Annotated in this window: 60 protein-coding genes, 1 other RNA gene and 4 pseudogenes (2 of these 65 only partly in view); 32 read left to right on the top strand and 33 right to left on the bottom strand. The window is 67.0% G+C overall.

Translation table 11 applies throughout. The annotated features are described in order from the left end of the window. From LRS12_RS06885 to LRS12_RS06945, 13 genes are all read right to left on the bottom strand, one after another. Window positions 1-39, bottom strand: partial view of a CaiB/BaiF CoA-transferase family protein gene (locus LRS12_RS06885; protein ID WP_257843907.1) — the beginning only. The gene continues 1080 nt to the left of window position 1, outside the view; 39 of the gene's 1119 nt are visible here — the first part of the coding sequence; the start codon lies at window positions 37-39; the stop codon falls past the left edge of the window. Beyond that, entirely contained in the window at window positions 36-554 is a 519-nt protein-coding gene (locus LRS12_RS06890; RefSeq protein ID WP_257843908.1) for a GNAT family N-acetyltransferase, read from the bottom strand. Before LRS12_RS06890 ends, LRS12_RS06885 begins: the two co-directional genes overlap by 4 nt. A 132-nt stretch (window positions 555-686) precedes the next feature. After that, on the bottom strand, window positions 687-1871 hold the full coding sequence (locus LRS12_RS06895) for an acyl-CoA dehydrogenase (protein ID WP_257843909.1): 1185 nt from the start codon (window positions 1869-1871) through the stop codon (window positions 687-689). 1 nt (window position 1872) lies between these two features. Then, complete coding sequence (locus LRS12_RS06900) at window positions 1873-2403, bottom strand: hypothetical protein (RefSeq protein WP_257843910.1); 531 nt, start codon at window positions 2401-2403, stop codon at window positions 1873-1875. Continuing rightward, window positions 2339-2743 carry a hypothetical protein gene (locus tag LRS12_RS06905; protein WP_257843911.1) on the bottom strand — a complete coding sequence of 135 codons (405 nt, stop codon included), beginning with the start codon at window positions 2741-2743 and terminating at the stop codon, window positions 2339-2341. Before LRS12_RS06905 ends, LRS12_RS06900 begins: the two co-directional genes overlap by 65 nt. Before the next feature lie 24 nt (window positions 2744-2767). Next, window positions 2768-3442 (bottom strand): uroporphyrinogen-III synthase, encoded by a 675-nt coding sequence (locus LRS12_RS06910; RefSeq protein WP_257843912.1) that lies wholly within the window; start codon window positions 3440-3442, stop codon window positions 2768-2770. Next, window positions 3439-4350, bottom strand: a complete 912-nt coding sequence (gene hemC, locus LRS12_RS06915) for a hydroxymethylbilane synthase (protein ID WP_257843913.1) — start codon at window positions 4348-4350, stop codon at window positions 3439-3441. Before hemC ends, LRS12_RS06910 begins: the two co-directional genes overlap by 4 nt. A gap of 40 nt (window positions 4351-4390) precedes the next feature. Further along, entirely contained in the window at window positions 4391-5587 is a 1197-nt protein-coding gene (locus LRS12_RS06920; RefSeq protein WP_257843914.1) for an acetyl-CoA C-acyltransferase, read from the bottom strand. A gap of 67 nt (window positions 5588-5654) precedes the next feature. Then, the gene (locus tag LRS12_RS06925) at window positions 5655-6440 is read right to left on the bottom strand and encodes a crotonase/enoyl-CoA hydratase family protein (protein ID WP_257843915.1); all 786 of its coding nucleotides are present in this window, start codon (window positions 6438-6440) and stop codon (window positions 5655-5657) included. Window positions 6441-6473: 33 nt separating this feature from the next. Continuing rightward, window positions 6474-7085 carry a response regulator transcription factor gene (locus tag LRS12_RS06930; RefSeq protein ID WP_257843916.1) on the bottom strand — a complete coding sequence of 204 codons (612 nt, stop codon included), beginning with the start codon at window positions 7083-7085 and terminating at the stop codon, window positions 6474-6476. Further along, a complete protein-coding gene (locus tag LRS12_RS06935) occupies window positions 7051-7980 on the bottom strand; it encodes a transposase (RefSeq protein ID WP_257843917.1) in 930 nt (309 codons plus the stop codon). Before LRS12_RS06935 ends, LRS12_RS06930 begins: the two co-directional genes overlap by 35 nt. Further along, complete coding sequence (locus LRS12_RS06940; RefSeq protein ID WP_257843918.1) at window positions 7977-8840, bottom strand: hypothetical protein; 864 nt, start codon at window positions 8838-8840, stop codon at window positions 7977-7979. Before LRS12_RS06940 ends, LRS12_RS06935 begins: the two co-directional genes overlap by 4 nt. Window positions 8841-8850: 10 nt before the next feature. Next, complete coding sequence (locus tag LRS12_RS06945) at window positions 8851-8991, bottom strand: hypothetical protein (RefSeq protein WP_257843919.1); 141 nt, start codon at window positions 8989-8991, stop codon at window positions 8851-8853. 127 nt (window positions 8992-9118) lie between these two features. Here LRS12_RS06945 and LRS12_RS06950 point away from each other — a divergent pair, with 127 nt between their 5' ends. After that, entirely contained in the window at window positions 9119-9553 is a 435-nt protein-coding gene (locus tag LRS12_RS06950) for a PaaI family thioesterase (RefSeq protein ID WP_257843921.1), read from the top strand. Then, complete coding sequence (locus tag LRS12_RS06955; RefSeq protein WP_257843922.1) at window positions 9550-9948, top strand: PaaI family thioesterase; 399 nt, start codon at window positions 9550-9552, stop codon at window positions 9946-9948. The genes LRS12_RS06950 and LRS12_RS06955 overlap by 4 nt, the downstream gene beginning before the upstream one ends. On the opposite strand, the gene LRS12_RS06960 is transcribed toward LRS12_RS06955, so the two are convergent. Together LRS12_RS06960 and LRS12_RS06965 are read right to left on the bottom strand one after the other, a co-directional pair. Further along, entirely contained in the window at window positions 9929-11131 is a 1203-nt protein-coding gene (locus LRS12_RS06960) for a PQQ-dependent sugar dehydrogenase (RefSeq protein WP_257843923.1), read from the bottom strand. The genes LRS12_RS06955 and LRS12_RS06960 overlap by 20 nt on opposite strands. Next, the gene (locus tag LRS12_RS06965; RefSeq protein WP_257843924.1) at window positions 11128-12279 is read right to left on the bottom strand and encodes a PQQ-dependent sugar dehydrogenase; all 1152 of its coding nucleotides are present in this window, start codon (window positions 12277-12279) and stop codon (window positions 11128-11130) included. The genes LRS12_RS06960 and LRS12_RS06965 overlap by 4 nt, the downstream gene beginning before the upstream one ends. A gap of 131 nt (window positions 12280-12410) precedes the next feature. Between LRS12_RS06965 and LRS12_RS06970 the strand changes: the two genes are divergently transcribed. From LRS12_RS06970 to LRS12_RS07030, 13 genes and pseudogenes are all read left to right on the top strand, one after another. Then, the gene (locus tag LRS12_RS06970) at window positions 12411-14114 is read left to right on the top strand and encodes a sulfatase-like hydrolase/transferase (protein ID WP_257843925.1); all 1704 of its coding nucleotides are present in this window, start codon (window positions 12411-12413) and stop codon (window positions 14112-14114) included. A gap of 130 nt (window positions 14115-14244) precedes the next feature. Next, window positions 14245-14790, top strand: a complete 546-nt coding sequence (gene rimP, locus LRS12_RS06975; RefSeq protein ID WP_257843926.1) for a ribosome maturation protein RimP — start codon at window positions 14245-14247, stop codon at window positions 14788-14790. Beyond that, window positions 14790-16427, top strand: a complete 1638-nt coding sequence (gene nusA / locus LRS12_RS06980) for a transcription termination factor NusA (RefSeq protein WP_257843927.1) — start codon at window positions 14790-14792, stop codon at window positions 16425-16427. Before rimP ends, nusA begins: the two co-directional genes overlap by 1 nt. Next, complete coding sequence (locus LRS12_RS06985) at window positions 16408-17076, top strand: DUF448 domain-containing protein (protein WP_260481593.1); 669 nt, start codon at window positions 16408-16410, stop codon at window positions 17074-17076. The genes nusA and LRS12_RS06985 overlap by 20 nt, the downstream gene beginning before the upstream one ends. Before the next feature lie 78 nt (window positions 17077-17154). Continuing rightward, entirely contained in the window at window positions 17155-19827 is a 2673-nt protein-coding gene (infB, locus tag LRS12_RS06990) for a translation initiation factor IF-2 (protein ID WP_257843928.1), read from the top strand. 122 nt (window positions 19828-19949) lie between these two features. Then, window positions 19950-20357: a 30S ribosome-binding factor RbfA gene (rbfA, locus tag LRS12_RS06995; RefSeq protein WP_257843929.1), complete on the top strand. Its 408-nt coding sequence runs from the start codon at window positions 19950-19952 to the stop codon at window positions 20355-20357. Window positions 20358-20391: 34 nt separating this feature from the next. Beyond that, window positions 20392-20976, top strand: coding sequence for a thymidine kinase (locus LRS12_RS07000; RefSeq protein WP_257843930.1), 585 nt, complete (start codon window positions 20392-20394; stop codon window positions 20974-20976). Window positions 20977-21067: 91 nt separating this feature from the next. After that, window positions 21068-21760 (top strand): hypothetical protein, encoded by a 693-nt coding sequence (locus LRS12_RS07005; protein WP_257843931.1) that lies wholly within the window; start codon window positions 21068-21070, stop codon window positions 21758-21760. 12 nt (window positions 21761-21772) lie between these two features. Further along, a pseudogene (gene truB / locus LRS12_RS07010) lies at window positions 21773-22670 on the top strand (tRNA pseudouridine(55) synthase TruB). A 21-nt stretch (window positions 22671-22691) separates the two neighbouring features. Continuing rightward, on the top strand, window positions 22692-22961 hold the full coding sequence (rpsO, locus tag LRS12_RS07015; RefSeq protein WP_224921952.1) for a 30S ribosomal protein S15: 270 nt from the start codon (window positions 22692-22694) through the stop codon (window positions 22959-22961). Window positions 22962-23138: 177 nt separating this feature from the next. Next, window positions 23139-25478, top strand: coding sequence for a polyribonucleotide nucleotidyltransferase (gene pnp / locus LRS12_RS07020; protein WP_257843932.1), 2340 nt, complete (start codon window positions 23139-23141; stop codon window positions 25476-25478). A 131-nt stretch (window positions 25479-25609) separates the two neighbouring features. After that, window positions 25610-27436 (top strand): DUF885 family protein, encoded by a 1827-nt coding sequence (locus tag LRS12_RS07025; protein ID WP_257843933.1) that lies wholly within the window; start codon window positions 25610-25612, stop codon window positions 27434-27436. A gap of 5 nt (window positions 27437-27441) precedes the next feature. Next, complete coding sequence (locus LRS12_RS07030; protein ID WP_257843934.1) at window positions 27442-28584, top strand: serine hydrolase; 1143 nt, start codon at window positions 27442-27444, stop codon at window positions 28582-28584. Here LRS12_RS07030 and ssrA read toward each other — a convergent pair. Further along, window positions 28583-28967, bottom strand: a transfer-messenger RNA (tmRNA) gene (gene ssrA, locus LRS12_RS07035). The genes LRS12_RS07030 and ssrA overlap by 2 nt on opposite strands. An 89-nt stretch (window positions 28968-29056) precedes the next feature. Between ssrA and LRS12_RS07040 the strand changes: the two genes are divergently transcribed. Further along, window positions 29057-29488: an Rrf2 family transcriptional regulator gene (locus tag LRS12_RS07040; RefSeq protein ID WP_257843935.1), complete on the top strand. Its 432-nt coding sequence runs from the start codon at window positions 29057-29059 to the stop codon at window positions 29486-29488. Window positions 29489-29519: 31 nt separating this feature from the next. Here the strand turns inward: LRS12_RS07040 and mscL are convergent, their stop codons facing one another. Next, entirely contained in the window at window positions 29520-29954 is a 435-nt protein-coding gene (mscL, locus tag LRS12_RS07045) for a large conductance mechanosensitive channel protein MscL (RefSeq protein ID WP_257843937.1), read from the bottom strand. Window positions 29955-30097: 143 nt separating this feature from the next. Here mscL and LRS12_RS07050 point away from each other — a divergent pair, with 143 nt between their 5' ends. From LRS12_RS07050 to LRS12_RS07070, 6 genes are all read left to right on the top strand, one after another. Continuing rightward, window positions 30098-30682: a LemA family protein gene (locus LRS12_RS07050; protein ID WP_257843938.1), complete on the top strand. Its 585-nt coding sequence runs from the start codon at window positions 30098-30100 to the stop codon at window positions 30680-30682. Window positions 30683-30765: 83 nt separating this feature from the next. Further along, the gene (locus LRS12_RS07055) at window positions 30766-31188 is read left to right on the top strand and encodes a YgcG family protein (protein ID WP_257843939.1); all 423 of its coding nucleotides are present in this window, start codon (window positions 30766-30768) and stop codon (window positions 31186-31188) included. Continuing rightward, a complete protein-coding gene (locus LRS12_RS07060; protein WP_257843941.1) occupies window positions 31185-31997 on the top strand; it encodes a YgcG family protein in 813 nt (270 codons plus the stop codon). The genes LRS12_RS07055 and LRS12_RS07060 overlap by 4 nt, the downstream gene beginning before the upstream one ends. Further along, window positions 31997-32287, top strand: coding sequence for a hypothetical protein (locus LRS12_RS19945; RefSeq protein WP_308222984.1), 291 nt, complete (start codon window positions 31997-31999; stop codon window positions 32285-32287). The genes LRS12_RS07060 and LRS12_RS19945 overlap by 1 nt, the downstream gene beginning before the upstream one ends. Continuing rightward, entirely contained in the window at window positions 32221-32670 is a 450-nt protein-coding gene (locus LRS12_RS07065; protein ID WP_308222985.1) for a TPM domain-containing protein, read from the top strand. Before LRS12_RS19945 ends, LRS12_RS07065 begins: the two co-directional genes overlap by 67 nt. Then, window positions 32667-33200, top strand: a complete 534-nt coding sequence (locus LRS12_RS07070; RefSeq protein WP_257843942.1) for an NUDIX hydrolase — start codon at window positions 32667-32669, stop codon at window positions 33198-33200. The genes LRS12_RS07065 and LRS12_RS07070 overlap by 4 nt, the downstream gene beginning before the upstream one ends. Window positions 33201-33203: 3 nt before the next feature. Here LRS12_RS07070 and LRS12_RS07075 read toward each other — a convergent pair whose 3' ends face one another. Further along, complete coding sequence (locus LRS12_RS07075; protein ID WP_257843943.1) at window positions 33204-33485, bottom strand: ETC complex I subunit; 282 nt, start codon at window positions 33483-33485, stop codon at window positions 33204-33206. Between the two features lie 10 nt (window positions 33486-33495). Further along, window positions 33496-36014, bottom strand: a pseudogene (gene hrpB, locus LRS12_RS07080) (ATP-dependent helicase HrpB). Window positions 36015-36108: 94 nt separating this feature from the next. On the opposite strand from hrpB, the gene LRS12_RS07085 reads away from it, so the two are divergent. Beyond that, window positions 36109-36321: a hypothetical protein gene (locus LRS12_RS07085; protein ID WP_257843944.1), complete on the top strand. Its 213-nt coding sequence runs from the start codon at window positions 36109-36111 to the stop codon at window positions 36319-36321. Between the two features lie 142 nt (window positions 36322-36463). Here LRS12_RS07085 and LRS12_RS07090 read toward each other — a convergent pair whose 3' ends face one another. Beyond that, window positions 36464-37477 (bottom strand): polyprenyl synthetase family protein, encoded by a 1014-nt coding sequence (locus LRS12_RS07090; protein WP_257843945.1) that lies wholly within the window; start codon window positions 37475-37477, stop codon window positions 36464-36466. Window positions 37478-37582: 105 nt separating this feature from the next. On the opposite strand from LRS12_RS07090, the gene LRS12_RS07095 reads away from it, so the two are divergent. The 4 genes from LRS12_RS07095 (at window position 37583) to LRS12_RS07110 (ending at window position 41666) form a co-directional block, all read left to right on the top strand. Beyond that, on the top strand, window positions 37583-37876 hold the full coding sequence (locus LRS12_RS07095) for a chorismate mutase (RefSeq protein ID WP_257845452.1): 294 nt from the start codon (window positions 37583-37585) through the stop codon (window positions 37874-37876). 47 nt (window positions 37877-37923) lie between these two features. Then, window positions 37924-39039, top strand: coding sequence for a glycosidase (locus tag LRS12_RS07100; protein ID WP_257843946.1), 1116 nt, complete (start codon window positions 37924-37926; stop codon window positions 39037-39039). 96 nt (window positions 39040-39135) lie between these two features. Further along, window positions 39136-41448 (top strand): TonB-dependent receptor, encoded by a 2313-nt coding sequence (locus LRS12_RS07105; protein WP_257843947.1) that lies wholly within the window; start codon window positions 39136-39138, stop codon window positions 41446-41448. Next, complete coding sequence (locus LRS12_RS07110) at window positions 41445-41666, top strand: hypothetical protein (RefSeq protein WP_257843948.1); 222 nt, start codon at window positions 41445-41447, stop codon at window positions 41664-41666. The genes LRS12_RS07105 and LRS12_RS07110 overlap by 4 nt, the downstream gene beginning before the upstream one ends. Window positions 41667-41784: 118 nt before the next feature. Here the strand turns inward: LRS12_RS07110 and LRS12_RS07115 are convergent. The 13 genes and pseudogenes from LRS12_RS07115 to LRS12_RS07175 all read right to left on the bottom strand — a co-directional run bounded on the left by LRS12_RS07115 (window position 41785) and on the right by LRS12_RS07175 (window position 52496). Continuing rightward, window positions 41785-42688, bottom strand: a pseudogene (locus LRS12_RS07115) (flagellar motor protein MotB). 125 nt (window positions 42689-42813) lie between these two features. Continuing rightward, complete coding sequence (gene motA, locus LRS12_RS07120) at window positions 42814-43677, bottom strand: flagellar motor stator protein MotA (protein ID WP_257843949.1); 864 nt, start codon at window positions 43675-43677, stop codon at window positions 42814-42816. Between the two features lie 93 nt (window positions 43678-43770). Continuing rightward, window positions 43771-44679 (bottom strand): flagellin, encoded by a 909-nt coding sequence (locus LRS12_RS07125; protein WP_257843950.1) that lies wholly within the window; start codon window positions 44677-44679, stop codon window positions 43771-43773. Between the two features lie 4 nt (window positions 44680-44683). Further along, window positions 44684-46015, bottom strand: a complete 1332-nt coding sequence (flgK, locus tag LRS12_RS07130; protein ID WP_257843951.1) for a flagellar hook-associated protein FlgK — start codon at window positions 46013-46015, stop codon at window positions 44684-44686. Continuing rightward, complete coding sequence (locus LRS12_RS07135) at window positions 46012-46230, bottom strand: rod-binding protein (RefSeq protein WP_257843952.1); 219 nt, start codon at window positions 46228-46230, stop codon at window positions 46012-46014. Before LRS12_RS07135 ends, flgK begins: the two co-directional genes overlap by 4 nt. 129 nt (window positions 46231-46359) lie before the next feature. After that, a complete protein-coding gene (locus LRS12_RS07140; RefSeq protein WP_257843953.1) occupies window positions 46360-47454 on the bottom strand; it encodes a flagellar basal body P-ring protein FlgI in 1095 nt (364 codons plus the stop codon). 11 nt (window positions 47455-47465) lie between these two features. Then, complete coding sequence (locus LRS12_RS07145; protein ID WP_374580503.1) at window positions 47466-48161, bottom strand: flagellar basal body L-ring protein FlgH; 696 nt, start codon at window positions 48159-48161, stop codon at window positions 47466-47468. Then, the gene (gene flgG / locus LRS12_RS07150) at window positions 48154-48942 is read right to left on the bottom strand and encodes a flagellar basal-body rod protein FlgG (protein ID WP_257843954.1); all 789 of its coding nucleotides are present in this window, start codon (window positions 48940-48942) and stop codon (window positions 48154-48156) included. The genes LRS12_RS07145 and flgG overlap by 8 nt, the downstream gene beginning before the upstream one ends. Before the next feature lie 24 nt (window positions 48943-48966). Next, window positions 48967-49709: pseudogene (flgF, locus tag LRS12_RS07155) on the bottom strand (flagellar basal-body rod protein FlgF). Between the two features lie 26 nt (window positions 49710-49735). Then, window positions 49736-51025 (bottom strand): flagellar hook protein FlgE, encoded by a 1290-nt coding sequence (locus LRS12_RS07160; protein ID WP_257843955.1) that lies wholly within the window; start codon window positions 51023-51025, stop codon window positions 49736-49738. A gap of 20 nt (window positions 51026-51045) precedes the next feature. Next, window positions 51046-51726, bottom strand: coding sequence for a flagellar hook assembly protein FlgD (locus LRS12_RS07165; protein WP_257843956.1), 681 nt, complete (start codon window positions 51724-51726; stop codon window positions 51046-51048). Next, window positions 51726-52139 (bottom strand): flagellar basal body rod protein FlgC, encoded by a 414-nt coding sequence (gene flgC, locus LRS12_RS07170; RefSeq protein ID WP_257843957.1) that lies wholly within the window; start codon window positions 52137-52139, stop codon window positions 51726-51728. Before flgC ends, LRS12_RS07165 begins: the two co-directional genes overlap by 1 nt. 3 nt (window positions 52140-52142) lie before the next feature. Further along, a complete protein-coding gene (locus LRS12_RS07175; RefSeq protein ID WP_257845454.1) occupies window positions 52143-52496 on the bottom strand; it encodes a flagellar basal body protein in 354 nt (117 codons plus the stop codon). A 224-nt stretch (window positions 52497-52720) separates the two neighbouring features. Here LRS12_RS07175 and LRS12_RS07180 point away from each other — a divergent pair, with 224 nt between their 5' ends. The 5 genes from LRS12_RS07180 to LRS12_RS07200 all read left to right on the top strand — a co-directional run. Continuing rightward, complete coding sequence (locus tag LRS12_RS07180) at window positions 52721-53407, top strand: motility protein A (RefSeq protein WP_257843959.1); 687 nt, start codon at window positions 52721-52723, stop codon at window positions 53405-53407. Then, window positions 53404-53946 (top strand): OmpA family protein, encoded by a 543-nt coding sequence (locus LRS12_RS07185; protein WP_257843960.1) that lies wholly within the window; start codon window positions 53404-53406, stop codon window positions 53944-53946. Before LRS12_RS07180 ends, LRS12_RS07185 begins: the two co-directional genes overlap by 4 nt. Beyond that, window positions 53943-54455: a flagella basal body P-ring formation protein FlgA gene (locus tag LRS12_RS07190; RefSeq protein WP_257843961.1), complete on the top strand. Its 513-nt coding sequence runs from the start codon at window positions 53943-53945 to the stop codon at window positions 54453-54455. Before LRS12_RS07185 ends, LRS12_RS07190 begins: the two co-directional genes overlap by 4 nt. Before the next feature lie 101 nt (window positions 54456-54556). Then, window positions 54557-54841 carry a flagellar biosynthesis anti-sigma factor FlgM gene (gene flgM / locus LRS12_RS07195; RefSeq protein ID WP_257843962.1) on the top strand — a complete coding sequence of 95 codons (285 nt, stop codon included), beginning with the start codon at window positions 54557-54559 and terminating at the stop codon, window positions 54839-54841. Continuing rightward, window positions 54828-54859: the 5' end (the start) of a flagellar protein FlgN gene (locus LRS12_RS07200; protein WP_257843963.1), read on the top strand. The gene runs 283 nt beyond the window's last position; 32 of the gene's 315 nt are visible here — the first part of the coding sequence; it begins with the start codon at window positions 54828-54830; the stop codon falls past the right edge of the window. The genes flgM and LRS12_RS07200 overlap by 14 nt, the downstream gene beginning before the upstream one ends.

The raw sequence follows: 54859 nt of genomic DNA on the forward strand, positions 1-54859 counted from the left end.
GGCGAGTTCGACAACCTTGATCCCGGCGAGCGGTTTCATGCGCGGCAAATCTCGTACACGACATGGTCGGGGAAGGATTTCCCGCCGCCGCGATGGGTGCGGCCCGGGATCAGACGTCCGCCGATCTTCTCCATCGCGCCGCGTGATCGGAGATTGTCCTGTCCGACGAGGAACACCACACGGTTCACGAAGCGGTGGATATGGTCGAGCATCAGCCGCTTGATTTCGCGGTTGTAGGTGCCGCCCCAATAGGCGCGAGATATGAAGGTCCAACCGATCTCGATCTCGTCGTCTTCAGGAACCCAATAATCGTAGCGACTGGAGCCGATCACCGCGCCGGTCGCCTTGTCGAGGATCGCAAGTCCCCCGCTGCACGCGAGTGCCTCGGCGAAGAATTTGCGGAACACCGGCTCCTGCCAGCGGTCGTTGGCAGGGTGGAGTTCCCAGATCAGCGGGTCGGAGGCGACGGCGAAGAGGGCGTCCCAATCCTCCGCAACAAGCGGGCGAATTGTGACCAACTCGCCGTGCAGTGTCGGCTGCCGATCCGGCGTCATTGCTTGGGTGTCCGGCTGCGCCGGACCAGCCAGCCCGCTCCCCACCCGGCCTCCCATTCAGGATACGCTGTGGGAGGCCGGGTGGGGGGAGCGGGCTGGATGCCGCCCAGTTCAGCGGAGCTGAACTGCACATCAGAACGCGGCGATCCCGGTGATCGCGCGGCCGAGGATCAGGCCGTGGACGTCGTGCGTGCCCTCATAGGTGTTGACGGTTTCGAGGTTGATCGCGTGGCGCATCACATGGAATTCGGCGGAGATGCCGTTGCCGCCATGCATGTCGCGCGCGACCCGGGCGATATCGAGCGCCTTCCCGCAATTGTTGCGCTTGATGATGCTGATCGCTTCCGGGGCGAGGCTGCCTTCGTCGAACATGCGGCCCGCGCGCAGCGCTGCCTGAAGGCCGAGCGCGATTTCGGTCTCCATATTGGCGAGCTTCAATTGCACCAGCTGGGTCGCGGCGAGCGGGCGGCCGAATTGGGCGCGGTCGAGCGTGTACTGGCGCGCCGCGTGGAAGCAGGCCTCCGCCGCGCCCATCGTGCCCCAGGCGATGCCGTAGCGCGCGCGGTTGAGGCAGCCGAACGGTCCCTTCAGCCCCTGAACCTCGGGGAGCAGCGCGTCCTCGCTCACCTCGACGCCGTCCATCACGATCTCGCCGGTGATCGATGCGCGCAAGGACAGCTTGCCCTCGATCTTCGGCGTGGACAGACCCTTCATGCCCTTTTCGAGGACAAAGCCCTTGATCCCGCCACCATGCGCCTCGCTCTTTGCCCAGACGACGAAGACATCGGCGATCGGCGAATTGGTGATCCACATCTTCGATCCGGTCAGGCGGTAGCCACCGTCGATCTTGGCCGCGCGGGTGCGCATTCCGCCGGGGTCGCTGCCGGCATCGGGCTCGGTCAGACCGAAGCATCCGACCCATTCGCCGCTGGCGAGCTTGGGCAGGTACTTCCGCTTCTGCTCCTCGGTGCCATAGGCGTGGATCGGGTGCATCACCAGGCTCGACTGCACGCTCATCGCGCTGCGATAGCCCGAATCGACCGCCTCGACCTCGCGCGCCACCAGGCCATAGGCGACATAGCCAAGGCCCGCGCCGCCATAGGTTTCGGGGATGGTCGGGCCGAGCAGGCCGAGCTGGCCCATCTCCGACATGATCTCGCGGTCGAAATTCTCGTCGAGGAATGCGCGGGTGACGCGCGGCAGCAGCTGCTCCTGCGCATAGGCGCGCGCCGCGTCGCGGACCATCCGCTCTTCGTCGGTCAGCTGCGCGTCGAGCGCGAACGGATCCTGCCAGTCGAACCGGCCCATGGCGGCCATCTTACTCTCCCTGAACGGTTTTTTGTACTGGCGAAGCGGGGCTGGCTGCGCCGGGGACGGGTTGGGCCTTCCCCTCGATCGCAGCAGTTTCGAGCGTGTCGAGCGCGCGTCGCGTCGCGATGTAGCGGCCCGCCGCCGCCATCCAGCTTTCCGCGCCCTGCGCGCCGGGCAAGCGCGAGACTTCGGCCAGAGCTGCCTCGACATGCCCCTGCCCCAGCAGGCGCCGTGCGCGCGCCAGCCGTTCGCGCGGGTGGGGGCTGGGGGCGTCCTGCTTGCGGATGATCACCAGCGTGGCGAGTTCGCGCTGGATCGCGCTCAACCAGCCGTCATCGGGCTGAGAAGTGGAGAGGCGCGGCGCGATCTGGTCGAACGCGACGCGCAGATCCTCCAGCGTGATCGGCTCGCCCGAGGCGGCGATGACGGTCGCGACCGCTTCGGGCGCGGCCCCGCCCAGGCGGCGACGCAGCTCACCCGCGATGATTCCCAGCTCCTGTCCGCGTTCGAGCGCGCGGCGCGCGCCGAACACCAGCATCATCGCCTCGGCCCGCCCGGCATAGCTTGCCGCGACGCGCGCATCGGCGTCGGTCGCCTTCAGTCTGGCATCGAGCGATCTCGAGCCGGGCGGCAAGAACCTGCTCGCGCGCGGCGAGCGTGGCGACATCCATTCCCGGAGCCGCAATGGGAGCGGCGGAGATCGGCGGCTGAACGACGGCAACGGGCGCGGTCGCGGCCTGGCCCCACCAGTCGCCGGCGCGGAACACCACGGCCATCACTGCGAGGCCGGTGACGAAGGCGACCAGCACCGCGCCCAGGATCATCATCATGGGATTGCCGCGCGTGGGGGCGGTGGGAACCGGGGCGTCGGGGGTCATGGGTTGCTTATTCTCCCGAAGCGATCAGGGGTCAATCGCCAGCCGGTGTGCGGCGGCGATCAATGCGGTGTCGTTGGGCTCGGCGGCGATTGCGACCCGGTCCCATCCGCGCCCGTCGGCGTCGGCGGCGCGGGCGCTGATCGCCGCGATCCGCACGCAATTGCGCGCGATGCCGTGTGCATCGAGCTGGGCCGCGAGCTGACGGGTTGCGCGCGCCGAATGGACAAGCGCGACGCTGCCCGGCAACCGCATCGCGGCGTCACGGGTCAGATCGACCCCCTCATTGGCATAGACCGGGATGACCGCGCGGATCGCCGGATGCTCGATCGTCATCCGGTCGCGCCCGGACAGCCACAATACCCGCTGGCACATCGGCTGGCGTGCCAACAAGGCGGCGACGCCCCGACTGCCGCATTCGACGACGCGAAGCCCGGCGTGCTCCGCAGCGCGCCCGGTCTGCGGCCCCACCGCCAGCACCGGCAGCCGAGCGAGCATGGTGAGTCCGTCACCGGCGTAACGCGCTGCATTGGCGCTGGTCAGCAACAGCGCGCCGAATTCGGCAGGGTCGGGCGGCGTCCAGTCAAGCGGGACCACCTTGAACAGCGGCACCAGCAACGGGTCGAGCCCGACGTCGCGCACCCGACTCGCGGTGGCGTCGCTGCCCGGCGCGGGGCGCAAGATGGCGATCGGTCGCGTCAATGCCCGAACATGCGGCGCAGTTGGGGCGAGGCGCGACCGAGCAGTGCCTGCGCGAGCGCGACGGCCTCCTGGGCCGTGCCGTGAAGGCTGCGGCGCTCGACCCCGACATGCTCGGACCCGTCCGCATTCAGGATTTCGGCGCGAAGACGCAGCCCGTCCTCCTCGAGTGTCGCAAGCGCGGCGATCGGCGAGTGGCAATCGCCGCCGAGCGCGGCGAGCAGGGCACGCTCGGCCCAGACACAGCGTTCGGTGGCGGCGTCGCCGATCGCCGCGACCTGGCTGCGGGTCGCGGCGTCCTCGGCGCGCACCTCGATCCCGACTGCGCCCTGCGACGGGGCGGGGAGCAGCAGATCGACGTCGATCGCCACACCGATATCGGCATAGCCCAGCCGTTCGAGGCCCGCTGCGGCGAGCAGCGTCGCGTCCGCCTCGCCCGCGGCGACCTTGGCACGGCGTGTGTCGACATTGCCGCGCAAGGGAACGATGGCGAGATCGGGGCGCAGGCGACGCAACTGCGCCGCGCGACGCGGCGAGCTCGTACCGATGCGCGCGCCATGCGGCAGCGCGTCGATCGATGCCGCGCCGATCAGCCGGTCGCGGACATCGGCGCGCGGGAGCATCGCCGCGACCGCGATCGTGTCGGGCCGGATCGTTTCGACATCCTTCATCGAATGCACCGCAAGGTCGATCGCGCGGTCGAGCAGCGCCCGGTCCAGTTCCTTGGTCCACAACGCCTTGCCGCCGATCTCGGCGAGCGGGCGGTCCTGCACTCTGTCGCCGGTGGTGCGGATCGGTACGATCTCGATCGCGTCGGGCGACCAGCCATGCGCTGCGAGCAGCGCGTCGCGGACCATATTGGCCTGAATGAGAGCGAGCGGCGACGCGCGGGTACCGAGACGGAGAAGCATGTGCGCCGTCTAGCGAAGCGTTTCGGCGATGTCGAAGGGGTCAGACGATCTCGAACAACCCTGCCGCGCCCATGCCGCCCGCGGTGCACATCGACACCACGACCCAGCGCACGCCGCGCTTGCGCCCTTCGATCAGCGCATGGCCGACCAGCCGCGCGCCGGTCATCCCGAACGGATGGCCGATCGCGATCGCGCCGCCGTTCACATTATACTTCTCGGGGTCGATGCCGAGAGTGTCGCGGCAATAGAGGCACTGGCTGGCGAACGCTTCGTTAAGCTCCCACAGCCCGATATCGGCGACCGACAGCCCCGCGCGGTCGAGCAGCTTCGGGATCGCGAACACCGGGCCGATGCCCATTTCGTCGGGGCCGCATCCCGCCGCCTGAAAGCCGCGATAGATGCCGAGGATCTCCTTGCCCTCGGCCTGGGCGGTGGCGCGATCCATCACGATCTGCGCCGCCGCGCCGTCCGACAGCTGGCTGGCATTGCCGGCGGTGATGTGGCGCCCCTCCTTGATGACCTGCCCGTCCTTCCACACGGTCTTGAGTCCGGCGAGCGCTTCGGCGGTGGTGCCGGGGCGGATACCCTCGTCCTGCGTCACCGTGACCGTCTCGGTCCCGGTGCGGTTGCCTTCCTTGTCGAACAGCGCTTTCTCGACCGTTACGGCAACGATCTCCTCGGCAAAGGCACCATTGGCGAGGCCCGCCTCGGCGCGCTGCTGGCTCTGTGCGGCATAGGCGTCCTGCGCCGCGCGGCTGATGCCATAGCGTTCGGCGACGATCTCGGCGGTCTCGATCATCGGCATATAGGCATGCGGCTCGTTGGCGAGGACCGACTTGTTCGCGAAGCGCGGCGCATCCTTGGTCACCGTCAAGCTGATCGATTCCATGCCGCCGGAGAGCGCGACGTCGATGTCCCCCGCGATGATCGAGCGCGCGGCGAGGGCGAGGGCAGTGAGGCCCGATCCGCATTTGCGGTCGAGCGTGAAGGCGGGAACGCTTTGCGGCAGCCCGGCGGCGAACACCGCCATGCGCCCGGCATTGCCGCCCTGGGTACCCCATTGGTTGCCGACGCCCCAAAAGATGTCATCGATCCGTGCCGGGTCGATCCCCGCGCGTTCGACCGCTGCGTTCATCACATGGCCGGCGAGGACCGGTGCTTCGGTCGCGTTGAACGCGCCGCGATAGGCCTTGCCGATGCCCGTCCGGGCGGTGGAGACGATCGCGGCTTCGCGCATGGACATCCTCTCATTCGTATATCGGGTATGGCGATCCTTTATCGTGAGGGGCGATCAATTGGAAGTATCAGTCGGTGAATTTCGGCGTGCGCTTCTGCATGTTTGCCATCACTGCCTCCATCTGGTTGGGCGAGCGGAGCAGCTTTGCCTGTTCGGCGCTCTCGGCGGCGAGGATCGGGCCAGCGCTGGCGTCAGCGGACAGGTTGGCGAGGCGTTTGGCGGCGCGGATCGCGTCAGGGTTGCGCGCGGCGATCGCGGCAGCGATGTCCATCGCTGCGGCATAGGGCGCGTCGGAGATGTGGGTGACGAAGCCCAGCGCCAGTGCCTCCTCGGCAAGGAATTCGCGCGCGGTATAGGTCAGCTCGCGCAGCACATCGTCGCGCACCGTCGTCCGCCACAGCGCGAATCCGGCCATGTCGGGGACGATCCCCCACTTCATCTCCATGATCGAGCAGCGCGTATCCGGTGCCATGACGCGGATATCGGCCCCGGACAGGATCTGAAATCCGCCGCCGAACGCGACGCCGTGCGCCGCCGCGATGACGGGGACGGGCAGGTTGCGCCAGCCCCAGGCGACCTGCTGGAACAGATTGGCCTCGCCATGGCTGCGCGCATGGATGTCGAGCCCGGTGCCACCGCCTGCCATGCTCGCCATGTCGAGCCCGGCGCAGAAGGCGTTGCCTTCGCCTGACAGCACTACCGCACGCAGCCCCGGCGTCGCGGCCAGCTGGTCGATTGCGCCCGCAATCCCGGCGAACATTGCCGGGTCGAGCGCGTTCATCTTGTCGGGCCGGGCCAGCCGGACGTCGGCGATGCCATTGGCGATGTCGATGGTCACGCGCTGTTCGGTCATATCCGCTCCATTCGGCTTTGCTTGACGCGGACGTTAACCAGCAACGAGGCGATAGCCTAGCCCCTTGCAGCTCTGGACCATTGCCGTCGGGAAGGGCCGGTCGAGCTTGGCGCGCAGGTTTGAGACGTGCACCGCGACGACATTGGTGCCGGGGTCGAAGTGCAGATTCCAGACGCCTTCGAGCAGCTCGGCGCGGGTGACGAAGCGGCCGGAGTGCTCGGCGAGGTAGCGGAGCAGTGCGAATTCGCGCGGGACCAGCCTGATGCGGCTGCCCGATCGGATGACGGTGCGCGTGACCGGATCGAGTGTCAGCGCACCGACACTGAGCGGGATGGCGGCATGTCGGCGCACGCGGAGGTCGACTCGCGCGGCCAGCTCGTCGGGATCGACCGGCACCGCGACGGCGTCGGACGCGCCCGCATCGAGTGCGGCGATCAGCGCCGCGCTGTTGCTGGCGAGTGCGATGCGCGGGACCGATCCTGCCGCGATCGCCTGTCCGGTCCGCCACCGGCACAGGATTGCTGCGACATGCGATGCCGGATCGGGCACCGGGTCGCCGACCTCCAGCGCCCCGATCTTTAGAACATAGCCACGTGCGTGCATCGCGCGCTCAAGCTGCGGTATCTCGACTTCGGACAGAATCACCGGGGCCACCCGATGTTATTGCGCGGGCCGGCAGCACCCTGTCTGCCGAAGATGCATCCAAAACGGGGTGGTCGGGGACGGCGCGCGCGATCAGCGTCAGCGCCTCCGGATCGCCGGGCCGCGCCGACGCCAGCGCCGCAACTGCGGTGGCGCGCATCCGGGGATGCGGGTGACGCCGGGCAAGATGGTCGATCAGGTCGAGCCCGTTGCCGCCGCCGAGATGCGCGGCGATCGTCGCCAGCCCTTCGGAGGGGGCGGTGGTGAGCACTTCGGCGATTCCGCCAGTCGTCGGGTCGAAGCGATACTGGTCGATCCAGCGGTGCGATGGGTGGCTGCCCAAGATGTTGAGCGTCACCGAGAAGGCGTCGGGCGGCAGCTGCGCATGGACGTCGCGGCGCATGCGATAGAGCGCCAGCTGCCCTGGCTCGATCCGCCGTCGTCCGGTGAAGCGCATCGGGTCCTCGGGGCGATCGGGGTCGCGCTCCCAATAATCGCTCCAATAGCCCGGGCCGAGATAGCCATAGGTCAGGAACGGGAAATTGTGATCGTGCGCCATCCCATAGACGAACGGCGCGGTCCCGCTCGCCTGGAGGATGCCATCGTCATGTGAGGGCCAAAAATTGGCGCGCAGCACGAAGCGGGCATTGGGCGGGCGCAGCAGGAAAACCTGCGCACCATAGCCATTGGCGGCGCTCTGCCCGGCGCAGCGCTGCTTGAGTTCGGCGATGGCGAGATCGGCGAGGAAGGCGCGATTGCGCCCCAGCCGGGCGAGCAGCGGGCCGAGCGCCGCGAAGCTTTCCTCGTCATGCGGATCGAAGGGTGTCGTCTCCAGCGCGTCGACCAGTTCGTCGAGTGTCATCGGGCCGCCCGGACCCGGATCGATGATCCTGGTCATGCCGCGATCCGTGCGTCCAGCCGCTGGAGCGTCTGGGCGGCGGCGCTGCGTACCCCGGGATCGGGGTCACTCGCCGCCATCTCCGCGAGCCGGGGCCGCGCCGCGCGTGCGTCGAGCATCAGCCATTCGCGCATCGCCGCCCAGCGCAGGTGAAACGCAGAGTCGCGGCTGATCGCGTCGAAACTGTCGGCCGCGTCGCTCCGCCCGCTGGCGCGCAGCAGCGCGAGCAGTAGTTCGGCGCGCGAGGCGCGGTCGTCGGCGGTGGCGCTGCGGACGTGGTGGCCATCGCTGGTCGAAAATTCGTGCATCAGCGCGTCGGCTCCCGGCTTGGCGGTTGCGGTGATCGCGACGACATCGCGCGGCGCGGCGACGATCAGCCGCCCCTCGCGCCCCCCGTCGAGTGCGATCAGTTCGCCATCGCGAAGGTGAAGTGGTGCGACCTCGACACAGCGGTGCGGCGCGTCGTCGGCCAGCCGCCATCGCCGCATTTGCGCCCCGTCGGCACGGACATAGCGGGTGAGCGCGCGACGGCCCGACAGCACTACCGTCGCGGGAAGCGCTAGCTGCGCCAACGCTGCGGCGGAGGTGACGCTGGCGGTCAGCGTCACTTCGGGCAGGTCGGCGAGGACAACCGCCGTGCGCAGGACATCGCGGGTGAAACGCAGCGCCGGATCAAACCACGGATCGGTGCGCAAGTGGTCGACCAATGGCGCGATCAGATCGGCGATCCACACATGGTCGGCGAGCAATGCACGCGCCGCCGCCAGCACCGCGTCGGCATCCGCAAGACCCGCAAAGCGCGGCGCGATTGCGAGTTGAACCGACTCTGCAAAGGCGGCGTTGGCGGCGGCGGTTGACACGTACGCGGCTTCAGCCTTCGTAAACGATGACGACGATGGCCACCATCATCTCGAAAATCTCGTCCCCGGCGACTTCGGAGGCGCGGATCGAGCCGTGCATCGCGACCTGGGTGCCAAGCGAAGCGATGTCGGACAGTGCGAGTGTCAGCATGGTCGGTCCCCCCATTGTTGGTAGGCCCAAGCTAGGCCGGTGCGGGCCTTGGGCTGAGTTAATTCCACTTTATGTTGCGGCGTGCCCCGGGTTGCGGCGAAGGCGCGCGCCAGCTAGCGCGCTGCCCATGACGGCACCGACGCCCTTCGACCCTGCAATGTTCTTCGCGCGCCGCGTCGGCGGACATGGCGATGCGCTGGGCATCCGCTATCGCGCGCATGGCACGGACTGGTGCGAGCTGGCGCTGCCCTTCGATTCGCGGCTGATCGGCGATGTCGAGCGCGGGGTGCTGGCGTCGGGGCCGATCATCACGTTGCTCGACATGGCGACCAGCGTCGCGGTGTGGATGAAGCGGGGCGGGTTCCTGCCGCATGCGACGCTCGACCTGCGCGTCGACTATCTGCGCCCGGCAGCGGCTGGGCAGACGGTGATCGGGCGGGGCGAATGTTATCGAATCACCCGATCGGTCGGCTTCGTGCGCGGCATCGCGCATGATGGCGATCCCAACGATCCGGTCGCGCATGTCGCCGGCACCTTCATGTTCATGGAAGCGTCGGCATGAGCTTCACCCTCCCGCCCTATGCCGAGACGATCGGTATTGTGATCGAGCCTGGCGACGGCGCGCCGGTGCTGGCGATGCCGTTCGGCAGCGGCGTGCTGGGGCGCCCCGGCTTCGTCCATGGCGGCGCGCTGTCGGGATTGCTGGAGATGGCGGCGATCGCAGCGCTCAAACACGCGCTGGCGGCGGACGGGCGCGGGCAGTCCCGGATCAAGCCGGTCAACGTCACCGTCGATTTCATGCGCGGCGGGCGTGAGAAGGTGACGCGCGCACAGGGCAAGGTCAGCCGTCTCGGCAACCGGGTCGCCAATGTCGAGGCGTTCGCGTGGCAGGATGATCCCGAGCGTCCGGTCGCGGCGGCGCGGATGAATTTCCTGATTAGTTCGGCACCAGCCTGAGCAGCCGACCGCTGCTCGAATCCTCCAGCACCCAGATCGCGCCGTCCGGCCCCTGTTCGACCTCACGGATGCGCGCGCCGAGCGGGATGCGCTGCATTTCGCTCGCGCTGGTCGGGGTGAAGCGCACGCGGACCAGTCCCTGACTGACCAGCCCTGCGATGATCGCGTCGCCCTGCCACGCGGCGAACAGGGTGCCCGAATACAGAATCATTCCGCCCGGCGCGATCACCGGGGTCCAGGACAGCAGGGGCGCGACATAGCCGTCGCCGGGTGCATGGTCCGGGATATTGCCCCCGCCATAGTCCTGGCCGTTGGAGACGTTCGGCCATCCGTAATTGCCGCCGCGCGTGATGAGGTTGAACTCGTCGCCGCCCTCGGGTCCCATCTCATGCTCCCACAGCCGGCCTGAGGCATCGAAGGCGAGGCCATAGGGGTTGCGGTGGCCGAGCGACCAGATTTCGGTCAGCGCCCCTGTGGTCGCGACGAAGGGATTGTCACTGGGGATGCTCCCATCGGCATTGATCCGAATGATCTTGCCCAATGTCTGCGCCATGTCCTGCGCCGGGCTGCCGCGCTGGCGCTCGCCCGCAGTGACATAGAGCGTGCCGTCGGGGGCAAAGGCCATGCGCCCGCCGAAATGGCCGCTGCCCGATACCTTGGGGGTCTGGCGCCAGATCGTGCTGGCCCCGGTCAGGCGCGGACCGCCCGCATCCTCGACCAAAGTTCCGCGCGCGACCGCAAGGCCCGACCCGCCGGTGCCCGATTCGGAGAAGCTCAGATAGACGAGCGCGTTGCTCGCAAAATTCGGGTGCAAGGCGACGTCGAGCAGGCCACCCTGGCCGCCCGCCGCGACCGCGGGAACGCCGCCTAGGGCTGCGGACGTGACCCCGGTCTGCGTCACGATACGCAACGTCCCGCCCTTTTCGGTCACCAGGGCGCGACCATCGGGCAGGAAGACCATTGCCCAGGGCGACGCGAACGTCGCGACCGCAGTCGTCCGGACCCCGGTGATCGGGGCGGGGCTGGGGCTGGGGCTGGGGCTGGGCGAGGGAGACGGCGAAGGGGAGGGCGACGCGGTCGGGCTGGGCGCCGGTGTCGATACGCCGCCGCCAACCCCACCCGAATCGCACGCGGCGAGGGCGAGCAAGGCGGCGCCGAACGCGACCCGGCGCCTGACGGTCATTTTGCCCCGCTCACTTTCGCGGGCGTCAGCTTGAGCAGCCGCCCTTCCGAGCCGCGCCCACCATCCTCAAGCAGCCAGATCGCGCCATCCGGGCCTTCCTCAACCTCGCGGATGCGCGCGCCCATCGGCCATTGGTCGCCCTTGACCGCGTTGGTGCCGCGGACATCGACGCGGACCAGCGCCTGGCTCGACAGGCCGCCGATGAACAGATCGCCCTTCCATTGGGGGAACATCTTGCCCGAATAGACGATCAGGCCGCCGGGGGAGATTGCCGGGTTCCATGAAACCTTGGGTGCCTCGAACTCCGGCCGGGTCTTGTGGTCGGGAATGTCGCGCCCGTCATAATGATCGCCGTCGGACACGATCGGATAGCCGTAGTTGCGGCCGGGCAGGATCAGATTGACCTCATCCCCGCCCTTCGGCCCCATTTCCTGCTCCCACAAATTGCCCTCCGCGTCGAAGGCGATGCCGAGCAGGTTGCGATGGCCATAGGACCAGACCGCCGGGTGAAACCCGCGCGCGGCAAGCCCCGCGTCGCCCGCCGGCTTTCCGTCGAGGGTCAGCCGCAGCATTTTGCCGAGCGTGGACTTCGGATCCTGCGACGGCTCGAACTTCTGACGTTCGCCATTGGCGAAGAACAGATGCTTGCCGTCCGGAGCGAAGGCGATGCGGCCCGAATAATGGCCATTGCCCTCGACATAGGGGGTCGCCTGAAACAGCCGCTCGACATTGGTCAGCGCAGGACTGGCACCATCGGCCAGAATCGCGCGGGCGAGCACCACGCCCTTGCCACCCTGCCCGGCCTCGGAGAAGCTGAAATAGACGCGCTTGCTGGTGGTGAAATCGGGGGCGAGGACGATGTCCTTGAATGCGCCCTGGCCGACGCTGTCCACCGTCGGAACGCCGCTGACTTCGGTCTTTGTCTGCCCGTCGGCGCTCAGCAGGATCAGCTTGCCGACCTTCTCGGTCACCAGCATCCGGCCATCGGGCAGGAAGGTCATCGCCCAAGGCGCGTCGAAGTCGGCGACCGGGGTCACGGTGAAGGGAAGGCCGTCGGTCGCGGCTGCCGCTTCCTGGCTGTTCCCCGGCTGGGCGCTTGTGCAGGCGATCAGGGTCAGCGAGATGGCAGCGATCGGTAACAGGCGCATGAATTCCTCCGGTGGTGAACGCGCAACGCATTGAGCGGCTGCTTGTTGCACGCGCGCGCCCGCGCGGCGAGACCTTTACGGCATGGCAACGGGTAGCGTGTCATGGAGTGGGCGAGTCAACGGAGACAAGCATGCACCCGCTCCGCCGCTTCCCGATCAAGGAGGCGCTGATTCTCCTGTATCTGGTCGCGGACTGGGGTGCCCTGGTCGAGCGGGTAGAGTCGCTCGGCCTGTCACTGTCCCTCATCAGCTATGTGGCGCTCTATGCGATGGTCGCTGCTGCGTTGTGGGTTGCGTCGCGGCTCGATGCGAACTGGTTGCGCTGGCTGGTCGCCCTTGCACTGTTCGCGGGCGCGGCGTTCATCGGCGCGAGCGAGCGCGCACTGGGCGACCATTTGACCTATGACGCATTCCTCAACCTGGCCGGATCGACCGGGTTTGCGGGCGATGCATTGGGCGAACATGGTACGCGGATTTTGGTCGGTGCACTCGTGGCGCTGCCGTTGTTGCCGGGGATCGGGTTGAGGCCGCGCTCTCCCGGCGCGCTTCGGCTGCGCTGGGCAGGCGTTCCGGCTGGTGCCTTCGCGATCCTGGTCGCGATCCTGTTCGTGCGCGGCGGAGACGGAGCGCGGGGTCTGCCCGGGGCGTTCACGCCGATCGCCTATTTCGCGCTTGCGACCGGTGAGGGGCTTGTGAGCGGCGGCCCCCGCCGCGCAGTGACGATGGCGCATCGACCGGTGCCGGCACGCGGCGACGTGGTGCTGATCGTGGATGAGAGCGTTGCCGCGCGCTATCTCGATTTCGTCGACCCCGCCGGGGTGCGCTCCGGCCTGCTGACTCCGCCATCCGGGATCGCGGTACACAATTTCGGCGTCGCGGCATCGGTGACCAACTGCTCGCTCGGCACCAACCTCACCCTGCGTCACGGCGGCACGCGCGCGGCCTATATGAAGCTCAATGCAACCGGCCCGGCGATCTGGGACTATGCGCGCAAGGCCGGCTTCGCGCCGGTCTATATCGATGCGCAGCGCACCGGCGGGGGGCTGCAGAACGGAATGGACGCGGCCGAACAGGCGCGCATCGCGACCTTCATCCAGTTCGACGATGTGCCCGTCGAGCAGCGCGACATCGCCGCGGCCGATCGCATTGCCGCGTTGCTGGCCAACGGTCGGCGCGAGTTCATCCTGGTCAACAAGGTCGGCGCGCATTTCCCCGTGCACGACCGATATCCCGACAGTCACGCGGTGCATCGCCCCGCGCTGCCACGCGGCGGGTTCCTGGGCATTGCCGATACCGGCAAGCGCGACGGGTTCGACGGTAGCGACGACCAGTGGCAGCTCTATCGCAACGCCTATCGCAATGCGCTGTTGTGGAAGGTCGGCGGCTTCTTTGACCGGCTGCTGGCACCCGGCTCGCTGCAGGGCGCGACGGTGATCTATACCGCCGATCACGGCCAGGATTTGAACGAGCGTGGTGGATCGGGCGTGCACACCCATTGCAGCACCGACCCCGTGCCCGAAGAGGGCGCGGTGCCGCTGGCGGTGCTGACCGATGCGGACGCAACAGGCATGTGGCCCGCCGCTGCTGCGCTGAACCGCAATCGGGCGAGCCATTACCAGTTGTTTCCGACGCTGCTGCGCCTGATGGGCTATGCTCCCGATGCGGTGCGCGCGGCCTATGGCGAATCGCTCGATGCGAAGCTGATCGACGAGATGCGCTTCAACAGTCGCTTTCACGCCCGCCTCGGCCGCAAGCCCGAATGGCGACGGATCGACGTCGCGGCGCTCGCCCGACCGCCCAAGAGCGACGGCGCGCAAAGAGTCGCCTCCCGCTGACTCGAAATCCTTGCCGTTCGCACAGCATGGCTCTATAGAGGAACCGTTCTCGACATTGGAAACCTTGCCGAGGTCGGGCCCACAGGGTCCGGCGGCGATGGGGTGTTTCCGACGTATTTGGAGTTTTCGCGTGGCCGACCTGGCTGTCCTGACCGCAATCATCGAGCCCGAGGCGCGTGCGCTCGGCTTCGACCTGGTGCGCGTCAAGCTGTTCGGCGGCGAGGGCGATCGCACGCTGCAGGTGATGGCCGAGCGGCCCGACACCCGCCAGCTGAACATCGACGATTGCGCCGACCTGTCGCGCCGCATCTCCGACCAGCTCGACGCGCTTGAAGAGGCCGGCCGCGACCCGATCCCCGAAGCCTATCGGCTCGAGGTCAGCTCGCCCGGTATCGATCGGCCGCTGACCCGGCTCAAGGATTTCGCGGACTGGCAGGGGCATGAGGCGCGCATCACGCTCACCGAGAAGATCGACGGGCGCAAACAATATAAGGGCGACCTGGCCGGGGTGGAGGGCGAGTCGATCGCGATCACCGACGGGCACGGGCTGACCCACAACATCGCCTTCGCGACCATCGAGGACGCGAAGCTGATGATTACCGACCGGCTGATTGCCGCAACCAAGCCGCTCTCGACCGAGGGCGCGGACGAATTCGAAGCAGAGGAACAGGACTGATGGCCACCGCCATTTCCGCCAACAAGGCCGAGCTGATTGCCATCGCCAATTCGGTGGCGAGCGAGAAGATGATCGACAAGGCGATCGTCATCGAGGCGATGGAGGACGCGATCGAGCGCGCCGCCAAGAACCGCTATGGCGTCGAGAACGACATCCGCGCCAAGCTGGACCCGATGACCGGCGACCTGCGCCTGTGGCGCGTGGTCGAGGTGGTCGAGGCGGTCGATGACTATTTCAAGCAGGTCGACCTCAAGGGCGCACAGAAGCTGCAGAAGGACGCCAAGGTCGGCGACTTCATCGTCGATCCGCTGCCTCCGATCGAATTTGGCCGCATCCAGGCGCAGGCATCGAAGCAGATCATCTTCCAGAAGGTCCGCGACGCCGAGCGCGAGCGCCAGTATGAAGAGTTCAAGGACCGCCAGGGCGAAATCATCACCGGCGTCGTCAAGCGCGTCGAGTTCGGCCATGTCGTCGTCGATCTGGGCCGCGCCGAGGGCGTGATCCGCCGCGACGCGCAGATTCCGCGCGAAGTGGTGCGCGTCGGCGACCGCGTCCGCAGCCTGATCCTGAAGGTCGTGCGCGAGACGCGCGGCCCGCAGATCTTCCTCAGCCGCGCGCATCCCGACTTCATGAAGAAGCTGTTCGCGCAGGAAGTCCCCGAAATCTATGACGGGATCATCGAGATCAAGGCCGCCGCCCGCGACCCGGGTTCGCGCGCCAAGATCGGCGTGATCTCGCATGACTCCTCGATCGACCCGGTCGGCGCGTGCGTCGGCATGAAGGGCAGCCGCGTGCAGGCGGTCGTGCAGGAGATGCAGGGCGAGAAGATCGACATCATCCCCTGGTCGCCCGATACCGCGACCTTCGTCGTCAACGCGCTGCAGCCGGCCAATGTCGCGCGCGTCGTCATCGACGAAGAGGATGACCGCATCGAAGTGGTCGTCCCCGACGACATGCTCAGCCTTGCCATCGGCCGTCGCGGCCAGAATGTCCGCCTCGCCAGCCAGCTGACCGGCAAGGCCATCGACATCCTGACCGAGACCGATTCGAGCGAGAAGCGCCAGCAGGAATTCGTCGCGAACAGCGAGATGTTCCAGAACGAGCTGGACGTCGACGAGACGCTGGCACAGCTGCTGGTCGCCGAGGGCTTCAGCCAGCTCGAGGAAGTCGCCTATGTCGAGATCGACGAGCTGGCGAGCATCGAAGGGTTCGACGACGACCTCGCGCAGGAGCTGCAGAGTCGTGCGGCCGAGGCGCTGGAGCGGCGCGAGGAAGCCAATCGCGAAGCCCGCCGCGCGCTGGGCGTCGAGGACGATCTGGCGACCATGCCCTATCTGACCGAAGCGATGCTGGTCACGCTGGGCAAGGCCGGGATCAAGACGCTCGACGACCTCGCCGATCTCGCCACCGACGAGCTGGTCGCCAAGAAGCGCGCCGAACCCCGCCGCCGTGGCGACGGTCCCGCCGCCCCGCAGCGCGAAATGCGCGAGCAGGACAAGGGCGGCGTGCTCGGCGAGTACGGCTTGACCGACGAGCAGGGCAACGAGATCATCATGGCCGCCCGCGCACACTGGTTCGCGGATGAAGAACCGGCTTCGGCCGGCGAGGAGGACGCAATTGCGGACTCCGAGCAATGAGCGCCCGGCTGAACTGACGGACGGTCAGCGTGCGGATGGGGGTCCCATCCGCACCTGTATCCTCTCGCGCGAAGGGCAACCTCGCGACGGGCTGATCCGGCTTGCCGTGTCGCCCGATGGCGATGTGCTGCCCGATGTCCGCGCCAAGGCACCCGGTCGCGGTGCGTGGATAGGCGTGACCCGCGCCGAGCTTGACGCCAGCGGCAAGCAGCTGCGCGGTGCTCTGGCGCGGGCGTTCAAGACGAGCGACCTCAATATTCCCGACGATCTCGGCGCGCGCATTGTGGCGCAGCTCGAGCGCGCATTTCTCGATCGGCTGGGACTGGAAGCCAAGGCTGGTCACGTGGTGATCGGCGGCGAGCGGATCGAGAAAGCGGGCCGCATGGGCAAGCTTCATCTGCTGTTCCATGCGTCCGACGCGGGCGCGGACGGGTCGCGCAAGCTCGATCAGGCATTGCGGGTCGGCTCCGACCGCGAGGGTTCGGGCGACACGGGGTTCACATTGCCGTTTCCGCGCACCATATTGTCCTTGGCGCTTGGCCGCGAAAATGTGGTACATGCTGGCCTGACCGACCCCAGAGCGGCGGGGCGGGTGCGCGATGCACTCGACCGTCTGCTCCATTTTATCGGACCCGACCCGGCCCCATAGCCTTGCGAAACCCACTCGCAAGGCGCATCGGGCCTTGCGGCGATCCGACGAACGACGAAGAAAAGCAGGAACAGAAACTTGAGCGATACCGAAAACGAAAAGCCGAAACTCGGAATGCGCCAGCCGCTGGGGCTGAAGCGCACGGTCGAGACCGGCAAGGTGAAGCAGAGCTTCAGCCACGGACGCTCGAACACCGTTGTGGTCGAGGTCAAGCGCCGCCGCATGCTGGGTCCACAGACGGGTGCCCCGGTTGAAGAGGCTGCGCCGCCCCCGCCGCCGCCGGTTGCCGCCCCGCCGCCGCCGGCCCCTGCGCCGCGCTCCGCCGCGCCCGCAGGCGAGACCGCCCAGGAGCGTCAGGCTCGCCTTCTGCGCGAGGCTGAAGACCAGCGCATGCAGGCCAATGAGGAAGCGCGTCGCCGCGAAGAGCGCGAGCGTGCCGAAGCGGCTGAGGCAGAGCAGCGCCGGATCGAGGAAAAGGCGCGCGCCGAAGCCGAAGCGGCGGCGGCACCCAAGGTCGAGCCGCAGGCCGAGCCCGTCGTCGAGGCCCGTCCTGAGCCGGTTGCACCTGCTGCGCCGCCCACGCCAGCCGCACCGCCGGCCCCCGAGCCGGTCGCGCTGCAGCTCGACCCCAGCCGTCCCGCGCCCCGCCGGTTCACGCCGGTGCAGCGTCCAGAAATCCCGCGCCCCGCGCCGGCCAAGCCCGAACCGGCGGCGGCACCCGCTCCCGCAGCTGTCGCCCCGGCGAGCAGTGGTGGCGGTGCAGCGGCTCCGCGCAGCGCCAATCTAGGCCCGAACCGCGCACCGGCGCGTGCGCCCGAGCCACAGCGTCCGCAACAGCGTGACCGCAAGGGCGACGAGCGTCGCGGCGGCAAACTGACCGTCAACCGCGCACTGGGCGGCGACGATGGCGCGCGCGCGCGCAGCCTCGCCGCGCTCAAGCGGGCGCGTGACAAGGAACGTCGCCACTCCGGCCCGCGCGAGCCGCAGGCCAAGCAGGTCCGCGACGTCCAGGTGCCGGACGCGATCACCGTTTCCGAACTCGCCAACCGCATGGCCGAAAAGGGCGCGGACCTGGTCAAGGCGCTGTTCAAGATGGGCATGCCCGTCACGCTGACCCAGACGATCGACCAGGACACCGCCGAGCTGCTGGTGACCGAATTCGGCCACAACATCGTCCGCGTCTCCGATTCCGACATCGACCTTGCCGTCGACACGGTCGAGGATGCCGAGGAGTCGCTGAAGCCGCGTCCGCCGGTGGTGACGATCATGGGCCATGTCGATCACGGCAAGACCAGCCTGCTCGACGCGCTGCGCGGCACCGATGTGGTGCGCGGCGAGGCCGGTGGCATCACCCAGCATATCGGTGCGTATCAGGTGACGCTGAAGGACAAGTCGAAGATCACCTTCCTCGACACTCCGGGTCACGAGGCGTTTTCGGAGATGCGCGCGCGCGGCGCGAACGTCACCGACATCGTCGTGCTGGTGGTCGCCGCCGATGACGGGCTGATGCCGCAGACGATCGAGGCGATCAATCACACCAAGGCGGCGGGCGTTCCGATGATCGTCGCGATCAACAAGATCGACAAGCCCGAGGCCAATGCCCAGCGCGTGCGCGAGCGCCTGCTGGAGCATGACATCCAGGTCGAGGCGATGGGCGGCGAGACCCAGGATGTCGAGGTTTCGGCGAAGGAAAAGACCGGCCTGGACGAGCTAGTCGAGAAGATTCAGCTCCAGGCCGAACTGATGGAACTGAAGGCCAATCCCGATCGCGCTGCCGAGGGCAATGTGGTCGAGGCGAAGCTGGACAAGGGTCGCGGCCCGGTCGCGACGATCCTCGTCACCCGCGGCACGCTCAAGGTCGGCGACGTGTTCGTCGTCGGCGCGGAGAGCGGCAAGGTTCGTGCGCTGATCGACGACAAGGGTCGCCAGATCAAGGAAGCGGGCCCGTCGATGCCGGTCGAGATCCTCGGCCTGTCGGGCGTGCCGATGGCGGGCGACCTGCTCCAGGTGGTCGAGAACGAAGCGCGCGCCCGTGAGGTCGCCGCCTATCGCGCCAGCGTCATCCAGAACAAGCGCACCACCAACACCCCCGCCAGCCTCGAGAGCATGTTCAGCGCGCTCAAGGAAAAGCAGGCGATGGAATATCCGCTGGTCGTCAAGGCGGATACCCAGGGCACGGTCGAGGCGATCGTCGCGGCGATCAACAAGATCAGCACCGACGACATCAAGGCGCGCGTGCTGCACGCCGGGGTGGGCGGCATCACCGAGAGCGACGTCAACGCGGCTGCGGCCTCGGGCGCGCCGATCATCGGCTTCAACGTCCGTCCGAACGCCAAGGCGCGCGAGATCGCCGACCGCCACAAGGTCGCGTTCAAATATTATGACGTGATCTACGAACTCACCGACGAGATCCGCGCCGGCATGGCCGGGCAGCTCGGCCCGGAAGCGTTCGAAACCGTGGTCGGCCGTGCCGAAATCCGCGAGGTCTTCTCGGCGGGCAAGCATGGCAAGGCGGCCGGTCTGCTGGTCACCGACGGCGCGATCCGCAAGGCGCTCAAGGCCCGCATCACGCGCGACGACGTCATCATCTATCAGGGCGAGATCGCGTCACTGCGCCGCTTCAAGGACGATGTCGCCGAAGTCCGCGCGGGTCTGGAATGCGGTGTGACGTTCACGCAGAACTTCACCGACATCAAGCCGGGCGACTATCTCGAAACGTTCGAGGTCGAGCTGCGCGAACGGACGCTGTAATCAAATTGCCCTCTCCCCTTCAGGGGAGAGGGTTGGGAGAGGGGCCTGTCCCTTAGCCGGACGGCGGCAGTCTCGCACTGCCCCTCTCCCCGGCCCTCTCCCCTGAAGGGGAGAGGGAGTTCATGAAGCACAACGACACGCCCGAGACCCGCTCCGTCCGCCTGCTGCGCGTGGGCGAGCAGGTGCGCCATATCCTCTCGGACATCCTCGCGCGCGGGGAGGTGCATGACGATGTGCTGACCAGCCATGTGGTGAGCGTGACCGAAGTGCGCATGTCGCCCGACCTGCGCCACGCCACCGTCTTCGTGAAGCCGCTGCTGGGCAAGGACGAGGAAGCGGTGATCAAGGCGCTGCGCACCAACACCGCCTATCTCCAGCGCGAGGTCGCCGGGCGGATGAAGATGAAATACGCCGCGAAACTCAAATTTCTGGCCGACGAGAGCTTCGACGAGGGCAGCCATATCGACCAGCTGCTGCGCGACCCCAAGGTGGCGCGGGATCTGGGAGATGAAGGCGATGCGGAAAGCTGATCGCGTTTTGCTGGAGCCGCGCTAGGGTCGCGCCATGGCCAAGCTCTATTTCTACTATGCCAGCATGAATGCGGGTAAATCGACCACGCTGTTGCAGGCCGATTTCAACTATCGCGAGCGCGGCATGCGCACCCTCCTGTTCACCGCGGCGCTCGACGATCGATCGGGCGCGGGGCGGATCGCGTCGCGGATCGGCCTGGATACCGAGGCGGTAGGATTTGCCGCCGACACCGATCTGCGCCTCCACGTCGAGCGCGAGATGGATCACGGCCCGGTGCATTGCGTGCTGGTCGATGAGGCGCAGTTTCTGAGCGGGGCGCAGGTGGATCAGCTGGCGGCGGTAGCCGATGTCCTGGGGATACCGGTGCTCGCCTATGGATTGCGCACCGATTTCCGTGGCGCGCTGTTCCCCGGATCGGCGCGGCTGCTCGCGCTGTCCGACGCGCTGGTCGAGATCAAGTCGGTGTGCCGCTGCGGGCGCAAGGCGACGATGAACCTGCGCGTCGATGCGGAGGGCCGCGCCGTGGCCGACGGCGCGCAGACCGAGATTGGCGGCAACGACCGCTATGTCGCGCTGTGTCGACGGCATTTCACCGAGGCGCTGGCAGCCGCGGATTAGGGTTCAATACGTCCCGTTACGCGACTGCCGCCCGCAAGGAATCAGGTGGAGACGCGCGCGCCCTTCGGCCACGGTGTGTGACGGGGGGATGATGCAGCCGATCGTCGATTCGCTGGCCGTGTGGACGTTACCCGCGATTGCGGCGGTACTGCTCCATGATGCTGCGCAGCGGCTGGTGGCGAGCTGGTTGCCCGCCGAAGCCGATGCACCCGAGCCAATGCCCAGCCGATTGCCCCGTTTCTTGCGCGCGGTCGATCCGGTGGGGACTGTGATCGTCCCGATCGCGCTGGCGCTGTCCGGCGCACCGGTGTTCGGCTGGCCGCGTCACCGTCCGTTCGCGCTGGGCGAGGATGCGCTGGCGCGGCGGCGGCGGCTGATCAGCGCGCTGGCTGGTCCGGTGGCGAGCTTTGCCGCGGCGCTGGTTGCGGCGATGGCGCTGGGCGCGGTGGTCGCAGCTTCGGACGGAACGATGTCCGAGCGAGGCATGGGCTGGCTCGTCACGAGCAATCTGTTCAACTTCATCCTTGCGAATGCGTGCATGACGAGTTTTCACCTGCTGCCGGTCCCGCCATTCGACATGGGCCGGGCATTGAGCGCGCTGTTGCCTGTCCCCGCGCGGCAGCGGCTGCGGCTCGCCGGACGGCTGGTCGTGCTCGCCGTGATCGCCACGGTGGTGGCGATCCCGCTGCTCGACCCGCACGCGCGAGTCGGGGAGTGGATCGCCGCACCAATGATCAATGCGATCACACGATTCGTGCTGGGACTCGTGAACCTCACCGTCTAGGCGCGTACCCCGATGCATGGCTGGATCATTCTCGACAAGCCGCTGGGGCTCGGCTCGACCCAGGGGGTCAGCGCGGTCAAGCGCGCCCTGCGCGACAGCGGCTATGGGCCAAAGCTGCGCGACCTGCCCAAGGTTGGGCATGGCGGCACGCTCGACCCGCTGGCGACCGGCGTCCTGCCGATCGCGGTGGGGGGAGGCGACCAAGCTTGCCGGGCGGATGCTCGACAGTGATAAGGTGTACGACTTCACGATCCGGTTCGGGGTGGAGACCGACACGCTCGATCTGGAGGGCAAGGCCGTCGCCGAATCGGACGTGCGCCCGACTCGCGAACAGATCGCGGCGGTCCTGCCACGCTTTACCGGGCCGATCGATCAGGTGCCGCCCGCTTATTCCGCGCTCAAGGTCGAAGGCGAACGCGCCTATGACCTTGCGCGAAAGGGAGAGGTGGTGACGCTGGCGACCCGCGCGGTGACGATTCATGCGCTCACGCTGGGCGAAACCGATGCCGATTCGGCGACACTGACTGCCCATGTGTCAAAGGGCACCTATATCCGCAGCCTCGCCCGCGATATCGCACTGGCGCTGGGCAGCGTCGGCCATGTCACGATGCTCCGGCGCGTAAAGGCCGGGCCATTCACGCTCGATTCGGCGATATCGCTGGACAAACTGGCCGAATCCGCTAAGGGCCGCACCCTTGAACATTGCCTCCTGCCGCTGAGGGCGGGGCTGGACGACATCCCGGCTCTATTCCTCGAACCCGGTCAGGCAGGGGCTCTCCGCCAGGGGAAAGTTCTGACCGGGATTGCCGCGAATGATGGCCAACACTTTGCGCTGGACGGCGAAACGCCGGTCGCGCTGGTCGAGGTTTCGGACAGAAGCGTCCGCGTCGTGCGCGGCTTCAACCTGTAGAATGATGTCGAAGGAAAACACATGACGATCACGACCGAGCGCAAGGCTGAACTGACCAAGGAACATGGCCGCGCCGAAGGCGATACCGGCAGCCCCGAAGTCCAGATCGCGATCCTGACCGAGCGCATCGTCAACCTGACCAGCCACTTCAAGGGCCATGCGAAGGACAACCATTCGCGCCGCGGCCTGCTGATGATGGTCAACAAGCGCCGCAGCCTCCTCGACTATCTCCGCAAGACGGACGGGGATCGCTACACCGCCCTCATCGCGAAGCTCGGGCTTCGCAAGTAACCGGAAAGGCGGCCTTCGGGTCGCCTTTTTGCCATTTCGGGCATCCGCCCGAATCCAGGGTCACCGGCAATTCGGCCATGAACCCGCAACAGGGGTGACGTCACCCCGCACCGCGCAAGCCGGACAGCTTGCACACAGGCCCCGGACGCATTGGGCGTCCGGTCCAAAGGAAAATACATGTTCGACAAGAAAACCGTATCGATCGAGTGGGGCGGACAAACCCTGACACTCGAAACCGGGCAGGTTGCCCGTCAGGCCGATGGCGCCGTGATGGCGACGCTCGGCGAAACCGTGGTGCTGTGCGCCGTCACCGCCGCCAAGTCGGTGAAGGAAGGGCAGGATTTCTTCCCGCTCACCGTGCACTATCAGGAAAAATTCTCGGCCGCCGGCCGCATTCCGGGTGGCTTCTTCAAGCGTGAGCGCGGCGCGACCGAAAAGGAAACGCTGACCAGCCGCCTGATCGACCGCCCGATCCGCCCGTTGTTCCCCGAAGGGTTCTACAACGAAATCAACGTCATCTGTCAGGTGCTGTCCTATGACGGCGAGAATGAGCCGGACATTCTGGCGATGGTCGCGGCATCGGCTGCTCTGACGATCTCGGGTGTGCCGTTCATGGGCCCGATCGGTGCGGCGCGCGTCGGCTATGTCGATGGCGACTACGTGCTGAACCCGACCAATGAGCAGGTTGCAGAGGGCGATCTCGACCTGGTCGTCGCCGCCACCGGCAATGCCGTGATGATGGTCGAATCCGAAGCCAAGGAGCTGTCGGAAGAGGTCATGCTGGGCGCCGTCCAGTTCGCGCACAAGGCGTGCAAGCAGGTCGTCAACGCGATCATCGACCTGGCCGAGCAGGCCGCGAAGGATCCGTGGGAAATGGCCGAGCAGGCCGACCTCTCGGCCGCCAAGGACAAGCTCAAGAAGCTGATCGGCAAGGACATCGCCGCCGCCTATAAGGTGACCGACAAGTCCAAGCGTTCGGACCTGCTGAACGCCGCACGCGCCAAGGCGAAGGAGGCGTTCTCCGACGCCACCCCGCAGGATCAGATGGCCGCGATGAAGCTGGTCAAGAAGCTGGAGGCGGAAATCGTCCGCGGCGCCATCCTCAAGGACGGCACCCGCATCGACGGTCGCTCGACCACCCAGATCCGTCCGATCGAGGCGGCGGTCCACTTCCTGCCCCGTGCGCATGGTTCGGCGCTGTTCACGCGTGGCGAGACGCAGTCGATCTGCACCACCACGCTGGGCACCAAGGACGCCGAGCAGATGATCGACGGGCTGGACGGCCTGTCCTACTCGAACTTCATGCTCCACTATAACTTCCCGCCCTATTCGGTCGGCGAAGTCGGCCGCTTCGGCGCGCCGGGCCGTCGCGAAGTCGGTCATGGCAAGCTGGCATGGCGCGCGCTGCACCCGGTGCTGCCGAGCAAGGACGAGTTCCCCTACACGATCCGCGTCCTGTCGGACATCACCGAGTCGAACGGCTCGTCGTCGATGGCGACGGTGTGCGGCGGTTCGCTGTCGATGATGGACGCGGGCGTTCCGCTCAAGCGTCCGGTGTCGGGCATCGCCATGGGCCTGATCCTGGAAGGTAAGGATTTCGCGATCCTGTCCGACATCCTTGGTGACGAGGATCACCTGGGCGACATGGACTTCAAGGTCGCCGGCACGTCCGAAGGCATCACCACGATGCAGATGGACATCAAGGTTGCCGGCATCACCGACGAGATCATGCGCGTTGCACTGGCGCAGGCCAAGGAAGGCCGCGCGCACATCCTGGGCGAAATGGCCAAGGCGCTGGGCGAAACCCGCACCGAGCTGTCGGCCCATGCGCCGCGCATCGAGACGATGCAGATCGACAAGTCGAAGATCCGCGACGTCATCGGCACCGGCGGCAAGGTGATCCGCGAGATCGTCGCCACCACCGGCGCGAAGGTCGACATCGACGACGAGGGCGTGATCAAGGTCAGCTCGTCCGACGTCAGCCAGATCGAAGCTGCGATGAACTGGATTAAGGGCATCGTCGAAGAGGCCGAGGTCGGCAAGATCTACAACGGCAAGGTCGTCAACCTGGTCGATTTCGGCGCGTTCGTGAATTTCATGGGCGGCAAGGACGGCCTGGTTCACGTGTCGGAAATCAAGAACGAGCGCGTCGAGAAGGTCAGCGACGTCCTGTCCGAAGGTCAGGAGGTCAAGGTCAAGGTGCTCGAGATCGACCAGCGCGGCAAGGTTCGCCTGTCGATGCGTGTCGTCGATCAGGAAACCGGTGCCGAGCTGGAAGATACCCGTCCCGCCCGTGAACCGCGCGAGCGTGGTGATCGCGAAGGCGCCCGTGGCGGCGATCGCCGTCGCGAAGGCGGACGCGGCGATGGTGGCCGTGGTGGCGACCGCGACCGTGGCCCGCGCCGCGACCGTGGCGACCGCAACGACCGCCCGCGCAGCGAGCGTTCGGAGTCGAAGGACGAGGGCGGCGAGAATATCGGCCTCCCGGCATTCCTGACCGGTGGCAGCGACGACTGATCGCCTGACGGTCGCAAGAACGAAGAGGGCTCCGGGAAACCGGGGCCCTTTTTCGTTTCTGCGCCATTTGCTCGACCCGGAAACTGGCGGTAGCGTGGGCTATCTCGCTCCTCCCGCACAGGAAACCGCCCGTGACGCTTCGCCTTGCCCTTCCATTGCTGCTCGCCGGCGTCGCCGCCCCCGCGCTCGTCTCGAACGCCGCGCCGCAGGCCGCGCCCGCCGCCGCCGATACCCGGGCCGAGGATGCGCGGCTCAATGCGTTTCTCGACACTGCGTTCGACGCCAATGTCGCGCTGAGCCCCGAATCGCAAACCGCGCTCGGCCTCAAGACCAATTACGACAAGCTCGACGACTATAGCCGCGCCAGCGGCGAGAAACGCATGGCGATGGCCGAGGCGACGCTGAAACAGATGCGCGCGCAGTTCGATCCTGCGAAACTCGGCCCGCAGGCGCGGCTGAGCTATCGCCTGTTCGAGACCCAAGTCGAACGGTCGCGCGCGTCATACATGTTCCGCGACTATGGCTTTCCGGTGTCGACCAACGGCAGCCCGGCGGGTCAGATCCCGGTATTTCTGATCAACAATCACCGCATCGCGACGGTCGCGGATGCGCGCGCTTACATTGCCCGGATCGCCGAGGTCGAGCGGGTGATGGGCGAGGTCGCCACGACGATGCGCGATCAGGCGAAGAAGGGCATCGTGCCCCCCAAGATGGTATTCAAGCCTGCGCGCGAGGACGCGCGCAAGGTCATCACCGGCGCGCCATTCGGGCCGGGCGAGGACAGCACATTGCTCGCTGATTTTCGCAAGAAGGTGACCGCGCTCGAAATCCCCGATGCCGAGAAGGCGGCGCTGATCGCGGACGCGGAAAAGGCGCTGACCGGCCCGTTCAAGCGCGGCTTCGACACGCTGTTCGCAGTCCTCGACGAGATCGAGCCCAAGTCGAAAGGAAATGACGGGGCGTGGAGTCTGCCCAATGGCGCGGCCTTCTATGCCAACCGGCTGGCGCAGAATACGACGACCGACATGACCGCCGACCAGATCCACCAGATCGGTCTCGATCAGGTCGCCGCGATCCGCGCGGAGATGGAAGCGGTCAAGGCGCGGATCGGCTATACCGGTAGTCTCGAATCCTTCTTCGAGGTCGTCCGGACCGATCCCAAGCTGAAATTCCCCAACACCGATGCCGGTCGCGAAGCCTATCTGACCGAAGCGCGTGCCGTGGTCGCCAAAATGATGGAGGCAGCGCCGCGCTGGTTCCACCGCCTGCCCAAGGCGAAGCTGGAGGTGCGTGCGGTCGAGAAATGGCGTGAGGGGACCGCGTCGGTCGCTTTCTACAACCGCCCCGCGCCCGACGGATCTCGACCCGGCATCTACTATACCAACCTTGCCAATATGGATCAGGTGCAGAAGATCCAGCTGGAGGGGATTGCGGTGCATGAAGGCGCGCCGGGGCATCATTTCCAGATTGCGCGCGCGATGGAGCTGGAGGGGCTGCCCAAGTTCCGCCGTTTCGGCGGATACAGCGTCTATAGCGAGGGTTGGGGCCTCTATACCGAGCGGCTGGCCAAGGAGATGGGCGGATATGCCGACCCCTATTCGGAATTCGGGATGCTCTCGCTCCAGATGTGGCGGGCGATCCGGCTGGTGACCGATACCGGGCTGCACGCCAAGAAGTGGAGCCGCGAACAGGCGATCGACTATTTCAAGGCGAACTCGTCGATCTCGCCCGCCGATATCGAGCGGGAGGTCAATCGCTACATCAACAATCCGGGCCAGGCGACGAGCTACATGATCGGCCAGCTCAAGATCGCCGAATTGCGCAAGAAGGCGGAAGCCGCGCTGGGCGCGAAGTTCGACATCCGCGATTTCCATGAGGTGGTGCTGGCCAATGGCGCGGTGCCGCTCAACGTGCTGAGCGAGGAAGTCGACCGCTACATCGCCGCGAAGAAGGGCTGAGCGCGATGCGGTCGGTCGTGCTGGTCGCCGGGCTGCTGCTCGCGGGCTGCGCGACCACCGGCCCGGCCGAGGTGCGGGTCGCCTTTGACGCGAAGGGCGTGACGGGGGCGCGGGCGAACGGTGTGTCGGATCGCACCACCGGACGCCGCGTCACCGCCGACGATCCGGTGCGGATCGCCAGCATCTCCAAGCTGGTGGTCGCGCTCGGGGTGATGCGGATGGTCGAGGCGGAGCAGCTCGCCCTGGATCGCGACGTGTCGGAAGTGCTGGGCTGGCGGATGCGCAACCCGGCCTTTCCCGACGCGCCGGTGACCCTGCGCCATCTGTTGTCGCATCGTTCGGGGCTGATCGACCCGGAGGAGTATCGCGTGCCGCTCGGCGACCGGCTTGCCGATGTGATTGCGCGACCGACGTTATGGGACGCACAGCACGGTCCGGGCAGCTATTTCCGCTATTCCAACGTTGCATTCCCGGTGATCGCGAGCGTGATGGAGAAGGCCGGTGGCGAGCGGTTCGACCGGCTGATGCAGCGGTTGGTCCTGACGCCGTTGAAGCTCGATGCCTGTTTCAACTGGTCGACTTGTTCGGACGCGAAGATTGCGCGGCATGTCGTACTGTACCGTGCGAGCGGGGAGACCGCGCTCGACGACCTCAAGGGCAAGCGGCCCGAGTGCGCGGTGATCGCCAAAGATGGCTGCGACCTTGGCGAATACCGGCTGGGGGAAAATGGCGCGCTGTTCTCGCCACAGGGCGGGCTGCGTGCGTCGATGCGCGACCTGGCGGTGATTGGGGCGATGCTGCTGCGCAATGACGGCAGGTTCCTCAGGAAGGAGTCGATCGCCGAGCTGGAGCGCGTAGCGTGGCGCTTCGACGGCGCCAATGGTGACACGACGGGTGGCTTCTACTGCCAGTATGGGCTGGCAGTTACCACATTGCCGACTGCGCGGGCCGGATGCGACGACGACCTGTTCGGCGATGGCCGCACGCGGATCGGCCATGCCGGAGAGGCCTATGGGTTACGCTCGGGGCTGTGGATCGACCGCGCGGCGGGGAAGGGCGTGGCCTTCTTCGCCACCGCAACTCCGCCCACAAGCAAGGGGCGGTCGGCGTTCAGCGTCGAGGAAGAGAAGCTGGCAAAGGGCAGATAGTGGGGAGCTTCTGTTGCCCGGTGCTCCCCGTACCGCTGGAATCCGCTTCTGTTGCCCGGTGCGGTCCAACCGCGCATTTTAGTCTAACCTTAGTCCGTTAGGACTTGGGGTTAGGCCGCAATAGCGAGTGCTTCGTTATCGTTGGCACTTGTGTGTATGGGCCGTCGCGGTGGTCCCATTCCGAACGAAAGAAACGCTTTTCAACACACGTCGATCCTGGTTCGGCCCCGTCAGAAACGGTCTCCAGAAAGCCACCATTTCTGGTGGAGCCGCCGGGTACTGCCCCCGGGTCCGCTGCGTCTATTGCACGCCACAATTTATCGTCATAGCCGGGCGAACCCGGCCTCACCGATATAGGGACGCCAAATCCGATTGAAAAGAGCGGGTTCTGGCGCGGGTCGGTGCCGAAATCTAACAAGAACGATGGGATTTGGCCTTCCCATCGCCATAAACCGCGCGCAAAGAGCATGCCATGCTGACTCAGCGCTCTCGCTATGCCCTGCGCGCCATGCTGTTTCTGGCGAAGCAGCCGCGGGATGGCGCGCCGACGCCGATGACGCGGATCGCCGCCGAAGCGAATGTGCCGCGCAAGTTTCTCGAACTGATCCTGGCCGATCTGCGTGAAGCAGGGTTCATCCTGTCGACGCGCGGCAAGATGGGCGGCTACCGGCTCGCGCGTGCCAACCACCTGATCTCGCTGGGCGAGATCATCCGGGTGATCGAAGGGCCGCTGGCGCTGGTGCCATGCGTCAGCCGCACCGCCTATCGCCCTTGCCTCGACTGCAAGGACGAGGCGGCGTGCGCGATCCGTCATGCCATGGCGCGGGTACGCGACGAAACCGCACGCATCCTCGACGGGACCAGTCTGGCGGATGCCACCGCCGAGGATCTAGCGGCGGCCTAATTTTCTTGGCGCCTGACGGTGCCTCCTCAACTCAAGCGCTTTCGTTCCGCTTGCGCAGTTCGTCCCTGATCTCACGCAGCAGCACCACGTCGGCCGGATCGCTCGGCGCCGCCGCTTCGGGCTTCGGCACGATGCGGTTCACCGCGCGGATCAGCAGGAAGATGATGAAGGCGATGATGAGAAAATTCACCGCCTGGGTCACGAACTCGCCATAGCCGAACAGCGGGACGCCTGCCTTCTTCAGTGCGGCATAGTCGGTCGATCCCTGAAGGTTCTCGGGGACGTCGCCCAGCACCAGAAAGTAGCTGGAGAAATCGAGGCCGCCAAAAATCCTGCCGATTACCGGCATGATGATGTCCTCGGTCAACGACGTCACGATCTTGCCGAACGCGGCACCGATGATCACTGCGACGGCGAGGTCGAGCACATTGCCGCGCGCAATGAAGGCCTTGAATTCGTTGAGCATGGGCGATCCCCCTTTGAGTGCGTGGTGAGGCTAGCCAACGCCTCGCTCCGCTGCAAATTTCCGGTTTCCATTGCGCACTACCCGAGCGCCCCCTAAATGTGCGGTGTCGTATGGATGCGACACACTATGAGGGATTCACCGCGATGAAGCTTCGTCTGGTTGCCGCGCTGGTTGCCGCGGCCATGCTGTCCGCCTGCGGGCTCAACAGCGTTCCGACCGCCGAAGAAACTGCCAAGGCAAAATGGGCCGAGGTGCAGAATCAATATCAGCGGCGCGCTGACCTGATCCCCAATCTCGTCTCCACCGTCCGCGCGGCGGGCGCACAGGAAAAGGCGATCCTGACCGAGGTGACGCAGGCGCGCGCCGCCGCGACTCAGGTGCGCGTCAGCGACGCCGACCTGACCGATCCCGCCAAGCTCGCCGCCTATGACCGCGTGCAGGCCGGCGTGACCCTGTCGCTTCAGCGGCTGCAGGAGGCCTATCCCGAGCTCAAGAGCCAGGCCAATTACGCGACGCTGATGAGCCAACTGGAGGGGACGGAGAACCGCATCGGCATCGCCCGCCGCGATTATAACGAGGCGGTGCAGAGCTATAACACCACCATCCGCACCTTCCCCGACGCGATCGGCGCCAAGATCTTCTACGGTGCCAAGCCGATGGCCCCGTTCCAGGCGACCACGCCGGGCGCCGACACCGCGCCCAAGGTGGACTTCGGGAACAGCAACTGATCGCGCACCGCCTTCTGCCGCTCCTGCTCCTCGCCGGGTGCGGGACGGCAGGGTCGGGGTCGACGCCGGATGCGTCGCCGACATTGCCCGCGCTGACGGGGCGGGTTGTCGATGCGGCGGACCTGCTGTCGCCGGACAAGGAGGCGCTGCTCGACCGTGCGTTGCAGACCACCGAGCGCGCAACGCGCGGCCAGTTCGTCGTCGTAACCTTGCCGACGCTGCACGGCCGCAAGATCGAGGACGTCGGTGTGGAGCTGGGTCGCAAATGGGGTATCGGTAGGGTGGATGTCGATGACGGCGTCATGCTGATCGTCGCGCCCAATGAACGTCAGGTGCGGATCGAGGTCGGCTATGGCCTCGAAGGCGTGCTACGCGACGAAGAGGCAAAGGCGATTATCACCCGCACGATCATTCCGCGCATCCGATCGGGCAACATGTCCGGGGCCATTCTAGCCGGAAGCGCCGCGATCATCCGTGAAATCAATGTACCCGGAGCAACGCCATGAGGCTGATGCACCTTCTTCTCGCCCTGTTGCTCGCCGCCTTTGCGGGGCAGGCGGCATCGGCGCAGAATTTTCCCAAGCTGACCGGGCGGGTCGTAGATGCGGCGAATCTGCTGAGCCCCGCACAGGAGGCTGAGCTGACCGCGATGTCGGACGCGACCGAGAAGGCGACCGGGCGTCAGCTGGTGGTCGCCACGGTGCCGGACCTTCAAGGCTATCCGATCGAGGATTTCGGCTACAAGCTCGGGCGCACGTGGCAGATCGGGCAGAAGGATGCCGACAACGGCATCATCCTGCTGGTCGCGCCCAATGAGCGCAAGGTGCGGATCGAGGTCGGCTATGGCCTTGAGCCGATCATGACCGACGCGCTGTCGGGGATGATCGTCCGCGACACGATCATCCCACGCTTCAGGGATGGGGACATGCCCGGCGGGATCATGGCGGGCGCAACCGCGATCAACGAACAACTCAAGCTCCCGCTCGAAGCCGCTGAGGCGCGCGCCAAGCAGCTAATCGACAGCGGCAAGTCGCGCAAGAAAGACGGCGCGGGCCTGATCGTGCTGATCTTCTGGCTCGCGATCCTGATCTTCGTCGTGCTGCCGATCATCATCGGCGCGGCGCGCGGCAAGAAATATCGCCGTGGCCGCGCGCCGGTGGTGATCTGGGGACCCGGCTGGGGTAGCGGCGGCGGATCGTCCTGGGGCGGAGGCGGTGGCTCCTCCTGGGGTGGTGGAGGCGGCTTTGGCGGCGGGGGAGGTTTTTCCGGCGGCGGTGGCGGTTTCGGTGGCGGCGGCGCATCGGGGGGATGGTGATGGCACGGCGTTTTACAGCTGAAGAACATGCCCGCGTCACCGCTGCGGTGGCGGAGGCTGAGCGCGGTACCGATGGCGAGATCGTGACAATTGTCACCGACTGGTCGGATCATTATCACGATGTCTCGCTTTACTATGCCGGCGCGGCGATGCTGGCGGCCTTGGGTCTGTTCGCCTTCTTCCCCGACCTGCTCGACGCCAAGCTCGCGTTGTTCACCGGCGGTTGGGGGAGGCGGAGCGGCATCTTCAGCTGGCGCTGCTGGTGGTGGTTCAGGCGCTGGTCTTCCTAGGCGTGCGCTTCGGCTTCGAGGCGTTGCCGATGCGCGGGGTGCTGATCCCCGGAGCGGTGCGCGGACGGCGGGTGCGGCGGCGCGCGGTGCAGTTCTTCAAGGCGAGCGCCGAAAAGCGCACTGCCGCGCGTGTCGGCGTGCTGCTCTATGTCAGCCTTGCCGAACACCGCGCCGAGATCGTCGCGGATGAAGCGATCCTGGCCAAGGTCGAGGAAGGCGTGTGGGGCGAGGCGATGGTCGCGCTGGTCGACAAGGTGCGCGCCGGCGACCCGGCGGGCGGCATGGCCGATGCGGTGACGCGGATCGGCGCGGTGCTGACCACGCACTTCCCCAAAACCGCGACTGACCAGAACGAGCTGCCCGACCGGCTGATCGAGCTGTGAGCTTTCCCGACAGCGACGCGCCGGTCGAGACGGTCTGGCAGGGCAAGTTCATCACGGCGAAACGCCAGGGCCGCTGGGAATATGTCGCCCGCGCCCGCGGGATTCGCGCGGCGGTGATCGTCGCGGTGGATGACGACGGGCATCTGCTGCTGGTCGAGCAATATCGCGTGCCGCTCGGCCGCAACTGCCTCGAGCTGCCCGCCGGGCTGATCGGCGATGGCGGCGACGATGAGGCGGTCGAGATCGCCGCCGCCCGCGAACTGGAGGAAGAGACCGGCTATCGCGCGGCGCGGGTCGAATCGCTGGGGGAGTTCTTCTCGTCGCCCGGCATGGTCAGCGAGAGTTTCACTTTGGTCCGCGCGCATGGCCTGACGCGGGTGAGCGACGGCGGTGGGGTGGAAGGCGAGAATATCATCGTCCACCGCGTCAAGCTGGCGGACGTCCCGGCTTATGTCGCGGGTTGCCGCGCACGCGGCGTGGCGATCGACGTGAAGCTGTTACTGGCGTTGGGAAGCAGCCTGCTTCCCTGAGCCTCAGCGAAAATTGTCGGCGTAGGCCTGGAGCTTGAGCGTCTTTACCGGCGCCGGGACGACATGCGCGTCGATTCCTTCGCGCTTCGCATAATCCTGCGCCGCCTCCAGCGTCGGGAAGTTCAGCCGCAGCTGCGCGCGCGTGTCGCCCGATCCGGCCCAGCCGGTCAGCGGGTCGGGGCGCTGCTTGTCGGTCGATCTGAATTCGAGCACCCAGCGGTCGGTGCGGGCGCGACCCGACTGCATCGCGTTCTTGGGGCGTTGATAGATGCGTGCGCTTGCCATGACGCGCTCTTTATCGCGAACCGCTGCGCCGTGCATCTGCATTTTTGGTGCGCAGCGTCGCATTGGCGGCGGCGGGATCGTCGGGCCAGGGGTGGCGGGGGTAGCGGCCTCGCATCTCCTTGGCGACGTCGGCCCAGCTGCCCTTCCAGAAACCGGGCAGGTCGCGGGTCGTCTGGATCGGGCGACCGGCGGGGGAGGTGAGCGACAGGACCAGCGGCGTGCCGTCGCCGAGCATCGGGTGCGTCGCAAGGCCGAACAGCGCCTGCACCCGCACCTCGACCGTCGGGCCGCCCTCCGCCGCATAATCGATCGCATGGCTCGACCCGGCGGGGGGTTTCGAGCCGCGCGGGGGCGAGGCGGTCGAGCGTCTTTTGCCCGTCCCAGCCGATGCGGTTCTGTAACGCTTGGGTCAGCCCCTCTGCCGACACGGCGTCGAGGCGGCGTTTGCCCGTCAGCAGCCGGGGGAGCCAGTCATCGAGATCGGCGATCAGCGCGGCGTCCGAGAGCGGCTCCAACCCGGCATAGGCGGCGCGGGTGCGCAGCGCCCGCGCGGTGTCGGACCAGGGGAGCAGCGCCAGGCCATGCGCGCGCACTCCTTCAAGCAGGGCGGCGGCGACCTCGTCCGGGTCGGCGCTAGTGTCGAGGCCACTGGACAGGCGGATCGCGCCCAGCCGCCGTTCGCGCATGGCCTCGACCCGCCCGGTGGCGGGGTCGAAGCGGACATGGCGGCGCGTTTCGATGCGATCGGCGAACAGGGTCTCGATCTGCGCGGGGTCGAGCGGGGCGGCGGACAGGATGCGCGCGCCCGCTGCCATCCCCTGGGTTTCGGCGACCGCAAGCCATTCGTGGCGGGCGAGCGACGATGCGGGGTCGAGCTTGAACCCGCGTCCGCCGGCCGAGGCCCAGGTCTCGCCCGATGCGTCGCGCCGCCGCGCGATCCGGTCGGGGAAGGCGAGGGCGATGCACAGGGCGACGTCATCAAAGCCCTCTCCCCTCCGGGGAGAGGGTTGGGAGAGGGGCAGTAGTGGAGAGGGCATGGCACCGCCCCTATCCCCGGCCCTCTCCCCCGGAGGGGAGAGGGAGGAGTTTCGCCCAGCGCTCGGCCAGCTTCCACGCCGCCTCGGCGCGCTGGCCGCGTTCGCTCCGCCAGCGCCGCATCCGGGTTTCGAGGTCGGCGTCGGGGCCGCCCAGCCCGCGCTCGCCGAGCAGCACCGCGACCTGCGCGGCGATGGTCGCCAACCCCAATTCCCCTGCCCGCACCAGCATATGGCCGAGCCGGGGCGGGAGCGGGAGCGCGGCGATCGCCTTGCCATGCGCGGTGGGGCGGCCAGCGGCGTCGAGCGCGTCGAGCGTGGTCAGCCGCGCGCGTGCCTCGGCCACGGCGGCGGCCGGCGGCGGGTCGAGCCAGTTGAGGTCACGCGGATCGGCGACACCCCAAAGCGCGCAATCGAGCGTCAGCGCCGACAGATCGGCCTCCAGGATCTCGGGCGGGTCGTATGGCGGCATCCCCGCTGTCGCGGCGGCTTCCCAGAGCCGATAGGCAACCCCCGGCCCCTGTCGCGCCGCACGACCGGCGCGCTGGGTCGCCGATGCCTGGCTCGCGCGTTCGGTCACCAGCCGCGTCATCCCCGCCGCGCGGTCATAGCGCGGGCGACGCGCCAGTCCCGAATCGACGACGACGCGGATGCCGTCGAGGGTCAGCGAGGTTTCGGCGACCGACGTCGCCAGCACGATCTTGCGCCGCCCCTGCGGATCGGGGGCAATCGCGGCGCGCTGGGCACCGGGGTCGAGGCTGCCATGGAGCTTGTAGACCACCGCACCGGGGACATCGCCCAACCGCTCGGCGGTGCGCTCGATCTCGGCAACGCCGGGCAGGAAGGCGAGGATGCCGCCCTCAGCCTCGCGCAAAGCCTGGCGGATCGCGGCGGCAACCGGCTCGTCGATCCGCGCCTCGGCCGGGCGGCCAAGATGGCGCAGCTCCAGCGGATAGCTGCGACCCTCGCTCTCGATCACCGGCGCGCCGTCCATCAGCGCGGAGAAGCGTCCGCCGTCGAGCGTCGCCGACATCGCCACGATGCGCAGGTCGGGCCGCAACGCACCCTGAGCATCCAGCGCCAGCGCCAGCCCGAAATCGCTGTCGAGGCTGCGTTCATGGACCTCGTCGAACAATACCGCGCTGATTCCGGCCAGCTCGGGGTCGACCTGGATGCGGTTGACGAAAATCCCTTCGGTCACGACCGTGACCCGCGTCGCAGCCGACCGCCGCGTGTCCATCCGCGTCGCGTATCCGAAGGTCGCGCCCACCTTCTCCCCGGCCAGCGCCGCCATGCGTTCCGCCGCAGCGCGCGCGGCGAGGCGGCGGGGGGAGAGGAGCAGGATCTCACCGTCGCACCATGGCTCGGCCAACAGCGCGGGTGCCACCGCCGTCGTCTTGCCCGCCCCCGGCGGCGCGACCAGCACCGCGTTGCTCGCACCGCGCAGGCGGGCAAGCAGATCGGGCAGGACGGCATGGATCGGAAGGTCGCTCACCCGCTCGCCCTACGCAATTCGGCGCGATGCTTGAAGCCGCGATGGCACCGGATCGCGCGGCATGCGTTGCGCCCAATCGGAAAGGAGACGGCGTATGGCACGGACGGTTTCAAGCTTCACGGTCGCGGCGGACGGCAGCGGCGACTATCTGCTCAATTTCGAGGATGAGGATGGCGAGACGATCGAGCTGACCGCCAGCTACGAACAGCTCGACCTGATCGCCGACGCGATCGGCGAAGCGCTCGACGTGGACGAGGAAGACGTGCTCGGCGTCGATGAGGACGCGGACGAGCCGGTCGAGGAATAGGTCGCGCACTTCGCGATGCCCCGGTCGTCACCCCCGCGAAAGCGGGGCCCCATCTCTACGCTATCGGCGCACCGAGCCGGCAAGTGGTTGGACAGTCCGGGAAATGGGTCCCCGCTTTCGCGGGGATGACGGATGCTGTCCTTCAATACGCCCGCGCCACCGCGAATTCGACCGCTTCGATCATTGCATCCTTTGCCGCGCTCGCCGGGAATCCGCCGATGGCATCGATCGCGCGCTGGCCATAGTGACGCGCGCGGGCAAGCGTGTCGTCGACCGCGCGGCTCGATCGGACCAGTTCGACCGCATGCGCGAAATCCGCGTCGTCGTTGCGGCGGCCCAACACCGCCTCACGCCAAAAGGCGCGCTCTTCGTCATTGCCGCGCGCATAGGCGAGGATGACGGGCAGGGTCATCTTGCCCTCGCGGAAATCGTCGCCGGCATCCTTGCCCATCGTTCCGGCGTCGGAAACATAGTCGATCGCGTCGTCGACCAGCTGGAACGCGATGCCGAGGTTGCGGCCATAGGCGTCGAGCGCGGCTTCGTCCGCCTCGCTGCGTTCCGCCACGACCGCGGCGATGCGGCAGGCGGCGGCGAACAAGGCGGCGGTCTTTGCGCCGATAATGTCGAGATAGCGGCCTTCGTCGAGGTCGATGCGGCGCGCGGCGGTCAACTGGTTGACCTCGCCCTCCGCGATCACCGCGCTGGCGTTGGACAGGATCTTGAGCACCTTGAGGCTGCCATCCTCGACCATCAGCTCGAAGCTGCGGCTGAACAGGAAATCGCCGACCAGCACGCTCGCCGGATTGCCCCAGATCAGATTGGCGGTGCGCTTGCCCCGGCGCATGTCGCTGCCGTCGACGACATCGTCGTGGAGCAGCGTCGCGGTGTGGATGAACTCGACCGCGGCGGCGAGCCGGTGGTGGCGGTTGCCCGGATAATCCAGCAGCCGTGCGCTGGCCAGCGTCAGCATCGGACGCATCCTTTTGCCGCCGCCCGCGATCAGGTGACCCGCAAGTTCGGGGATCAGCGGGATCTGCGACTGCATCCGGTCAAGGATCACGGCGTTGACATGGTTCATGTCGCCAGTGACCAGCGCGATCATCGGTTCGAGTGAGGGTTCGGCGCCACGGCCGATGCGATGAATGGTCGCGCTCATGCCGCACGCGATGGCGGCAAGTTGACGCAAAGGCAAGCGTTGAGGGTTGCGCAGGCACCAAAGCGCGGCGAGAAGGCGCGCGGCGGCAAATGCGAAGGGCATGAGATGAGCGAAGAGACTTTACAGCGCTATCGCCAGAGCATCGATCGGATCGACGCGGCGCTGGTGTTTCTCCTCGCCGAGCGTTTCCAGATCACCCAGGCAGTCGGGCGGTTCAAGGCGGAAACGAACCTGCCCCCCGCCGATCCCGCGCGCGAGGAGCGCCAGATCGCCCGCTTGCGCGACCTAGCAGCGGAGGCCGATCTCGACCCCGAATTCTCCGAGAAATTCCTGCGTTTCATCATCGACGAGGTGATCCGCCACCACGCCGGAATGCAGGATTCGTCGGGAACCGAGTAAGTGGTGGTGCGGTTGGCGCAGATAGTGGCAGCAGGGGCGCAGATGCCGTGATCGACGACACGCTGATCTTCACGCCCGACGATGTCGATCTGACACGCTCGCCGCTGCGCCGATCGCTTGGGGCCGACACCTATGTGCTCGGCGCGTTCAACCCCGGCCTGACCCGGCTGCCCGGCGGCAATCTGCTGCTGATGGTCCGCGTGGCCGAGGCGCTGACCGAGCCGGTAGTCGGAGACCATGCCCGCGCGATCCGCTGGACCCCCGATGGCTATGTGCTCGACCGCTATCCGCTGTGCGATATCGAAATGGACGATCCGCGCACCTTTCGGCTGCGTGGAGACGGGCCGCGCCTGTCGGGACTGACCTCGCTCTCCTGGCTGTTGCCAGTCGAGATTTCGGGCGACGGGCGCAGCGTGGTGAAGGTCCATTACGACAAGGCGATCGAGCCCTCGGCCTCGTATATGGGGCTGGGGATCGAGGACGCGCGGATCAGCCTGATCGGCGGCGCATGGTACATGACCGTGTGCGCGGTGTCGGACGAGCGGCAGTGCACCGCGCTCTACCGATCGGTGAACGGGCTCGATTATCGCTGCGAAGGGATCGTGCTCGACCACCAGAACAAGGACATGTGCCTGTTCGAGGGGAAGGTTGCGGGCAAGTTCATGGCGCTGACCCGCCCACTGGGCGAGGCGTGGTTCGCGCCGCCGCCCGACAGCCCGTTCGCCGGCGGCCCGGCGATCCAGCTCGCCCACTCCCCCGACGGGCTGCACTGGAAGCCGCTCGACGCGCCTGGGCTGCGCGCACGGCGCGGGACCGCGACCAATTTGCGGATGGGCGGGGGCACGCCGCCGGTGCTGACCCCGCAGGGCTGGCTGACCCTGTATCATGGGGTGGAGCGGAGCGACACGATCGGCGTCTATCGCACCTATTGGGCGTTGCTCGACCGCGACGATCCGTCGCTGGTCGTGCGGCAGCAGGATGATGCTCCGCTGCTGGAGGAGCGGCCCGCGCTGACTCAGGGGATCGCCGATCGTCGCTATTTGCCCGCCCCGGTCGTGTTCACCACCGGCATTGTCGATGCCGGCGACGGCTGGATCGTTGCGAGCGGCGAGGCGGACCTTGCCTGCCGCATTTCGCATATCCCCAAAACGCTGTTCGCCTGACCGCGTCTTCGCAGCGGCACAATTTTGCGACAAAGCGCGGCTAATGCGCCGATGCCGAGTTTTTCGGCGCGTGTTCATGCGTTCTGGAGTGATGTGATGCGGCAAGCGGCCTGGATGATGGCGGTATTGATGACGACGGCTTCGCCCGCGGCGATGGCGAGTGCCCAGTCCGGGTCTGTCGCACCGTCTGCGGCACCGCAGCAACGCGGGCAGGATCCAGACCCGGGCGCGCCCGGCGGCGGCGACATGGCGGAGGATGTCGAGGAAGTCGTCGTCACCGGTTCCGCCCCGCGCGGATCGGTACCCGGTGACGTCAAGCCCGAACTGGTGCTCAACCCTGCCGACATCCGCGCTTACGGCGTCGGATCGCTCGCCGAACTGCTGACCGAACTGGAACCCCAGACGCGCAGCGGTCGCGGGCGCGGCGGCGGTGCACCGGTGTTGCTGCTCAGCGGCCGGCGCATTTCGGGATTCGGCGAAATCCGCGATATTCCGCCCGAGGCGATCGAGCGGATCGACATCCTGCCCGAGGAGGCTGCACTCAAGCTCGGCTATCGCGCCGATCAGCGGGTCGTGAACATCGTGCTCCGCCGCCGTTTCCGTTCGTTCACGGTCGAGCTGGACGGAAGCGCCGCGACCGATGGTGGCACGGCGGGACAGGATGTGGAGCTGAGCATGCTCCGCCTCAATCCCAATGGCCGGATCAACCTCGACCTTGAATATGAGCGCGATTCGATGCTGCTGGAGAGTGAGCGCGACATCGTTCAGGATCCCGCGTCGCCGCGTTCGGATATCGACTTCCGCTCGCTGCGCCCCGCAACGCAGAGCCTGACGATGAACGGCGTGTTGAGCCGCAATATCGGCAAGACCGTCGCGACCGCCAATCTCCGGATGGAGCAGAATTGGAGCGACTCGCTGCTCGGCCTGCCGACTGGTGGCACCGATCCGCTCGAGCGCAGCAGCAGCACCAACACGCTGCAGGGCGGCGTTTCGTTCAACGGTGACATCTCGACCAAATGGCGTTGGTCGCTGACCGGAAACTGGGACCGCGCCGAAACCCGCACGCTCACCGATCGCAACACCGGCCTGACCGACTGGGCGCAATCAGTGTCGAACGTCGGGTCGGTCGATGGCCTCGTCAACGGTCCGCTCGCCGACCTGCCCGCCGGCGCAATCAATAGCAGCCTGCGTTTGGCGGCGCGGACCAGCGATTTCGACGCGCAGTCACGCCGCGCAGGGGTTTATACCGTCACCGATATCGGTCGGACGAGTGGCAGCGCGCGCGCCAATATCGACCTGCCGATCGCCAGTCGGAGCAAGGCGGTGCTCGGGCCGCTCGGCAATCTGTCGCTCAATGCCAATGCCGAGGTTGAGCAGCTGTCGGACTTCGGGACGCTGCTGACCTATGGATATGGCGTCAACTGGTCACCGATTGACGGGCTGCGCATGCTCGCGTCGTTCACCGAGGAGGAGGGCGCGCCCAGCGCTCAGCAGCTGGGCAATCCGGTGGTCGCGACGCCCAATGTCCGCGTGTTCGACTTCGTGCGGGGCGAGACCGTCGACATCATCCGCACCGATGGCGGCAACCCGGGCCTGTCCGCCGACAATCGCAGCGTGATGAAACTGGGCCTCAACTATCAGCCGATCCAGAAGCTCGATCTGAGCTTCAACCTGGACTACACCAAAATCACGATCCGCAATCCGATCTCGTCCTTTCCTACCGCGACGGCGGAGATCGAAGCCGCGTTCCCGGACCGGTTCGAACGCGACGGTGCCGGCCAGCTGATCCGCATCGACAATCGCCCGGTCAACTTTGCGCGCAGCGAACGAGAACAGCTGCGTTGGGGAATCAACTTCTCCGCGCCGATCAGCTCGCCGCTGGCGCGCAAGGCGGCGGAGGAGTTCCGTGCGCGGCGTGAGGCGATGATTGCCGCACGCCAACGCCAGCAGCAACAGGGCCAGCCGCAGCCGGGCCAAGCGGGCGAAAATGCGCCGCCGCCACCCGAAGGCGCAGGTCCGCGACGCGGCGAGGGAGCTCCGGGCGCAGGACCGGGCGGTGGTCCGCGCTTTGGCGGCGGTGGCGGGCGTGGCCCGGGTGGCGGCGGCTTCGGTGGCTTTGGCGGTCCCGGTGGTGGGGGCGGCGGCGGGCGGTTGCAATTCGGCGTATTTCACACCGTCGCGCTCACCGACCGGATCACGATTCGGGATGGCCTGCCCGAACTCGACCTGCTCGGCGGATCGGCGACCGGGAGTCGCGGCGGATCGCCGCGCCATCAGGTCGAGGTGCGCGCGGGTGTGGTGCGCGACGGTATCGGCCTGCGCCTCAACGCCGACTGGCAGAGCGCGACGCGCGTCGCCGGGGGGCGACTGGCACCGGTCAGCTTCGCTTCGACGATTTCGCGACTGTGAATTTGCGCCTGTTCGCGAACCTGGGCCCGCAGTTCAAATTCGTCCGTGACAATCGCTGGCTAGCGGGGACGCGCATCGTACTGTCGGTCGACAATGTCTTCGACAACCGCCTGAAGGTGACCGACGCGACCGGTGGGACGCCGTACAGCTATCAGCCGACCTTGCTCGATCCGGTCGGGCGGACCGTCCGGATCAGCGTGCGAAAGCTGTTCTTCTGAGGGATACCTGGCGTCGCTTATGCGACGCGTGCGGCGGCGCAGCCCAGGCTCCGACGATGCGAAGCATCGGCGGAAGGCTGCGAAGGACGGTGCCGCACCCTCTGCGAAGCTGAAGCAATCAACGCCCCAGCTTGCTTTTGCGATAGAGCAGGGTGATCGCGACGCGGCGATTGCGCGGGTCGGCGGGGTTGTCGGCAATCATCGGCTCGCGGTCGGCGACCCCCTCGATCCGCTCGAAGCGCGTTTCGGGGACCCCTGCCGCCACCAGCCGACGACGCGTCTCTTCGGATCGCGCGCTCGACAGCATCCAGTTGTTCATGTTGGTCGGGTCGCCATAGCGCAGGCTGTCGGTATGGCCGCGGATCATCAGCGGGTTCTCCAGAATCCGCGATTGATTGCGCGACCAGCTTTACCAGCGCGGCCGCATCAGGGACGAAGCTGGTCGTGCCCAGCGCGAACATCGAATAGTCGGCATCGTCCATCAGGTCGATCCGCATCCCCTCGCGCGTCGGCACGAACCGCACCTGCTTGCCGAGTCGGGTCAGGCCATTGGCCTTCATCTTCCGCTCGATTTCGCTCTTCATCTTGGCAAAGCTCTTGCGGTCGGCGGCGTCCATCGCCTCCTTGTTCTTGAGGCTGCCCTGCTCGCCGGTACCGACCCGGTCGCCGCCGACCGCCCCGGCAGGAATGGTCATCGACCGCGTGCCCGTCTGCTTGGCGTTGGTGGGGTAGTTGTCCTTGCCCTGAATCGCGTCGCCGCCGAACAGGCCGTTGGAGCCGGCGCTGTTCTGCTTGAACTCGATCAGCGTCGGCGCGAAATAGTCGGCGAGTGCCTTGCGCTGCTTTTCATTGGTCGCGCCGAGCAGCCACATCAGCAGGAAGAACGCCATCATCGCTGTCACGAAATCGGCATAGGCGACCTTCCACGCGCCGCCATGATGACCGCCTTCGCCGCCGATGTAGATCTTTTTGACGACGATCTTGGGCGGCTGCTTCGCCGCGTGAGGTGCACGCGCGGTCATGGCTTGCGCGCCTCACGGCGCGAGGCGGCACCAGCCCGCTCCCCCAAGCGGCCACCCACGAGAGTAACCGGATCGGGTGGCCGGGTGGAGGAGCGGTCCGGTGCAGGAACGACAAACATCACGAATTACCGCCCGCGCAGACCATCGAACACTTCGGCGAAGCCGGGCTGATTGTGATGCGCGATCCCGGACCGTGCGGCCTCGATCACCAGTGGCTGCGGGTGGCCGTGGAGCGAGGCGATGATGATCTGCTTGACCGTGTGATAGATCGCGGCGTCCGCGTCGATGATCTGCTTCAGGCGTCCGGCGAGCGGCCCCACCAGACCGTAGGCGAGCAACACGCCAAGAAAGGTTCCGACCAGCGCAGACCCGATCATCGCGCCCAGGATGCTGGGCGGCTTGTCGATCGATCCCATCGTCTTGACCACGCCGAGCACCGCAGCGACGATGCCGAGCGCCGGCAGTGCGTCGGCAAGATTCTGGAGCGCGTGCTGCGGTTCGGCGACCTCGTGGTGGTGAGTCTTGATGGCGTTGTCCATCACTTCCTCCACCGCATGCACGTCGAGCGTACCCGAGGAGACGACCACCAGCCGCAGCGTGTCGGCGATCAGGTTGGTCAGCGAATGGTCGGCGAGCAGGCGCGGATATTCCGCGAAGATCGCCGAAGATTTGGGATCCTCGACATGCGGTTCCAGCGCGATCGGGCCGTCGATCCGCAACAGCTTCATCAGCTTGCTGACCAGAAAGATGACGTCGAGATAGTCCTGCTTCTTGTACTTCGGCCCCTTCATCACCTTCATGAAGCCGCCGCCCAGCGCCTTCAGCTCGCGTCCCGAATTGCCGATGATCAGCGCGCCGACCGCAGCGCCGCCGATGATCATCATCTCGTGCGGAACGGCTGCCATCACGGGGCCGAGCGCGCCGCCGGTCAGCGCAAAGCCGCCGAACACCATCGCGATCAGGACAACGAAGCCGATTGCTGGAAACATGAGCGCGATCTTCCCCCGAAGTCACCGGAGCCTCCCGAGCGGGCGGCCTATTCAAACTGTCTAAACGACCGATTCACTGTGAACTTGAGGGCGTCAGCGCAGATAATCGAACAGCGACAGGCTGGTCAGCTTGGTGAAGCTTGCCTGGGTCGCCTGAAGAATGGTCAGCGTCTTCTGCAGCTCGGCGATTGAGGTTGCGGTGTCGGCATCCTCGATGCCGGTCCGCGCAGCCTCGCGCGTGATCTCCGCCTCGCCCAGCCGTTCGGCCTCGAGGTCGAGGCGAAAGGCGCGCGCGCCCACCGAGGCGCGGGTCGCGCCGAGATGATCGAGAGCGGCGTCGAGGTCGCTCATCGCGACCCCGACGCCGTCCTCCGCTCCGTCCGGCCCGAGAGCCGCGGCGAAGGCGGAAAGGATCTGGAACATGTCGGTGGTCCCGCTGGACCCCGTGATGCCGCCGAACGCACGAGCCCCGCTAGTGGTTGCGGCGATCGATTCATTGTCGCCGATCGGAATCGCCGCGGGATCGCCACCTCCGGTCCAGGCAACGCTGCCATCCTCCTGCACGCTGTAAGCCGCGCTGCCCGAGGTGCCTCCGAACAGCGGATGGCCGCGTGTGTCCTTGCTGTTGGCGACGCCGATCAGGTCGGTGAGGATCGCCTCGATCTCGACCTTGATCGCCGCGCGTCCCTCGGCGTTCACCGTCTCGCTGCCCGCCTGTACCGCGAGCGTGCGGGCGCGCTGGAGCTGGGTCTCGACCTGATCGAGCGCGGTGTCGGTAGCGCCAAGCAGCGCCTGTGCCGCCTTGATATTGGCACCATAGGCACCGTCGTCCGCGCCGGCGCGCTTGAGGCCGGCCAGTTGTTGCCAGCCCGATGCGCCGTCGGACGGAGCGAGGATCTTCTTTCCCGTCGCCACCTGCGTCTGCAGCCGGTCGGCCTGGCTGCTCAGGCTCGCCATCAGCAGCGAGGGGCGGTCGAAGCTCTGGCTGGTCGTCACGCGCATGGCATCACCGGATGTCGAAGAGGGTCTGGAGTGTTTCGCGGGCGACCTGGATCACCCGGCTCGACGCCTGATAGGCTTGCTGGAAGCGGATCAGGTCGACCGCTTCCTCGTCCACATTGACGCCGGTCACGGAGTCGCGCGCCGCGACCGCGTTGCTGCGGATCGTCGACTGAACCTCGGCGATGGCGCGACGGCCCGCGAGGGCGCTGGCATTGCCGGTGGTCAGCGTCGTGACCTGGCTCTCAAACCCCTCGTCGCGGCGCAGCGTTGCGAGCGCGCCGAGGTTGCCATTGTCGCGCTCGCCCCCGCCCGGAGCCGCCGCAGCAATCCCGCGCGGATCGGTCAGGACGAGTCGAAAATCGCACGCGCCAGTCGCGGCGAACATCGGTTCGCCGGCATTGCCGCCCAAATTCTCGCCGCCCGCCTGCACCGCGTTCACGCCGTCGGCGAAATCGGTCGCGAGCGGGTCGAGCGCGCTTTTCGCATCGGCGAGCCGCGCCGCGCCCTCGGCAAGGCCCGCGAGCGCACCGCCGCCGGGGGTCAGCGCCTGCGAACCCTCGATGCCATAGACGGCGAAGGATACGGCGCCTTCGCTGCGCGCATAGGTTGCGATCGCCGCCTGGTCGCCTTGGACCAGCAACGGCCCACCGCTTCCGACGCGCACCGTGGCGCGACCTGCGGCGTCGAAGCTGGCCGAGACATCGGTGAGCGCCGCCATCGAATCGAGCAGCCGGTCGCGCTCGTCGAGCAACGCGGCCTGCGCGCTGCTGCCCTGTGCGGTGCGACCCAGCGACCCGTTGACCTTGGCGAGGCCGGCGGTGAGCGCGTTGAGATCGTTGACGGCGGCATCGGCGGTGCCGTCGAGATCGGCGGCCGCGCCGTCGATCGCAGACGCGGTCGCGGTGAAGCTGTGCGCGAGCGTCGCCGCCGCTTGCAGGAAGGTTGCGCGCGGCGCGCTGGCCGACGGATCGGCGGCGAGCGCGGTCGCGGCGTTGAAGAAGGCGGTCATCCGCTCGTCGAGCTTGTTGCCGGTCAGCGCGCTCTCGATCCGGTCGAGCCACACGATCCCCGCCTCGCTGCGTGCCAGATCGGACCCGGCGGCACGCACTTCGGCATTGCGCAGGTCGCTGCCCGCACGCGTGATGCCGGTGACGGTGACGCCCAGGCCGTTGAGCATGCGGTTCGACGGATCGCTCGGTGCGGCCACCTCGCGGGTCGACGCGATGCGGCGCGAATAGCCGGCGGTTCCGGCATTCGCGATATTCTCCGACGTCGTGGTCAGCGCGGTCTGGTATGCGCGCACCCCGCTTGCGCCGATCGAGAGCATGTCGGTCATGGCATATTACCCTTGTCGACGTCGGCGACCGGAGTCGCCTCCACGCTGCCTGCCTTGGCGAGGAATTCGGTCATCGCCTTGCCGATGCCCATCGGCGTGTGTGCCGCCATATTCTCGGCGAGCTTCTGGTCCTGCATGTCGCGGAACTGGTCGAGTGCCTGGCTTTCGAACAGGCTGTCGGCCAGCTTCGCCTTGCGCATCGACGACAGCATCATCTTGGTGAAGATCGCCTCGAACTTCTCGCCCGCCGCGTCCAGATTGTCGCGCGTGCCAAGGCGCGCGGTATCCGTGGATACGCTGCCGGTCAGCTTGAGCGCTGCGGGTGCGGGGGGCGCGAAGGTCGGTCACAGGACGATCAGCTCCGCCTTGAGCGCGCCGGCCTGCTTCAGGGCTTCGAGGATGGCGACCAGATCGGCCGGCGACGCGCCGATCGCGTTCACCGCCTTGACCACATCGGCAAGCTTGGGACCCGGATCCATCAGGAACATCGGCCGCTTCTCCTCCTCGACGCCGACGCCGCTCTGCTGCTCGACCCGGGTCTCGCCCTGGCTGAACGGCATTGGCTGGCTGACGCGCTGGGATTCATCAATACGAACGGTAAGTTTACCATGTGTTACCGCAGCGGGGCTGACCCGGACGGCCGAGTTGATGACCACGGTGCCGGTGCGTGCGTTAACGATTACCTTGGCTGCCGCTTCGGCGGATTCGACGTTGAGATTCTCGATCTCGCTCATGATCTGGGCACGGACATCGGCACCCTGCGGCGCGGTGACCGCGACCGATACGGCGTCGATCGCGCGCGCGGTGCCGAAGCCATAGCGGCCATTGATCGCATCGGCGACGCGCTGCGCGGTGGTGAAGTCGGCGCGGGCGAGATTGTAGGTCAGCGTCGGCGCGGTGGCGAAGCCGGTCTCGACTGCGCGTTCGACCGTCGCGCCCTCGGGGATGCGGCCCGACGAGGGGATGTTGACGACGATCTTCGATCCGTCGGCACCCTCTGCACCCAGCCCGCCCACGGCGAGATTGCCCTGTGCCATCGCGTAGATCTGCCCGTCCGCACCCATCATCGGTGTCAGCACCAAGGTGCCGCCGCGCAACGACTTGGCCTTGCCCATCGACGAGACGGTGATGTCGAGCCTTTGCCCCGGCTTGGCGAAGGCGGGCAGCTCGGCGGTGACCAGAACCACGGCGGCATTCTTGAGCGCCGGGTTGACCCCCGGCGGCAGCGCCAGGCCGAAGCGCGCGGTGACGCCCTTCATCGACTGGACGGTATATTCGAGGTTATCGTCGCCCGTGCCCGGCAGGCCGACGACGATGCCGTAGCCGGTCAGCTGGTTGGTACGGATGCCCTGAAAATTGCCGAGATCCTTGATCCGCTCCGCCGCGACGGGCTGGGCAAGGATCAGGGTGGCGAGCAGGGCGATGAGGAAGCGGATCATGGTCTAATTCCTCAGAACGGGCTGATCGACTGGAAGAAGCGGCTGAACCACCCCTGGCGGGCGGCGCGGGCGACATCGCCCTTGCCGGTATAGGCGATGCGGGCATCGGCGACCCGGGTCGACGCGATCCGGTTGTTCGCATCGATATCGGTCGGGCGGATGATCCCCTTGATCTGGATGAACTCGTCACCGCGGTTGAGCGTGACGCGCTTCTGTCCCTGAACCAGCATCGTGCCGTTGGGCAGCACGGCGGCGACCGTCACGCTGATTTCGCCTGACAGCGCGTTCGACTGATCGGCGGCGCCGGTGCCCTTGAACCCGCGCTTGCCGCTGATGCTGGCATCGCTTTCCTTGAACAGCGACAACGCACCGGTGCTCGGCGGAGTCAGCGAGAAGCCGCCGCCGCTGTCGAGGTTGGTGCCCGCCGATTTGGACGCGCTGGTCCGCTCGACCAGCACGATCGTGACGGGATCGCCGACCCGGCGCGCGCGCGTGCCTTCGTGGAGCGCGGCATAGCCTTCGCTCGCCTGAAAGATCGACCCATTGGCAGCAGGCGGCGGCGCGACCGGCGCGGGCAGCGTGACCGTGAAATCCTCCGCCGGCTGCTTCTTGCCGAACAGCTTCGCATCGACCGGCTGCGCGACGAACGCGCAGGCGGTGAGGGCGGCGAGGGCGGAGACGGTGCGCATCATATGGCCCTCAGACATTCTGGTTGATGTACTGGAGCATCTCGTCCGACGCCGAGATCATCTTGGAATTGACCTCATAGGCGCGCTGGGTCTCGATCATGTCGACCAGCTCTTCCACGACATTGACGTTCGACCCTTCGAGCATGCCCTGGCGGATGTTGCCGCGCCCGTCCTGCCCGGCGATCCCGAGATTGACCGCACCGCTCGCGGCGGTTTCGACGAGGTAGTTGTCGCCGATCGCCTGCAGTCCTGCGCTGTTCGGGAAGGCGGCGATCTGGATCTGGCCGACCTGGCTTGCCTCGGTCTGGCCCGCGATGGTCGCGCTGACCGTGCCGTCGCTGCCGACGGTGATCGACGTTGCGCCTTCGGGGATCGTGATGCCGGGCATCACCTGATAGCCCTCGCTGGTCACCAGCATGCCCTCGGGCGAGCGCGCGAAGTTGCCGGCGCGGGTATAGCCGAGCTGGCCGCCCGGCATCTGCACCTGGAAATAGCCATTGCCGTCGAGCGCCATGTCGAGCGCGTTGCCGGTGGTCTGCATCGCGCCCTGGGTGTCGATCCGCGCCGTGCCCTGAATGCGCACGCCGGTGCCGAGATTGGTGCCGGTGGCGTAGCGCGTCTCGGCGGTGCTCGCCGCGCCGGGCGCGGTGACGACCTGATAGGCCAAAGCCTCGAAGCTCGCCCGGTCGCGCTTGTACCCGGTGGTGTTCACGTTCGCGAGGTTGTTCGAGATCACCCGCATGCGCATGTCCTGGGCATCAAGCCCGGTGCGCGCGATGTGCATTGCTGCGGAACCCATGGGTCTAATCCTTCTCTGAAATTCTTAGCTGACGCGCATCAGCGATGCGGCGCTCTCGTCCATCGACTTGGCTTCGCGGAGCAGGTTCGCCTGCACCTCGTAGCTGCGCTGGTTCTCGATCATGTCGACCAGCGCCTGGGTGAGGTTGACGTTCGATCCTTCGAGCGCGCCGGACATCAATGTCGCGTCCATATCCTGTGGCAGCGCGCCGCCGCCGCGGACGTGGAGCAGATTGTCCAGTCCCTTGACGGTACGGCTGCCAGCATCGCTGACCAGCTTGATCTGGTCGATCACTTGCGGCGGCTGCGCGGGATCGGCCCCCGGCGGGACGATCGACAGCGATCCGTCGGCGGCGATCATGATCTTGTCGTGCGGCGGCACGGTGATGGGGCCCCCGACCCCATCACCGGGAAACCGTCGCCGGTTTCCAAGACGCCACTCGGTGCGACGCGCAAATCGCCGCGCCGGGTGTATGCTTCGCTTCCATCGGCGGCCTGGACCGCGAGCCAGCCCTCGTCGGTGATCGCGACGTCCAGCCCGCGCCCGGTCTGGGTGATCGCGCCGGCTCGGCGGTCCATGTCGACCACCGTCTCGACGCTGGGCTGGCGGCTGTCATGGCCGTCGCCCTGCACCAGCAGGCGTTCGAAATTGACCCGGTCGGCGCGGTATCCGATGGTCGAGGCGTTCGCGATATTGTTCGCGATCGTCGCCTGCGCCTGCATCTGGCCCTTGAGACCGGACAGGGCGGTATAGACGAGTCTATCCATCGCGAATGCCTCCTAAATCGCTGAAATCAGCTGCGGATGTTGAAGATGGTCTGCGAGATCTGGCTCGCGGTATCGAGCGCCTTGGCGTTCGCCTGGAAGTTGCGCTGCGCCGCGATCAGTCCCACCAGCTCCTCGGTGATGTCGACGTTGGACCGCTCGATCGCGCCGGACATCAGCCCGCCAAAGCCGTTGACCCCCGGCTCGCCCAACCGCGGTTCGCCCGACAGGCCGGTCGCGGCCCAGGTCGAATTGCCGAGCTGGCGCAGCCCCGACGGGTTGGAGAAGTTGGCGAGCGCCATCTTGCCCAGCGCCAGACTGTCGCCGTTGGAGAAGCTGGCCCGGACAATGCCGTCCTCGCCCACGGTCACGCCGTCGAGCTGGCCGACCGCCTTGCCATCCTGGCTGCGGCTGTTGATGCTGAACGGCGCGCCGAGCAGCGTGGTGCTCGTCCCAAAGTCGAGCGCGATGCTCTGCTCGGCCGTGCTCGATCCGACGGTGAAGGGCGCGAATTGGGTCGGCTCGGTCGGACTTGTCAGCGCGCCACTGGCGTCGAACGTCAACGTCACCGGCTGCGGATTGGCGGCATCGGTGCCAAGCTGCTTGTCGCCGACAAAGCTGTAAACCGACCAGGTCGATGGCGCGTCAGTCGTCTCGCGCACGAAATAGCTGGTCATCGTAAGCGGGTTGCCGCTGGCATCGTAGATCGTCGTCTGGGTCGAGTTGTTGTAGGTGCCCGGATCGAAACGATCGAACGCATAGGGTGTATCTTCGGTGAAGCGCGATGCTTCCGAGGGGACGGCCGAATAGGCGGACAGGTTGAGCGAGAGCGCGACATTTTCGGTCGCCTCCGGCACGCCGCTGGTCTGCGGCAGGCGCAGGTTTACGGTGGAGCCAAGGCCCGTCGCCACCACTGCGCCCGATCCATCAACCGGATAAACCTGCAGATAACCACCCTGCGAGTCGGTGACGTAGCGGTCGCTGTTGACCAGGAAGCTGCCGTTGCGGGTGAAATTGACCCCGGCGGCCTCCAGGCTCGGCTTGACCGCGAAAAAGCCGTCGCCGGCAATCGCGATGTCGAGGCTGGAGGAAGACTGTTGCATTCCGCCCTGGCCGAACTGCTGACGGATCGCCTTCACCACCGTGCCCGAACCGATCATCTGGTTGGGGTTGAGCGACACGCTCGACGCGATCACGTCGGCGAACTCGGTGCGGCTCTTCTTGAAGCCGTTCGTCGAGACGTTCGACAGATTGTGGCTGATGGTCGACATGTCGGTCTGCGCCGCCTGAAGACCGGAGAGCGAGGTGAAGAAAGACATCGAATTGCTCCTGTTTGAACTCAGCCGATCTGGCGGATCGCGGTGGTGGACACCTGGCCGATGCCAGGCAGGGTAAGGACCGGGTTGCCGTCGCTGCCCATCGCGACCGCAGTCACGGGAGCCCAGACGAGCGGCTTGGCGGTGACGACGTCGCCATCGGCATCGCGCGCGGCGACGCGGAGGGTGAAGGGGCCATTGCCGGCCGGCTCACCGGTATCGGTGGTTCCGTCCCATTCGAATTCGGTGCGGCCTGAAGGCGCGGCGCCGAGCGAGACATTCTTGAGGATCTCGCCGTTCGGCCCCTCGATCACGACATTGACCTCGGCGGCGTCTGCGCCCAGCTCGATCATCCCGCCGAGCGACCCATCGGTGCGTGGATAGGCCACTGCGCCTTCGGTCAGCACGGTGCGCCCGACCCATGAGACAAGATCGGTGGTCGAGGTCGCGTTGAGCTTTGCCGCGATCGCCTGCAGCGTCGTGTTCATCTCGCTGATTCCCGCGAGCGACGAAAACTGCGCCATCTGGGCGACCATCTGGGTGTTGTCGACCGGATCGAACGGATCCTGATTCTTCATCTGCGCGGTCATCAGCGTCAGAAAGTCGGACTGATCCATCGCGGAAGTGCCGAGCGAATTGGTGTTCGCCTGCGCCGTGCCGGTGCGGCCGATGCCCAGATTGGCCATGGTCGTGTCGAAGCTCATCAGCTGCGTCCCAGGTTCAGCGTCTGGGTGATCAGCGTCTTTGCCGTCTGCATCACTTCGACATTGTTCTGATAGGTGCGGGCGGTCTCCATCATGTCGACCAGCTCGCGGGTCTCATCGACTGCGCTTTCCCAGACATTGCCGTCCTTGTCGGCCATCGGGTTGCCGGGGTCATAGCGCTTGGTGGGCGCTTCGCCGGCGACGACGACGTTTTCGACATCGACCGTCGCCATGCCGCTCGCCGCATCGAAATGCGTGCGGAAGACGGGTTTCATCGAGCGATAGGCTTCGCCCGGATTGGACGCGACCTGGCCGACATTGGCGAGGTTGGAGGCGGTGGTGTTCATCCGCACGAGCTGCGCCGACATGGCGCGGCCCGCGACCTGGAAGATGGAAAGCGGCTGCTCGGACATGGGTTACTCTCCCTTCAGCGCGCGCTTGAGCGTGTCGATGCGCCCGTTGAGGAATGCGAGCGTCGTCTGATAGGCGACGGCATTCTCTGCAAAGGCGGTCTGTTCGGTGGCCAGCTCGACGGTGTTTCCGTCGAGGCTGGACTGAAGCGGAGTGCGATATTTGGTCGCGCCGCCGATCGGATCGGCGCCGGCCATTCCGGGCGTCTCGATCGCGCTCAGCGCCTCGCGAAAATCGATATCCTTCGCCTTGAAGCCGGGCGTCGATGCGTTCGCGATGTTCGACGCGAGCACGCCCATGCGCTGCGAACGCACTTCGAGCGCCGCGCCGTGCACCCCGAAGAGACTGTTGCTGCCCATATTGACGGTCCTCATGCCAATGTTCGCAGGGTTCCTAGCAATGGGCGTGCCAGTTTGCGGGAAGCGGGCTGAAATCGCCGCGATTGCTGCATTTGACACTGTGGGCGGCAAGAGTTTGCCGCGCGGACGGCAGCGGATTTGCCGGTTTTGCCGGTTCCCTGTCATCTTGCCGGTCATTCCTTGGTGGCGGGCGATTTGGCCCGGCGCTTGCAAAGACTACGCGCATGAACAGTGCCGCATCCGCCGATCTCGCCGCGTTCGCCCCGCTCGACTCCTCCGTGCTGCTCGATCCGCTGGCGCTTGCCATCGTGCTGGGCGGCACGGCGGTCAGCGTCGTGCTGCGGCACCGGCTGGCCGACGTCGGACGCGGGCTGGTCGCGCTCAAGACGCTGCTGCGTCGTCCGTTCGACGCCGAGCCGCTGATTGCGCAGGCCGGGTCGCTCGAACGCATTGCCAAGCGCCACGGCCTGATCGCGCTCGACCGCTCGGTCATCGACGATCCCGACATGGCGGCGGCGGTCGCGGCGGCGGTCGATGGCGCGACCCCGTCGGACATCGAGGCGGCCATCCGCGACCGCGCAGCGATCCGTGCCGAGCGGCATCGCGCGGCGATCGAACTGTGGAGCGGGGTGGCCGAGGTCGCGCCCGCAATGGGGCTGATCGGCACGATCCTGGGGCTGGTCCGCATGTTCGCGGCGATGGAAGATCCCGACCGGGTTGGCGCGGCGATGGCGGTGGCACTGCTTGCCACGCTGTACGGAGCACTGCTCGCCAACCTCGTCGCCATGCCGATCGTTGCCCGGCTCAAGCGCCTCGCCCGTGTCGAGGCGGCTGAACGGCTGCGGCTCGCAGCCCCACTGGCAAGACTTGCTACTCTAGAGCGTGCGCGCAAGCGTGAGATGGCGGCATGACCGGCGCGCTCAGCCCCGACAGCTGGGACGACATCGCGCCGGCGCGATCGGTCTGGCTGATCACGCTCGCCGATCTGGCGTTGCTGCTGATCGGCTTCTTCGTGCTGCTTCAGGCGCATCGCGAAGCGGATCGCACCCGCCTGCTCGCGGGCCTGCGCAGCGGATTCGGCGTCGAAGCGCCCGCGCCGGTCGACCCGATGGCGGTCGCCCGGGCGCGCGTCGATGGCTATGCGCCGGGGAGCGCCTATGCCGATCTGACCGCCACGATCAGCTGGGCGCGCGATGTCGCGCGCGACAAGCGGACCGTCATCACCATCACCGGATCGACCGCGCCCGAGGGCGATACCGATCCGCGCACCGGCAGCGCCGCCATCCTCGCCGCTGACCGTGCGCGCGCAGCTGCTGCCGCGCTTGTGGCAGAAGGTGCTGTGTCGCCCGAACGCCTCATCCTTCGCGTCGCGCCCGGCAACCGCCGCGCCGTGACCCTGTCCGTCGGCTTTGCCGGCGATCCTGAATCAGAAGCTGGAGACCAACAATGATCGCACTCCTGATCGCTCTGTCCGGCCCGACCGCGGCCTTTCAATCGACCGACGCGCTCGACCTGCTCGTCGAACGCTTTGCCGGTGCACCGATTGGAGCCGAGGGCGGTGCGCGCGCTGCGGTAGACAAGCGCCTCAAGCTTGCAGCGTGCGATGCGCCGCAGCTCAGCTGGCGCTCGCCCGCCGAGGACGCGGTGGTGATCCGGTGCCAGGGGCCGCAGCAATGGCGCGTCTTTGTCGCGATCAACGCGCTGCCCAAGGCCGCACCGACCACGGTGGCCGCCGCGCCGACACCGGCTGCGGCCAAGCCCGAACTGGTGATCCGTCGCGGCGATCCCGTGATGCTGGAGGCGGGTGCCGCCGGCTTCTCGATCACGCGCGAGGGGCTGGCGATGGCCGATGCGGCCGTGGGCGGCCGCGTGCTGGTCAAGACCGACGACAAACGTCCGCCCGTCGCGGCAATCGCGCTCGCGCCGGGTCGCGCGAAACTGCCCGGCTTCGGCGACTGATCCGCTGGGCGGCAGAAAAAATCGCCGCCCGTGCATTTTTTCCTAAAGCTCCCCGTCAAAGCGTCGTTTTCGCGTATGTCCGCAGAAAAAGGGTCGCAGACATGGTGGATCCAGTCGGCTTCAAGCCTGCATCACTCGCTTCCCGGCTCACGCCGGTGTCTCCAGCCGCGCCCGTGCGGTCGGTGGAGGGCGCGAGCCAGGCTGCCAATACCAGCGCCGCCGCGTCGCTGACCCAGTCGGCCGCTGCCAGCGCACCGGTCGATGCCGAGCGCGTGGCGCGGATCAAGAAGGCGATTGCCGACGGCAATTTCCCGCTGGTCCCCTCGACCATCGCCGACCGGCTGCTCGCGCTCAAGCTTCAGTGGAACCCGAATGACCCGGCATGACGCCCTGGTCCGCGTGAT

The sequence above is a fragment of the Sphingomonas sp. J344 genome, from assembly GCF_024700005.1.
Taxonomy (GTDB): Bacteria; Pseudomonadota; Alphaproteobacteria; order Sphingomonadales; family Sphingomonadaceae; genus Sphingomonas.

Coding starts and splice junctions, on each gene's coding strand:
- LRS12_RS06945 (WP_257843919.1), bottom strand. CDS start 8,991: ATGCTGACACTCGCACTGTCCGACATCGCTTCGCTTGGCACCCAGGTC.
- hemC (WP_257843913.1), bottom strand. CDS start 4,350: ATGCTTCTCCGTCTCGGTACCCGCGCGTCGCCGCTCGCTCTCATTCAG.
- motA (WP_257843949.1), bottom strand. CDS start 43,677: ATGTTTCCAGCAATCGGCTTCGTTGTCCTGATCGCGATGGTGTTCGGC.
- LRS12_RS07140 (WP_257843953.1), bottom strand. CDS start 47,454: ATGATCCGCTTCCTCATCGCCCTGCTCGCCACCCTGATCCTTGCCCAG.
- LRS12_RS06935 (WP_257843917.1), bottom strand. CDS start 7,980: ATGACCAGGATCATCGATCCGGGTCCGGGCGGCCCGATGACACTCGAC.
- LRS12_RS06895 (WP_257843909.1), bottom strand. CDS start 1,871: ATGGCCGCCATGGGCCGGTTCGACTGGCAGGATCCGTTCGCGCTCGAC.
- LRS12_RS07005 (WP_257843931.1), top strand. CDS start 21,068: ATGCAGCCGATCGTCGATTCGCTGGCCGTGTGGACGTTACCCGCGATT.
- LRS12_RS06950 (WP_257843921.1), top strand. CDS start 9,119: ATGACGGCACCGACGCCCTTCGACCCTGCAATGTTCTTCGCGCGCCGC.
- LRS12_RS06970 (WP_257843925.1), top strand. CDS start 12,411: ATGCACCCGCTCCGCCGCTTCCCGATCAAGGAGGCGCTGATTCTCCTG.
- LRS12_RS06960 (WP_257843923.1), bottom strand. CDS start 11,131: ATGACCGTCAGGCGCCGGGTCGCGTTCGGCGCCGCCTTGCTCGCCCTC.
- LRS12_RS07075 (WP_257843943.1), bottom strand. CDS start 33,485: ATGGCAAGCGCACGCATCTATCAACGCCCCAAGAACGCGATGCAGTCG.
- LRS12_RS06965 (WP_257843924.1), bottom strand. CDS start 12,279: ATGCGCCTGTTACCGATCGCTGCCATCTCGCTGACCCTGATCGCCTGC.
- flgG (WP_257843954.1), bottom strand. CDS start 48,942: ATGGGTTCCGCAGCAATGCACATCGCGCGCACCGGGCTTGATGCCCAG.
- LRS12_RS06905 (WP_257843911.1), bottom strand. CDS start 2,743: ATGACCCCCGACGCCCCGGTTCCCACCGCCCCCACGCGCGGCAATCCC.
- LRS12_RS06925 (WP_257843915.1), bottom strand. CDS start 6,440: ATGACCGAACAGCGCGTGACCATCGACATCGCCAATGGCATCGCCGAC.
- LRS12_RS07135 (WP_257843952.1), bottom strand. CDS start 46,230: ATGATGCTGTCGTCGATGCGCAAGGCGAAGCTGGCCGACAGCCTGTTC.
- flgK (WP_257843951.1), bottom strand. CDS start 46,015: ATGACCGACATGCTCTCGATCGGCGCAAGCGGGGTGCGCGCATACCAG.
- pnp (WP_257843932.1), top strand. CDS start 23,139: ATGTTCGACAAGAAAACCGTATCGATCGAGTGGGGCGGACAAACCCTG.
- LRS12_RS06955 (WP_257843922.1), top strand. CDS start 9,550: ATGAGCTTCACCCTCCCGCCCTATGCCGAGACGATCGGTATTGTGATC.
- LRS12_RS07095 (WP_257845452.1), top strand. CDS start 37,583: ATGAGCGAAGAGACTTTACAGCGCTATCGCCAGAGCATCGATCGGATC.
- flgC (WP_257843957.1), bottom strand. CDS start 52,139: ATGTCCGAGCAGCCGCTTTCCATCTTCCAGGTCGCGGGCCGCGCCATG.
- LRS12_RS07085 (WP_257843944.1), top strand. CDS start 36,109: ATGGCACGGACGGTTTCAAGCTTCACGGTCGCGGCGGACGGCAGCGGC.
- LRS12_RS07180 (WP_257843959.1), top strand. CDS start 52,721: ATGAACAGTGCCGCATCCGCCGATCTCGCCGCGTTCGCCCCGCTCGAC.
- LRS12_RS07090 (WP_257843945.1), bottom strand. CDS start 37,477: ATGAGCGCGACCATTCATCGCATCGGCCGTGGCGCCGAACCCTCACTC.
- LRS12_RS07030 (WP_257843934.1), top strand. CDS start 27,442: ATGCGGTCGGTCGTGCTGGTCGCCGGGCTGCTGCTCGCGGGCTGCGCG.
- LRS12_RS07050 (WP_257843938.1), top strand. CDS start 30,098: ATGAAGCTTCGTCTGGTTGCCGCGCTGGTTGCCGCGGCCATGCTGTCC.
- LRS12_RS07000 (WP_257843930.1), top strand. CDS start 20,392: ATGGCCAAGCTCTATTTCTACTATGCCAGCATGAATGCGGGTAAATCG.
- LRS12_RS06920 (WP_257843914.1), bottom strand. CDS start 5,587: ATGCGCGAAGCCGCGATCGTCTCCACCGCCCGGACGGGCATCGGCAAG.
- LRS12_RS07040 (WP_257843935.1), top strand. CDS start 29,057: ATGCTGACTCAGCGCTCTCGCTATGCCCTGCGCGCCATGCTGTTTCTG.
- LRS12_RS07060 (WP_257843941.1), top strand. CDS start 31,185: ATGAGGCTGATGCACCTTCTTCTCGCCCTGTTGCTCGCCGCCTTTGCG.
- LRS12_RS07125 (WP_257843950.1), bottom strand. CDS start 44,679: ATGCGCGTGACGACCAGCCAGAGCTTCGACCGCCCCTCGCTGCTGATG.
- LRS12_RS07165 (WP_257843956.1), bottom strand. CDS start 51,726: ATGAGCTTCGACACGACCATGGCCAATCTGGGCATCGGCCGCACCGGC.
- LRS12_RS07190 (WP_257843961.1), top strand. CDS start 53,943: ATGATCGCACTCCTGATCGCTCTGTCCGGCCCGACCGCGGCCTTTCAA.
- LRS12_RS19945 (WP_308222984.1), top strand. CDS start 31,997: ATGGCACGGCGTTTTACAGCTGAAGAACATGCCCGCGTCACCGCTGCG.
- rbfA (WP_257843929.1), top strand. CDS start 19,950: ATGAAGCACAACGACACGCCCGAGACCCGCTCCGTCCGCCTGCTGCGC.
- mscL (WP_257843937.1), bottom strand. CDS start 29,954: ATGCTCAACGAATTCAAGGCCTTCATTGCGCGCGGCAATGTGCTCGAC.
- LRS12_RS07145 (WP_374580503.1), bottom strand. CDS start 48,161: ATGTCTGAGGGCCATATGATGCGCACCGTCTCCGCCCTCGCCGCCCTC.
- LRS12_RS07185 (WP_257843960.1), top strand. CDS start 53,404: ATGACCGGCGCGCTCAGCCCCGACAGCTGGGACGACATCGCGCCGGCG.
- rpsO (WP_224921952.1), top strand. CDS start 22,692: ATGACGATCACGACCGAGCGCAAGGCTGAACTGACCAAGGAACATGGC.
- LRS12_RS07175 (WP_257845454.1), bottom strand. CDS start 52,496: ATGGGCAGCAACAGTCTCTTCGGGGTGCACGGCGCGGCGCTCGAAGTG.
- LRS12_RS06900 (WP_257843910.1), bottom strand. CDS start 2,403: ATGCTGGTGTTCGGCGCGCGCCGCGCGCTCGAACGCGGACAGGAGCTG.
- LRS12_RS07160 (WP_257843955.1), bottom strand. CDS start 51,025: ATGTCTTTCTTCACCTCGCTCTCCGGTCTTCAGGCGGCGCAGACCGAC.
- LRS12_RS06890 (WP_257843908.1), bottom strand. CDS start 554: ATGACGCCGGATCGGCAGCCGACACTGCACGGCGAGTTGGTCACAATT.
- flgM (WP_257843962.1), top strand. CDS start 54,557: ATGGTGGATCCAGTCGGCTTCAAGCCTGCATCACTCGCTTCCCGGCTC.
- nusA (WP_257843927.1), top strand. CDS start 14,790: ATGGCCACCGCCATTTCCGCCAACAAGGCCGAGCTGATTGCCATCGCC.
- LRS12_RS07105 (WP_257843947.1), top strand. CDS start 39,136: ATGCGGCAAGCGGCCTGGATGATGGCGGTATTGATGACGACGGCTTCG.